The following is a 57671-nucleotide window of genomic DNA, read 5'->3' as shown; positions in this document are numbered from 1 at the left end:
GACGGCTCCTGCGGCTGGAGTGGGTGGAAGCAGGCAACGGTCTGCTCCAAGCCGGAGACCGTTTCGAGCACCGGAACAGTGAGACTGCAGGCGCTCTTGGCCCGGGCGCATCGCGGGTGGAATCGGCAGCCCGAGGGGAAGTCGTGAATGGACGGCGGCGTGCCGGGGATCTGCTGAGGCAGCATGCGCCCATTGCCAAGTCGCGGAGTCGCCGCCAGGAGCGCTGCGGTATAGGGATGGCGGGGGCGCACCAGGACGTCCTGGACCGATCCCGACTCGACGACCCGACCTGCATACATGACCGCAACGTCGTCCGCGAGCGAGCTGACCACCCCGAAGTCGTGGGTGATCAGCACGATGGCCATACCAGTATCACGTTGGAGCGCGCGAAGCAGTTCGAGCACCTGAGCTTGGACCGTCGCATCAAGCGCGGTCGTTGGCTCGTCGGCGATCAAAACCTTAGGCTCCGCCGAGAGCGCCATCGCAAGCAGCACCCGCTGTCGCATACCGCCGGAGAATTCGTGCGGGTACTGCCGAGCGCGCGCTTCAGGATCAGCAATCTGGACCTTCGCGAGCATCTCGACTGCACGCCGGGAGGCATCGCGCCGGGAGGTCCGGCGATGCACCCGGATCATCTCCGAGACCTGTGAACCGACAGTAAAGCAAGGGTTCAGCGACGTCTGTGGATCCTGCGAGACCATAGCGATCTCGCGGCCGCGGAGTTTGCGGTGAGCCCGTGGACTGAGCGAGAGCACTTCGCGACCGCCCAACCTGATTCCACCGGAACTGATGCGCGCGGTCGTCGGAAGCACGCCCATGACGGCCTTCGCCGAGATGGACTTCCCCGATCCCGACTCCCCTACGATCACCAGCGTCTTGCCAGCGTCGACGGTCCACGAGACCCGATCGACAGTGTCCACCCAAGCACCCTTCACCGGAAATGCAACGCTAAGGTCTCGAACCGAGAGAACTTCGTTCATCAAGCGCCTACCTGGAGTTGTGGGTCGAATCGATCCCGCAGCGCATCGCCGACGAGATTGACTGCGAGGGTCACGATCGAGATCACCATGCCCGGCACAATGGCTACCCACCACGCCGTAGAGATGTAGTCGCGGCCGTCGCTCACACTCGAGCCCCAGGTCGATGTCGGCGGTTGGATGCCGAGCCCAAGGAAGCTCAACCCACTCTCTGCGATGATCACCTGAGCGACCACGAACGTCCAGACGACGAGCAATGCGGGCGCCATGTTGGGTAGCAGGTGCTTGCGCAGGATCCATCCATCGCCCGCGCCCGCCGAACGCGCGGCCTTCACATACTCCGCGTGCTTGAGGGACCGTGCAAGGGTGAACGACAGCCGCGCGAACGGCAGCCAGGTCCACAGCGTCAGGACCACGATGATCGTCAGCACGTTGGCACCAATGACGCCAACGACGGCAATGGCGATGACAAGGAACGGGAACGCTGTCTGGATGTCGAGGATCCCACGGACGGCAGCGCCCAGTCGGCCTTCGCGGAAGCCACCGAGAAGCCCGATCGCGATTCCGATGACTGCGGCCATGGAAGCCGTCACCAGCCCGATCGACAAGCTCACTCGTCCGCCGTAGAGGATTCGCGTGAAAATATCGCGTCCATACTGGTCGGTGCCAAGCAGATGGAGCAATCCGTCGCTCCCGTGCGAGAAGGGCGCGAGCAACCGGTTGGCCAGCTGCTGGGCGTTCGGATCGAAGCTGGTGATGAGCGGAGCCGCTACGGAAGCGACGATCACTATCGCCAGGACGATGGCGCCAACGATGCCTGCGGCCGATCCGGCGTTCGACCGAGGAACTTTGGGCTCTCTCTTCGGCTTGGCCGAGGCAGCGTTGGTGATGTTCAGTGTCGTACTCATGCAGGGACTCGCAATCTCGGATCGATTCGGTTGCTAACCAGGTCGACCAGCCGGCTGACGATGAAGACCGTCACTGCGATCACGAAGATGGCGGCTTGGACCAAGGGGAAGTCGCGTTGCAGCACGCCATCAACCATCAGGCGCCCGATGCCCGGCCATGCGAACACGACCTCGACGATCACGGCTCCGCCGAAATAGACGCCGAAGTCGATGCCCAGCAGCGCGATGACCGGAATAGCGACGTTCCGGAGCCCATGCTTGAAGAGCACTCGGAACGGACCATAGCCGTTCGCCCGCGCCACCATGATGTAGTCGCGCGAGAGTTCCTCGAGCATGTAGGTACGGATCAGACGAGTCTGTCTCGCCGCGAGGAAGGCAGCGAACGTCACCGTCGGGAGAACCAGACTCCATAACCCATCGAAGCCGAAGCTCGGAAAGATGGGGAAGCCTACCGAGAAGGCTCGGATCAACAGCACCCCGAGCACGAAACTCGGCACGCTCTGGCCGACCAGAGTCAGAGCGACGATCAGCTGACCCCGCTTGGTCCCGCGGCGGACGGCCCCGTAGATGCCTGCAGGAACGGCGACCGCCGCCGCGAGCCCGATACCCGCGAACGCAAGCAGCAGGGAGGCGGGCACCCGATCAAGGACCGCATTCAACGCAGGCTGACGCAGTTGGTAGGAGTCACCGAAGTGCAGACGCACAGTGTCGCCGAGAAAGTGGAGGTACTGGACGAAGAGGGAGCTGTTGAGCCCGAGCTCACGCCGAACCAACTCCACCTGGTCCGGCGTGGCATAGGGGCCGGCGAGTAGTGCGGCCGGGTCACCATTGATTCGCAGGATGAAGAAGAGAAGGGTGCTCAATCCCCACACCACGACTACAAAGCTCGCCAGCGTACGCAACCCAGCCACGAGCCACCTGGGGAGTCGCATGCGAACGGCCATCTACTTTCCGTCCTCGACCGACTCGAAACGCGGATCGCCTTCGACTCCCAGTTCGAAGCCGGATACGTGCTTGTTGCTTGCGTACAGCACGGGCAGGTTGAGCCCGAACAAGGTCGGAGCGTCCTCTCGGACTAGAGCAATGCCGTTGCACAGCGCGGGCAGCCCCTTTTCTTCACCCTCGGACTGCCACGTTGCAAAGTCCTTATCGTACTGCGGGTTGCTATAACCAGTCGGGTGGGTCGTCGCTCCTGTCAGATACCACCGCGCCGATAGGTCAGCCGTCATGAACGGCGCCGTTGTGAGGCGCCAGGCGAAAATCGGAGCCCGTTTGCTCTGGTCACGATAAGCGTCCTGGAACGTGCTCAGTTCGAGAAACTTGATGTTGGTCTTCACGCCAACGTTGGCCAGCATCGCGGCGGTTGCCTGCGCCAGCGCACGATCGTTCGTCACGAAACCGGTCGGGCTCTGGAAGTCGAAGGTGAGATCACCCGGCCCGTATCCAGCCTCCTTGAGCAGCGCCTTGGCCTTCTCGGGATCGTAGGGGTAGGCCTTCACGTCCGGGCAGTAGCCGGTCACACCTTCGGGCACGACCTGCCCTTGCGATACTGCGCCGTGACCGCCCATCACTGTCTTGAGCAGCAGTTCCTTGTCTACGGCGTAGTTGAGCGCCTGGCGAACGCGCTTGTCATTCAGCGGACCTGACGTTTGGTAGATGGTCATCTGCCAGGAGCCCGGCTCGACCTTCTCCGCGATGTTAAAGTTCTTGCTAAGTAGCTCGACTTGATCGGAGGGAATGCCTTGCGCAATGTCTACACCGCCGCTCTGCAGAGCCGCGATCCGGCCGCTGGCTTCAGGGATGGCCCGGAACTCCAAACGTTGCGCCTTGGGCTTTGCCGCGACGGCGTCTGGGTTGGGAACGAGGATGAGCGACTCGTTCGGGACCCACTTCTCGACCTTCCAGGGACCGCTCGCAACCGGTGCAGCCATATACTTTTTAGGGTCGGCGGAGAACGCCTTTGGAGGAACTACGGCGAGCGCTGCCAGACGACGCGGGAAGATGCCATCCGGGCTGTTAGTCTCGAAGCGGATTGTCGTGGCGTCGACGACGTTCACCTTCGCGATCATGCTGAGCGCACCGAGAAGTCCCTTGGCGTTCTGCGGGTTCAGGAGGTAGTCGGCAGACGCTTTCACTGCGGCCGCGTCCAGAGGCTCGCCGTTGGAGAACTTCAGCCCGGCTCGCAACTTAAACTCCCAAGTCGTCGGGTCGACCTGGGTCCATGACTCTGCGATGCCGGGCGCCGTAGCGACCTTTCCGCCGGCAGTGGCACTCACCTGAGTTACGTAGGAGTAGATCATCCGGTTGGCGATCGAGTAGGGCGGCGTTGCCGCCTGGAATGGATCGAGTACGGCCGGCAGAGCACCGAAGGCGACCCGAACTGTCGCGTTCGAGTTATCGCCACAGGCGGAGAGCGTGCTGACCGCCATAAGCAAGCCTGCACCTGCCGCGAACATCCCGACTCGCGCTGTTGGCTCCTTCATTATGCCCCTCCCCTCCAATATCAATCTTTCAACGCTGTCGCCCGCATGCGCAAACAGCGCGGCGATACGCAGAAATCCAAATTCGATCAGGCGCCGGGAAACGACTCCGGCGGATAGTTCTTCGTGAAATAATCGCAAATTTCGCCACCCGTGGTGATCCACACGTCCGAATGTTTAGCAACATGCTCCAGGATGCGGTCAAGCATGTCGATGCGATGCGCCGCGCCGACGATATAGGGATGAAGATTCAACGACAGAACCTTGCCGGTTCGTTCGCTCTCGCGATAGAGAACGTCGAACTGGCGGCGGCAGATCAACTCGAATTCGTCCGGCGAAATCTTGTCGGACTTGATGAGAACGTCGTTAGCTTCCCATGAATAGGGCATCGAAACGAGCCGCTTGCCGCCTGCTTTCATATAGTAGGGCTGGTCGTCATTCACCCAGTCGCAGACATAATCGCAGCCCTGCGTCGCAAGATGATCCAGCGAATTCCAAGTCTCGGCGAGGCCGGCGCCAAGCCAGCCGCGCGGGCGCTCGCCGCAGGATTTCTCAATCGTTTCGAAGACCTCCGCGATCAGCGCCTGTTCTTCAGATGGATCGACTTCGTTTAGGCGCTCCACGTTCGTCTTGCAGTGGCCCAAAAACTCCCAGTTCAACGCCTTGCAGGCCTCGATGATCTGCGGATGATAAAGGCATACGTCGCTGTTTAGCGCGACCGTGCCCCGCATCCCATAGCGCTTCATGACGTCCATAATGCGCCAGACGCCGACGCGATTTCCGTAATCGCGATGAGCCCACGAATAAACGAACGGAATTTTGGCGAGATGTTTCGGCACGCGCTCGTTGCTGTCTCCCGGCATTGGCTCGCGCAAATCGAAGAACTCGATATTGGGGACGACCCAGAAGGCCAGGCGCTTTCCGTTCGGCCACTGGATCGTCGGGCGTTCATGCGGCGCGAGAAACGGAAAGGGGCCATAAGGTGCGGGCTGCATGATCAAAACTCCACAATGTCTTTGCGACTAGACCTGTTCGACAGCTTCGATCAGCCGGTCGATGTGAAAGACGTCCGCATATTTGTGATGCAGATCGAACAGATTGATCTTGTGCGTCAGCAACGATCGGTCGAACACGCATTCCTCGGCAAGCACAGCGTGAAAGCCGTGAGAGAATGCGTCGACCGTAGACGCGCGCACGCAGCCGCTGGTCGTTTCACCGGCGACGACGACCGTGTCGGCGCCATGCTGCACAAGGGAGGTTGCGAGCGGCGTGCCGAAAAAGGCGCTGGCTCTTTTCTTGTAGATGAATTGCTCGCCGGGCGCGGGAGCGAACTCGCTTTTGATCGTGAAGAGACTCGGATCGTGAGCCTGCTTCTTACGAAATGTGGGGTTCATTGCCTGATGATCGGTCTCGGGCCGATCATCGAAGGTCACATGAATGACTGGAAGCCCCTTGCTACGGAAGCATTCGATCAGGCTCTGGATGGGACGGATTGCCGTCCACGCGTATTCGCCGCAGCTTGAAGGATACTTGTCGATCAACTCATCCACCGGGCGATCGCCGCCCAAGAAGACAAGATTGTAGAGATCTACGAGCACGAGCGCCGGCTTTTTACCGATCCTGATTGGGCGCTCATAGTGCGCGTAGATCCGACGCATCTCCGGCGTCAGCAGATCGCGCCAGATGTAATCCTCGAAACTGCCCGACGTCATGCTCCCTCCGCCAATTGACTTTTCAAAGATTGGCGACAATATTTTATTTTGTCAACGATATATATTTTTAACAACAATCTTTCCTAGTTGACGACAATGTGAGCAACCTGCAGAAGCTGTGGGCACGCGGTTCAGCGGATAGCGGGAGAAAAGGCGAATGGCGCGTCAGTTGACCTTCGGGCTTGGCAGAAATGATCGCACGCAGGCGATCATCGACGGGTCGATCGCGCTCGCGGATTGTGAGGTGATCATCGACCGCAGCCCGCATGAAGAGCTGTTCCGCCTCGCGCTCGATGAGCAGCGTCACGACGTGACCGAACTCTCGCTGGCAAATTACACTATGCTGCGATCCGCTAAAGGCTGCGGATATGTGGCGCTGCCTGTTTTTACGTCGCGGATGTTCCGGCACGCCGCGATCTATGTGCGCGACGATCGCGGCGTTCAGGTGCCCGGCGACCTGAATGGAAAGACGCTCGGCCTGCGCGAATTCTCCAACACAGCGACGGTGACAGCGAAAGGGCTGCTTAGCGACGACTATGGCGTGAAGCAGGAAAGCATTGTCTGGCGCGTCGGCCGCGTGAATCGCGGCGAGCAGGCGCCGATCCTGCGTAGGATTCCCGCCGACGTCAGCGCGCGACCAATTGGCCCCGACGAAAATCTGTCCGACCTTCTGGCGCTGGGCGAACTCGATGGAGTCGTTGCCTATGATCCGCCGGCGTGCTTTCTCGAAGGGCGCCCGCATGTCAGGCGGCTCTTTCCCGATCACGCGCGCGCTGAACGCGACTATTTTTCTCGAACGCGCATCTTTCCGATCATGCATCTGATCGTCATCCGCCGGTCGCTGGCGGACGATGGCGCTTTATGCGCGCAGATTTGCGATGCGTTCGAAGTGGCGAAGCGGTTGGCGTTCGAGGATCTTTGTAATCCGCGCGCGCTGCCGATCATGCTTCCCTGGCTCGAACAGGCGATCGCGCAGGCGCAGGAGATTCTTGGCGCTGATTATTGGCCCTATGGCGTTGATGTGAACCGCGCTGCCCTTTCAGCGACGACGCGATGGCTCTGGGAGCAGAAACTGATCGATGCGCCGATCGAGCCGGATAGGCTCTTCGCGCCGTCGATCCTGAACTGGCGGCCGCAACATGCGGCTGTTGTAGCAACGACGAACTAAAAAAGGGGATCTTTCATCATGACGGACGCGAAATCCTTCCCGAAGGGCGGTTACAGATATGCAAAGGGCGTTTTCCAGTATTCCGCCGGCGTCGCGGCGGAGCCAGGCTTCGAGATCGTACGGGCACGCTTCCGCAAGCCGCTTGCACTGGAGGACGGGTTCACGCGCATCCGCGGCCATATCGAGAGCGCGGGCCGTCCTCTGACGGCGTTCTGTGCCTGCGAGCTGCGCTCACCAAAACCGTTCAACGAGGAGGAGTTTCTCGCCTTCAACAAGCGCTACGTCGAACCGCTGCGCGCTTGGGGATTGATCGAGGGCGACGAAAATCCGGTGGCGCGGAGCAATGTCTGTCCGATCGTCGATCCGCCGACGGAGCCGAGCTTCCACGCCTTCAGCTACACCGTTCCCTCAACGACGAAGGTGGGAACGTTCATCGTCGCGGGAGGTGCGGAGGCGCCGGAAGGAACCGGCTCTTACGAAAAATATACAGTCAGGCTACGCGATCGCTCGCCGGACGGCATTCGCCAAAAGGCGCAATGGGTGCTGAGGGAGGCCGAGCGCCGCATGGCTTCTCTTGGCTTCGGCTGGAGCGATTGCACGGCGACGCAACTCTATACGGCCTACGACGTCCATCACATTCTCGAAGATGAGATCTGGTGTCGGGGAGCGGCGAATGCGGGTCTCACTTGGCAATATTGCCGGCCACCGGTCGACGTCCTCGATTATGAAATGGATATGCGCGGGATAAGCATCGAACATGTGCTTTCCTGAACGACGCGATTTCGTCTGCGATTCCGACGACCCCGACGCGCAGGGCGAGTCCTGTGCGCCCGGCTTGACTTTCGGCGTTGCGAAGATGCACATAAAAGGCTCCTCGGGTGGAATCGCAGTGAATTCGCTGATGGCCGGAAAGAAAACCTCAGCTCAGCCCGTTGTTGCGACGGCGAAGCCCGCGCCGACGGGCGAAACGAGGATCGCGGCAAGCCGCGCAGCGGTCGTGGAGATTATCCGCGCAGCGATCCTGGATGGTCGGCTTCCCGCAGGCGTGAAGCTCGGCGAAGGTGATCTCGCAAGCGCCTTTTCTGTTACGCGCAACGTCGTCCGGGAAGCGCTGTCGGAACTCAAGCTGCTCGGCTTCGTGTCGCAGGTCCCCAACCACGGTGCATATGTTTCTCAGCCGACGCCGGAGGAGATCAACGATGTCTATGGCGCGCGCAGAATCATCGAAGCGGGCATATTCACGGAGTTTGCGCAGAATTGCACTGCACGCGACATCCGCACGTTGCGGGAGCATGTGAAGCTTCAGGAGGACGCGAACAAGCGCGGCGATCATCATGGGCTGATGCGTCTGCTCGGCGAATTCCATCTGCTTGTCGCACAGCTCAATGGCAACGCGGTTCTTGCAGAAATTCTTGAACGGCTCATCTCGCGTACCGGCCTGATAACGGTGCTCTACCAGGAATCGCACGGCCAGTGCGCCGTAGATGAGCATACGAAGCTAATCGAGCTTTTGGCCGCTGGAAAATCTGAGGAAGCAGCTGAATTTCTGCAGGGACATCTGCAGGACAACCGCAGCCGGCTGACGCCTAAACGGAACAATGTGCAGGTAAATATTTCGCGCATTTTCGCATCCAAGAAAAACGCCGACTGAAAAGAGCCCTGCCGAGGCCACTGTTCTGCAGCGCCCTCGTAGGTCATCAATGATACGCCACGCCTGTTACGTCATGGGCGCCTTCAAGATGGCGACGTGACGTTGCTCGAGGTTCGTTTAGATGACGAATGTGCGCTCGCAATGCGTCCTTAGACGAGCGGGACGGCGCGTTCTTCGAGTTACCCAAGGATCAGGAGATCGCGGCCTATTGTAGTGGCCCGTATTGCATTCTCTCGTTTGAAGCTGCCGCGGCGCTTTGAGAGCGAAGGTTACAACATCTACTGACTTGAAGATGATTTCCCCGAATGTAAAGCCGCGGGTCTCGACGTCGAGGTGCTGCCCGAGCGACCGAAGTTTTGAAGGCAAAAGCAAAGCCCCTGCTATCTGTTTCTACGGTGTGGGTGCCGTATCTCGAAGGTGATATTGTCCGCCATGAGCAAAGATCGTTTCTCAGAACCGCGAATAGTACGTTTGCCCGATTCTTAGCTATTGGGTATCCGGCGTCTGTAGGCGGAGGATTGAGTGAACTGCGACTTTGCTGTCCCATGAGGCGAAAAATATGATTGTCGGATTCGGAGCCGTCGGACATTTGAGAGTGAATTATTAGGAACCCAGTCGCTTTAGCGAGGTCTGCTGCGTCGGTTCCCAAAATTGGCACCGGTCGTTTGCCATGCGAAAACTATGGCGTAGTTGCGAAGCCGCACTTCTAGATAGAAGCCGCTCGTCTACATCGTCGCGATCGCGGTCTGTCGGCAGACTGTCGTCAGTAGAGGAAGGCTGTAGCTTAGCCAGCATGTGAGGCACTCTGCCGTCGGGTCTGTACCGTTGGCTTGGTAGGCTCCAGTGGGGGCTCTTGTGATCGGTCGGAACGGTAATTCAATGAGGTTGTCCCCTCTCCTGCTGTTATGTTTCGCCAAGCCAAGACAGAGGGGGGACACGCCGCTTTCAAGGCGATGCGGTCCTCGGGCGCCGGAACCTGCAGCGCAGGTCGGCAGGAGGGAAATTATGAATCGTCGTGATCTGCTCCGTGCGCTGCCGGCTGCGGCGCTTCTGGCCAAGTATGATCTTGCCTGGGCGGCCGGCGCCCCCAAAGGCATCATGCTGATGAACAGGATCGCGCCGTCGGTATCCGAACTCTATATCGCCAATGCCGACGGTTCGAACGAGCGCAAGCTGCTGGCGGATTCGAAGTTCGATTATAACGCCGCCTTCTCTTTTGGTGGAGACTGGCTGGTCTTCACCTCCGAACGCAACGGCGATGGTCAGTCGGACATGTTCCGTGCCCGCCTTGATGGGATGGGGATCACGCCGCTCGTGACCGGATCGCCGGTCGATGATGCCGGCGCCATTTCGCCGGATGGCACACAACTCGCCTTCGTCTCGACACGCAATGGCTATCGCGCCAACATCTGGGTGATGGATCTGAAGACCAAGCAAATGCGCCAGCTCACCGGCGTTGCGGGTCTTCGCGGCGAGGACGGTAAGCCGGACTGCTATTTCCGGCCGGCTTGGTCGCCGGACGGTAAATGGATCGCCTTTTCCAGCGACCGTGATACGTCCTGGCGTGGCCATGACGATGGACATGGTTGGGAGCACACCCAGGAACTGGCGATCTACAAGATTCGTCCGGATGGAACGGACTTCCGTAAAGTCGTGGCAAAGCCCGGCTTCTGTCTCGGCTCGCCGAAATGGTCGCTTGATGGCCGGCGCCTTGTCTTTCATGAGCTGACGACCGAGGACACTTGGGGTTCGCGCCGCCCCAATCTCGTTGACAAGGTCAGCTCGCAGATCGTCTCCGTCGATGTCGAGAGTGGCGAGCGGATCGAGCATACGTCCGGGCCGCATCTGAAGCTGCAGCCGCAATATGTTTCGGCGACGGAGATCGGCTATCTTGTCAAGGGCGGCCCGGAAGAAGGATTGGGTTATACGTCCGGCCGTAAGGTGCCGATGCGCTGGTTGCGTTCGCCTTCATGGTCGACCGACGGCAAGCTCGTCGTCTATGAGAAGGTGGCGTTCCGGCCGCTGCGCCCGGAAAACAAGCATCTCTACAGCTGGGACAAGGACTGGGACTATCGCCATTCCGACGTGTTCCCGACCTTGTCGCGTGACGGCACGCTCGCCATTACCGAGAAGGGCGCGCAGGCCAATCTCGTCACCATGAAGCCTGATGGCGCCGACCGCAAAACCGTGTTCGATGTTACCGGCAAGGTCGATCCGAAGTGGAAGGGCACGGGCCTTACCGGCGCTTTTCAGCCGGCCTGGTCGCCGGATTCGCAATGGATCGCCTTCGGGCTCGGTGCCTGGTTCTTCATCCGCGACACGGGCAAAGCTGTGGTCATGCGCGTTCGTCGGGACGGCACGGGCGCGGAAGCGCTGACCGATGGTACGGTTCATTCCGGCTTTCCCAGCTATTCGGGCGATGGCAACGAAATCGTGTTCCGCGTCTGGGGCGATCAGCAGAAGGGTCTGCGCATCATCGACCTCCGCACGCGCAAGGTGCGAGTGCTCACCACCGAATACGACAATCTGCCCGGCTGGTCGCCAGACGGAAAGCTGATTGTGTTTACCCGCAATACCGGGGGCGCCAACTACGACATCTTCACCATCCGCCCGGACGGCACCGATCTGCGCCGCGTCACCACTCAGCCGTCGGGCGATGGCCATGCGGTGTGGACGGCAGACGGAAAGATCATGTGGAGCGGTTCGCAGCATGGTTTCCGCGACGAAGCGGCGCTGTATGATCAGACGTTCCAGCAATATGGACAGATATACATTATGAACGCCGACGGCAGCGACAAGCGCATGCTCACCGACAGCAAGTGGGAAGATTCTATGCCGCTCTATCTGCCGCGCAGACTGTTTGGAGCCAAAGGCCTGCCGTTGGTCTCAAGCCGATGAGCCTGAAGGGAAGATAGCCATGTGGCGTCGCTTCGTTCTATGGGGAGGCTGCCTCGCTCTCTTGGGTACGGGCGGCAACGCCTGGGCGGAGGATAACGCGCCCGTCGCCAACCGTACGGCCGTGTTCGTCGGCACGCAAGGTAGTGGACCGGGTCAAGGCATTCATGCGGCGCTGCTCGACGAAACAAGCGGTGAATTGACAGGAGGCGAGCTCGCCGCCGAAGCCGAGCGCCCAACATGGCTCGAAATAGACCCACAACGCCCCCTGCTCTACGCTGTGAGTGAGGTTGGTAACGATGGCAAATCCGAAGGGAGTGTCGCCAGTTTCGTGATCGAACAGCCGGGCGGACGTTTGCGGGCCTTGAACCGCGTTGGTTCGGGCGGCGGTGGTGCGACGCACCTTGCCTATGACGCGAAGGGCGCCGCTCTGATCGTCGCTAATTTCGGTGGCGGCCAGGTCAGTGCTCTTCCGGTTCTGCCAGACGGAAAGCTGGAACCTGTGAGCTCGGTACAAACCAATACCGGATCGGGCCCGCACCGCCGCCAGACCAGCCCGCACGCGCATGGTGTTGCGTTGGATCCGAGCGAGCGCTTCGTCCTGGCCGCGGATATGGGCGCCGATCGGGTCTTCGTCTATCGCTGGGATAGAGCCAATAAGACGCTTTCGCCAGGTTCAATGCCGTTCGCGGCTTTCCCGCCAGGCTCGGGACCGCGACACCTCTCGTTCTCGCGCGATGGACGCTTTGCCTTTGTGCTGAGCGAACTCAGCAGCGAGATTTTCACTCTTGCCTGGAATGCTGCTTCAGGTCATCTCACCGAGCAAACGCGGATCGCTCTTGATGCGCCGGACTATGCGGGCGGCAAAGGTGCATCTGAGATCGTATTGTCGCGCGATGGACGCTTCCTTTATGCGCTGAATCGTGGCCAAAGCGCGATCCAAGCCTATGCGGTCGACCCAGCTTCTGGGGCCCTCGCGCTCCTGCAAACCTTGCCAAGCGGCGGACAGATCCCCTGGCATGCGCGGATCACACCAAGCGGCAAATGGATGATCGTCGCAAATCAAGGTTCCGGCACGCTCACCCTCTTTGCCATCGACGCTGGGTCTGGCAAATTGTCGGCGTCCCCTCATAGTCTCGCGATTGCAAAGCCGGCGAATGTCGCATTTTTTCCGCCACGATGATCGGAGGGCGTCAGCCGATTTTGCGCACGGATACCGATGTCGATTTCGCGGCAACATGGGCGCGCACCATTTCGATGAAATCGGCATGAAGACGTGTCGGCAACCAATTGGCACGCTTGGTGATGCCGATCGAGGGTACAGGTAGGATCGGACTAAACGGAATCGCACACAATTCCGGATCCTCATGCTCCAGTTCGTAGGTCGTCATCAACGTCAAGCGGTCGCTACTGCCGACGAGGTGCCGGATCACATTGATGGCCGATGTGGTAATGGGCGATCGTGGGCCGGAGCGGCCGGCGAACAAATGCTCGAAGGATGCGCGCCGCCGCGAACCCGCATGGCCCTGAACCCAATCGTAGGCAAGGAGGTCGTCGAGCGTGACGCGGCCTTTGCGCGCCAGCGGATGTCCCCGGCGCGCGACGATCAAGTAAGGCGTCTGCGCCAGGGCTTCGCTGACCAGGTCCGCTCCGCCGGCTTCCGGCAAAAGGCCGATCACCACATCGACGTCGCCGACGGCGAGGCTCTTGATCATCAAAGCGGCGCTATCGTTGAGGATGCGGATATCGGCATGAGGATGCAGTCGCAGAAAATCATCAAGAATAGAGGCCACCAGGACACTGCCGCCTGAAGGCATGGCGCCAACGACGATCTGCCGGCTGCTACAGCCCTGTGCGCTTTCCAGCTCCTCGATTCCCCATTCGATTTCTTGCAACGCGAGCTTCACCTTGCTGCCAAAACGCACGCCAATGGGGCTCACGATCATGCCGGCTCCGGTGCGATAAAACAGCGAAATGCGCAGATTGCTTTCCAGTATGCGCGCTGCTCGTTGCAAGGACGTAGCTGAAATGTCCAAAGCCTCCGACGCACGTTCGCGCGAACCATGTGCGATGACCGCAAGCAGAATCCGGATTTGCGAACGCGTCAGCCGATTGGCAGCCCAGCGTGCGCTTTCCGGCGTCGCGGCGGCGCCCGCCTCCGTGATGGCGATGGCAATCTGTTGGAAGAAGCGCTTCACACGCGCATGAAACACTGCGCCAAGTTCATTGAGATAGCTACCGCTGGCGCATCTATCGACGAGTTCGGCGCCGATCTTTTGTTCGAGCTTGGCAAGCGCTTGCGTCACGGCGGGTTGTGATAGCCCGCATTCTTCCGATGCGCGCCGGACGCTCTTGAGATCGCCGATGGTCTCGAAAACGCGCAGCTGCCGAAAGCTGAGGTCGGCTGCCTTCTCGATGCCGGTGGTCGCGGCCATTGAATGCCCTCCCGAGCGCTTCATGTATCGTCATATTTATGAGGCGACAAGCTAAGGATAGCTTTGCAGCATTCTGATCGGCCAGGAGCCCGCTCAGTAGATGGATTGTATTATTACATTGATTTGAAACATAATATTTGAATCTTCGGGGTCGCTTTCATGCCTGAGCTTGCGGCTGCGGCGCCGCTAAATACGGTTCGAGTGAAGGCATTTCTTATCACGATAAGCATAAAACTTATCTCTTGTTCAGCAGGAAAGTGATGGCATGAGGCCTCCCTGCATGCCCACATTTTCGATCAAGGATTGAGCAGCCTTATAACTTCTGCGTCGCGGCCCCCGCATTTACATGCAGCCTGCGTTGACACTTCACCCATTCGATCGCCCTGTTGATCCAACACGTGGCTCATACGCGCATGTATTTTGCGAGCCGCTAACAACAGGAGAAGATCATGGGCGGGAAGGTTCATTTGAAAATCGCAGTTGCCGAACATCCGCATACATCGGCGATTCGGAATGGTTCGATCCCCATCGAAGGGGTCGATGCCGAGATCATCACGGTCAATCCGCAGATCGGCGCGTTCCGGCGTATGGTGCGCGATGTCGAGTTCGATGTCTGCGAACTCGCGCCGACGACCTATATCATCGCGCGCGCTTATGGTGCTCCGTTCGTAGCGCTGCCGATCTTCGTCACGCGCCGCTTCCATCATGGCGGCCTACTTGTACGCCCGGATGCGAACATCCGTTCGCCTAAGGATCTCGAAGGCAAGAAAGTCGGCGTTCGCGCCTATTCGGTCACCACTGGCGTGTGGACGCGCCAGGTATTGATGGACGAATTCGGTCTCGATAACGACAAGGTGACTTGGGTGGTCGACGACGAAGAGCACGTGACGCAGCTCAAGCTACCGGCCAATGTCATCCATGCGCCGCAAGGCCGCTCCCTCGCCGACATGATGATCGACGGCGAACTGTCGGCTGGCTTCGATGCGGCAGCCGGCATCGGCCGCTCGGGCGCGCCGACAGGTGGGTGGAAGGAACTTGATGCGAATTATCCAGACCTCTTCCCCGACGCCGAAGCCCTGGAGAACGACTACTACAAGCGCACCGGCATCTATCCGATGCATGGCACCATCGTGGTGAAGGATTCTGTGCTGGCCGAAAACCCGTGGATCGCGAAATCGCTGTTCGATGCCTTCTCGCGCGCCAAGGACGAATGGCTTGCGCGCCTCGACGCCGAAGGACCGAAGAATGGCGTGGACAGCAAATATGCCAAACTTCGCAAAATCGTCGGACACGATCCCCTGCCCTACGGACTCCCCGCCAATCTCAAAACTATCGAAGCACTCGAACAGACCTCGTTCAAGCAAGGGCTGACGCCGCGGCGTATGTCCATGGAAGAACTCTTCGTCGATCCGCAGCGGGCTTGATAATGATCATTGATTGCCACGGTCATTTCACGACCGTCCCGAAATCGTTTCGCGATTGGCGCGCCAGGCAGATAGCTACCGCCGACGATCCGGCCAACGCGCCGAAGATGAGCGAAGCCTATCTGACCGACGATCAGATTCGCGACGCGATCGGCAATGGTCAGCTCAAGCTGCAAAAGGAACGCGGCAGCGATCTGACTTTGTTTTCGCCCATCGCCGGTCTGATGTCGCATCATCTGGGCAACGAGCGGACGAGCCTCGAATGGGCCCGGGTCTCGAACGACACGGTGCAGCGGGTGAGCGAACTCTTCCCGGAGAATTTTGCGCCGGTCTGCCAACTGCCTCAATCGCCCGGTGCGCCGCCGGCGAACAGCATTCCGGAGCTGCGGCGTTGCATCGAGGAGTTTGGCTTTGTTGGCTGTAATCTCAATCCTGATCCGAGCGGCGGCTATTGGACCGGAAAGCCGATGACCGACCGCGAGTGGTATCCTCTCTATGAAGTGCTCGTCGAACTCGACGTGCCGGCGATGATCCACGTCGCCGCGTCCTGCAATCCCAATGCCCATGGAACCGGGGCGCATTATCTCAACGCCGACACATCGGTCTTCATGCAGGTGTTGCAGTCCGATCTCTTTAAGAACTTTCCGACCTTGCGTTTCGTGATCCCGCACGGCGGCGGTGCAGTGCCCTATCACTGGGGCCGCTATCGCGGCATGTCGCTGGAGATTATGAACCGGCCGCTGGAAGGCCTGCTCGATAACATCTTCTTCGATACCTGTGTCTATCACAAACCGGGCGTCGCCTTGCTCACCGAGGTCATACCTTCGAGCAACGTTCTGTTTGGGTCGGAAATGATCGGTGCGGTGCGTGGCAAGGACCCCAACACCGGAAACTACTTCGACGACACAAAACGTTATGTCGACGCGTTGGTCGAACTGACCGCGATGGATCGGCAGAAGATTTTCGAAGGCAACGCCCGCCGCGTCTATCCGCGGCTCGACGCCAGACTGAAGGCACAGGGTCGCTGAAGCGCGAAGAAGTGATCGGCGCTGCAGCAGTTCAATTTTTCAAAGGCTCCTGGCGGGATCACAGTCGATCAGCGGCCAGAAAAAGGGGCGATGCACCCCGGAGGATTCCATGGTTTCTTATGTCGACATCCACCCGCATGTCATCTCCGATGATGCGAACCGTTATCCGTTGGCGCCGCTGTTCGGCAAACGCTCCGACTGGTCGCGGGAGCGACCTTGCACGGTCGAGACGTTGATCGCGGCTATGGACGACGCCAGCGTCGACAAAGCCGCCGTCGTTCATTCTTCGACCACCTACGGTTTCGACAACAGCTATGTGGCCGATGCCTGTGCCCAATATTCCGATCGCCTTGTGGCGGTCGGTTCCATCGACATTCTCCAGCCCGATGCGACGGAGGAAATTCATCGCTGGGTGGACCGAGGGCTGGTCGGCCTGCGCCTGTTCACTGGCGGCAGCACGAAGGATTTCGATCCGAGCGATCTGGAAGATCCACGTTCGTTTCCGGCGTGGGAACTCTGCGGCGAATTGGGTCTGCCGATGTGTATCCAGACCGGGCCGATCGGCTTGGCGCCCGTCGCGGCGCTGGCCCATCGATTCCCGAACGTGCCGATCATTCTCGACCATCTCGGCCGTCCGGATGTCACCGATGGGGCGCCTTATGCCAAGGCGCAAAGCCTGTTCGACCTGGCACCGATCAAATCCATCTATCTCAAGCTGACGCCGCGCATCATGGCCGACGCGAAACGCGGCGCGGCGACGCCCGAAACTCTGTTCGCCAAACTGGTGGCGACGTTCGGCGCCGACCGCATGGCTTGGGGCTCCAATTTTCCCAGTTCCGAAGGCGCGCTGACGGAGATTCTGGCGACGGCGAAGGATCGGCTGAAATCGCTTTCGGCCACCGACCAGAGCAAGATTTTCGCCACGACCGCGCAGAAGCTCTATCCCGCGCTGGCGGGCTGACGAGCAATGTACGGTCGATAAGGGAAAGAGGCATGGCGGTGTCGAGTTCAAACGAAGGGCATGCCCCGTCCTTGACCATCCAGGAGCCATCGGGTCGCCTCTGGACCGTTCTAACTCTGCTGACGTTCGGTCTCCTCATCTCCTTCGTCGACCGCACCAGCCTCTCGTCGGCGCTCGCCGACAAGAACTTTGTTGACTATTTCGTGCTCAACAGTGTTGACCGTGGCTGGCTGAACTCAGCCTTCTTCTGGACCTACGGTTTGATGCAATTGCCGATGGGCTGGATCGTCGATCGGTATGGCGTCAAATGGCCCTATGCGGCGTTCTTCGCCATCTGGTGTCTGGCGACAGCGCTCACCGGCCTCGTCACGGCGTTGGCCGCCTTGATCTTTATGCGCCTCCTCGTCGGCGCGGCTGAGGCCGTCGTGATCCCCGCAAGCTACCGCTGGATCGGCAGCAACATGGGCGAAAGCCATAAGGGCTTCGCCGCCGGCGTGCTGTCGACGGGCGGTAAAATTGGGCCGGCTCTCGGTGCGCCAATCGCCGCGTGGCTCATCGACAATTACTCATGGAAGCTCATGTTCCTGGCCACGGGTATCGCCGGCATGTTGTGGCTGATCCCTTGGCTCATGGTGACTCGGAACGATCTGCCGTCGAAAGCGGAAGCGGCCGGAAACCGGAAGAAGGCATCATCGGTGACATTGGTCGCGCTCCTGAAAAGCCCGGTCATCTGGGGCGCGATGATCAACAATTTCTGTTACGGCTATTTCACCTTCTACTGCATGACCTGGATGCCGGCCTATCTCGTCGAGCAGCGTGGTCTTTCGCTGCAAAGTTCGGGCCTCTACACGTTCTTCAGCTTCATCGGAATCGCCATCGTCGCCACGATCGCCGGTTGGGCGGCCGACCGGATCATCGAGCGCGGCGGTGATGCGGTGTTCGTCCGCAAAACCTTCATCATCGCCGGCTTCATCGGCGGTAGCACGGTTCTGTTCGGCGCTTTTGCCCCGACGCTGCAAATGGCGCTGTTCTGGAACGTGCTGTCGCTGACGCTGTTGGGGCTCACGACGGCCAACAATCTGGCGTTGTGCAAGCTGACCTTGATCCCCAAGCCGGCGATCGGGCTTGCGACCGGCGTGCAGCAGCTCGCCACCAGCCTTGCCGGCGGTATATCGGCCAGCCTGTCGGGATGGTTGCTGCATGTCAGCGGCACTTACGAACTGCCGATGATGGTTATTTTTGTTTTCCTGCTCATCGGCGCCGTCAACACGGCGGTACTGCTGCGGCCGAAATGGGCGCCGCGTGTTCAGACGGCGCCGGACGTGGCGAAAGCATAATCTTTTCACGGTACGTTCAATTCACAACGGAAAGTCGAAGCCATGGCGCAGATCGTATTTGGAATGGCCATCCCGCATAGCGGGATGCTCGGTCAAAAGGCGGAGGATTGGCTCGGCAATGGGGAGCGTGACCGGAAGAATCCGACTCTCTGGTATCGCAATAGGACCTGGACCTATCCCGAACTTTACGACGAGCGCCGGGCTGAAGGGTTCGATCGCCTTCTGACGCTGGAAGAGCGCCAGGTACGCTCGGCACGTTGCACGGCGGCGATCGCGGAAATGCGCCGTGCCTATGAAGCCGCCAATGTCGATGTCGCTATCATTCTCGGCAAAGATCAGAAAGAGATTTTTGTCGACATGACGCCTTCGATCGCTATCTATACTGGCGAAGAGGTGCATAACGGGCCGCCGCAGCGATCGGTCTATGCGCCGGACCACCCGGTGATGCACCACTGCCACCCGGAACTTGCCCTGCATCTCATCGGATCGCTGGAAGCACAAGGCTTCGACATCACCGATTTGATGAAATGGCCCGGCAATGTCTGGATGAAGGGCGAGCCGATCGTCCCGCATGCATTCGGCTTCGTCTATCGGCAGGTGATGAACGACAACCCGCCGCCCCACGTACCAATTCTGATGAACACGTTCTACACACCGACGCAACCGTCGATGGCGCGTAGCGTCGCCTTTGGCAAGGCGTTGTTGAAGGCGGTCGAAGCCTGGGACAGCGACAAGCGCGTGGCTGTGATTGCGTCCGGTGGTTTGTCGCATTTCGTCTGCGACGAAGCCTTTGACCGCAAGATCATCAGCTATCTCGGCGATTATGATTTCGACGCACTGGTTGAGGTCGACGATCGATCCTATCAATCTGGTACGTCCGAGATCAAACTTTACAGCGCTATGATGGTGTCGTTGCAGAAAGCGGGCGCCAAGATGACCCTTGTCGATTATGTGCCCTGCTACCGCACGGAAGCGGGCACCGGTGAAGGCATGGGCTTCATGTATTGGGCGCCGCAGGCTTGAGAGAGCGCGGATGCCACACCGAATGAATGGCCCTGCCCGACGAATTAATGGGGGCAACGCCCGCGCGCTCCGCTAGCTTGTGATTTCAGAGGTCAATATGTCCAAGAGCAATCGCCTGAATGGTGTGATCCGTGCCTGGGAGGCTGGCAAGCCGGCGTTCGCCGCTTTCGCCAAGCTCGACAAGCAGACCGCCGCCGAAATGAGTGATGCGCCTTATGATGGCGTCGTCTATGAAATGGAACATAATCCTTACGATGTCGCCGGTCTTGGCGATGCGTTGCAATACATGCTCAACCGCAAGGCGATTGCCGAGTCAGGCTCCGTCGCTCCGTCAGTCACACCGTTGGCGCGCATCCCGGCCAATGGCGTTGAGATGAACCAGTCCTTTGCCAAGCAGGTGTTGGACCGCGGCGTCTATGGCGTGATCTGGCCGCATGTCAGCACGGTGGAACAGGCTTACAGTGCCGTGGCCTCCTGCCGGTACGCTCGCCCGAAGAATGCTGCGCTCTACGAACCGCGCGGCGTGCGTGGCGACGGACCGGCCAATGCCGCGCGCTATTGGGGCCTCACTCAACCGGAATATTACGCGCGCGCCGATGTGTGGCCGCTCGCGCCAGAAGGGGAAATTCTCGTCGGCCTCATGATCGAGAGCACGGCGGCAATCCAAAATCTCGACGACATGCTGGCCAGCGTGCCTGGCATTGGCTTTTGCCTGATCGGCGAAGGCGATCTCAGCCAGGAACTGGGTTATCCGCGCCAATACGAGCATCCGGTGGTCATCGATGCCATGAAAGCCATCGCGGCCACCTGCCACAAGTATAAAGTTCCGGTTGGCAATCCGCACGTCTCGGCCAAGAATCTCGAACGACTGCTTGCTGAAGGCTATCGATTCCTGATGTCGGCCCCCTCGCGAAGCTACGGCGTAGTCGGCCAAGGCCGGGAACTGGCAGGTTACTGATGAACGGTGCAGAAAGTCTCGTCACCACGCTCGCTGACCAAGGGGTCGACGTCTGTTTCGCCAATCCGGGCACGTCCGAGATGCATTTCCTCGCGGCGCTCGAAAATCCGCGCATGAAAAGCGTGCTCTGCCTGTTCGAAGGGGTTTGCACGGGCGCGGCCGACGGCTGGTATCGGATGCGCGACAAGCCAGCTTCGACCCTGCTGCACCTGGGACCCGGCCTCGCCAACGGCCTTGCCAACATTCACAACGCCAAGCGCGCCGGTTCCGGCATCGTCAACATCGTCGGCGAACATGCCACTCATCATCTCAAGTATGATGCGCCGCTGACCTCCGACATCGCCGGTCTCGCCCGTCCGCTTAGCGATTGGGTGCGCCGCGCCGATTCAGCCCGCTCTATCGCCGCTGATGCGGCAGCGGCCGTTGCTCAAGCCAGCGCGCAACCTGGCCAGATCGCCACGCTGATCTTGCCGGGCAATTTCTCCTGGGGTGACGCCGGCATGCCGCAACGGCCCGAACGTGCGACGACGCAGCTGAGCCCTCCTAGCTCGGAGCGCGTCGATCAGGCAGCCCGCATTTTAAAATCCGCCGATCCGACGCTGATCATTCTGGGCGGCAAGGCGATGCGCGGCCGCGCGCTGGAACTGGCGGGTCGCATCGCCGTCAAGACCGGCTGCCGTCTGGCGACCCAATTCTTCTCCGCACGTATTGAGCGCGGGGCGGGCCGGACACCGCTGGAGCGCATTCCCTATGCGGTGCCCCAGGCATTGGCGTTCCTGAAATCGTTCAAACATATCATCACCGTCGAAACGGGCGAGCCGATCGCCTTCTTCAGCTATCCCGACAAGCCAAGTCTCTTGAAGGCGCCGGACTGTCAGGTTCACGTGCTCGTCGAGAGGGACGAGGATTCGATGGCTGGACTCGACATGCTTGCCGATGCCCTCGACGCACGGCTAGTGCAACCTCTGACGCAACCGCGCGACGGCCAAAGCATCCCGCAAGGCGCCTTGCATCCGGTCAGCATCGCCCATGCGTTGGCCGCCGCCATGCCCGAGCACTGCATCCTCGTCGATGAGTCTCTGACGACGGGTCGCGAAACCATGGGCCTAACGGCGGGCGCTCCGCCGCATGACACGATTCAGAACATGGGCGGTTCGATTGGTTATGGCACTCCGGTGGCGACGGGCGCGGCGCTGGCCTGTCCCGATCGACGGACTTTCTGTCTCGTCGGCGATGGCAGTGCCATGTACACGATCCAATCGCTGTGGACGCAGGCGCGCGAGAGCTTGCCCGTCACGACGATCATTTTCGCCAACAATTCGTATCAGATCTTGAAAAGCGAATTCGCCAACATGGGCTTTGGGCAACCCGGGCCTCAAGCCTTGGCGATGATCGATATCGACCGCCCCACCATCGACTGGGTGGCGATGGCCAAGAGCATGGGCGTGCCGGGCGTGCGTGTCGAAGATGCCGGCGATTTCTATCAAGCGATGGTGCGCTCGACCCAGGCGGCCGGCCCGATGCTCATTGAAGTCAAAATTCACTAAGGGAGGAAAACATGGTGACCTGCGCGGTGACGACACTGAAAACCAATCTCGCTAATTATCCCGTGACCAAAGCGATGAAGGACGGCCGCGTCACCTCGGACATTGTCAAGCTGGATTTCTGCGGCCCAGAGACGGCGCATAACGGTTTTAAGGCGATGGTGCGGGAGAATGCCTTCGACGCGGGCGAACTCGCCATCGTTACCTATCTGCAGGCCAAGGCTTACGGCAAACCATTTGTGCTTCTGCCAGCGCCGATCTCGGGCCGCTTCCAGCACCATTGCGCGGGATTCAACAAGGAGCTGTTCGATCTCAAGCCCAAGGATATCGAGGGCAAGCGCGTCGGTGTTCGCACGTATGCGCAGACGACGGGATTGTGGATCCGCGGCATCTTACGACACGAATACGGCGTCGATCTCGACAAGGTGACCTGGTGCACGCTGAACGACGGGCATCTGGCCGAATATACCGATCCGCCGCATTGCGAACGGTTACCGAAAGGGTCGTCCGTTCCCGACATGATGCTAGAGGGAGAACTGGCGGCGGCGTTGCTTGGCGTCGACATGCCGAAGGACCCGCGCGTTCAGCGCCTGGTGCCAGACCCGCATGAGGCGGCGAAGGATTGGTACAAGCGTGAACATGTCGTTCCGGTGAACCACATGTTCGTGGTCCATCAGGATGTGTCGAAGAACAATCCAGAAGCGGTGCGCGAAATCTTCCGCATGATCGTCGAAAGCCGCGCCCTGACGGAAGGTGGCGAGCCCGATCCATTCCCGCCCTTCGGCCTCGACGCGCTGCGCAAAGGCCTGCAACTGGCCATCGACTGGTCGCTCGATCAGAAGATCATCCCGCACCGATTGAGCGTCGATGAACTCTTTGACGACACGACAGCCAATCTGATGCCGTGAGATTTTTGGGAGGACAAGGCCCGCAAAGGGCCGTGGAGAGGAGGAAACCATGCCATCTAACGCAAACCGACTGTACGGCCTCGCAAGATCAGTCATCGGCACGCTGGCGCTCGGCGCTTGCCTACTGCTCGTGGCCAGCGCCGGGCCTGCGGATGCGCAGAGTAAGTTTCCCGACCGGCCGGTACGCATCATAACGCCGTTCGGCGCCGGTGGTGCCGGCGACATGACCATGCGCCTTCTGGCGCAGCGCTTGCAGGAAATGACCGGCGCGGCCTTCGTGATCGAAAATCGCCCAGGCGCGGGCGGGCGCGCCGCCATGCGCTCCGTGCTCGATTCCCCGGCCAACGGATACATCCTCGGCGTGACGGGCAACGGCCAGGCCATCGCCGCTTCCTTGGTGGAGCAGAAACCCTACGACATCGTCGAGGATTTCACGCAGGTCTCCGTCGTCGCATCCTTCGACATTCTCGTGACGGTCAATGCGCACTCTCCCTTCAAAACCTTGAAGGATCTTGTCCAGGCAGCCCGGGAGAATCCGAAGAAACTCAATTTCGGCACATCGCTGGCAGGCAGCACGCAACATCTGTCGGCGCTGCTGCTGGCGCAGCTCGAAGGTCTCGACGTCGCCGTTATCAACTTCAAGACCAGCGCCGATCTCGTCAATGCGCTATTGCGCAAGGACATCGACGTCGGCTTCGATTTCTTTGCCAGTTTCTCAGGGTCGCTTGAGGACAAGGCCTTGCGCGTGCTCGCAATCGGCGGCGAGAAACGGGCCGACTATCTGCCCGATACGCCCACAGCCAAGGAAAGCGGTTATCCGGAATATGTGGTGCAAAGCTGGAACGGTCTGTCGGCGCCGGCCGGCCTACCGCCCGATGTGCTTGAATTCCTCAACATCAAGATCAACGAAGCCCTGAGGGATGAGAACGTTCGTACCAAGGCGCGTATGATCGGCCTGAATCCGGAAGGATCAACCCCTGCGGAAATGCGTGCCCGCATGATCGCCGATGTGAAGAAATGGGGTGCCGTGATCGAGAAGGCCGGTCTCGGCAAACAGTGACGAATGCGATGCAAGCGATCCTGAGCGGGAACGCTATGGGAGGATGCGGACATGCTGAATGGAGAAATGCTGATTGGGTCGAAGAGCGTGCGGGGCTCGCAAAGCGGGCTGCGCGCCGTTAATCCGTCGACCGGCGAAGGTCTGGACCCTCCCTATCCGGGCGCCAGCCTGCGCCAGTTGGATGAAGCTTGCGCTCTCGCGGCGGCGGCGTTCGATCCCTATCGGAATTTGCCGAGGGAAAAGCGCGCAACATTCCTTGAGGCGATCGCGACCAATATTCTCGACCTTGGCGACGCGCTGATCGAACGGGCTATGGCCGAAACCAGTCTGCCTCGCGTCCGGCTTGAGGGCGAACGCGGCCGCACGGTCGGCCAATTGCGCCTCTTCGCTCAGGTTGTGCGCGATGGCCATTATCTTGAACTGCGGGTCGATCCGGCCCAGCCCGATCGCCAGCCGTTGCCACGGTCGGACCTGCGCCTGCGAAAAATCCCGCTCGGACCGGTGGCCATATTCGGCGCATCAAATTTTCCGTTAGCCTTCTCTGTCGCCGGTGGCGACACAGCGTCGGCACTCGCCGCCGGCTGCCCGGTCGTCTGCAAGGCCCATCCGGCGCATCCCGGCACATCCGAACTGGTCGGCCGCGCAATCCAGAAAGCCGTCAAGGACGGCGGTCTACCCGAAGGCGTCTTCTCACTGCTCTTCGACAGCGGCCATGAGATTGGCCAGGCGCTGGTTTCCGATCCGCGCATCACGGCGGTGGGCTTCACCGGTTCGCGCCGGGGCGGCCTTGCCCTGATGGCGATCGCGCAGCGCCGCGCTGAACCCATTCCGGTCTATGCCGAGATGAGTTCCATCAACCCCGTCCTGCTTTTCCCAGCCGCTTTGGCCGAGCGCAGCGACAAGATCGCGGCCGCCTTCGTCGCCTCGCTCACCATGGGCGCGGGACAGTTCTGCACCAATCCCGGCCTCATCATCGCACTTGATGGCAAGCCGCTCGATATGTTTCTCGAACAGGCCGGTCGCCTTATCTCTGGTGCGGGCGCGACAACGATGCTGACACCTGGCATTCATCAGGCCTATGAGAGCGGTGTGAGCGCCCTTGACACGCACGACAGTGTGCGAACCATTGCGCGCGGACAACAAGGCGGACGGTATCAATGCATCGCCGGGCTGTTCACCACGACAGCGGAGGTTTTCCTCGCCGATGCAAAACTCGCCGAAGAGGTGTTTGGCGCTTCATCGCTCATCGTCCGTTGTCGCGACAGCGCCGAGATCGCGCGCGTTCTCCTTAGCCTTGAAGGACAATTGACGGCGGCTTTGCATATCGCCGACGCCGACCATGACGAAGCGCGCAAGCTGCTACCTCTTCTCGAACGCAAAGTCGGCCGCATCCTCGTCAATGGCTTTGGAACCGGTGTCGAAGTGGCACATGCCATGGTGCATGGCGGCCCTTTCCCCGCCACATCGGATAGCCGCACGACCTCCGTCGGTTCGCTGGCCATCGAGCGCTTCCTCCGCCCGGTCTGCTACCAGGACATGCCGGACGTGCTGTTACCGCCGGACCTGCGTGATGCCAATGTGGTTCATCACGACCATTTGCGCGATGGAAGGGCTATACTAGGGCACTGATATACGGCTTGTCCGTTGATGTCATTGCCCAGAAGCTCGGACGCCACCGTTCGACGATTTTCAGAGAGCGCGCAGTAGTTTTGACGATCTGGAATTTCGAAGCTGACCGGATATTTCGGCGTTGTGGCGAACGGTAAGGCCAGAGAACGCCGTGATATCGCAAGCTGGTTCGCATCAGAAGCTGCGCGCCGCGATCATTGATCGGATCATGCATGGTTGGTCGCTGGAGCAGATTGCTGGCCGGCTGGCCTATGACCGCAGCCGCGTGCGCCTTTGTCACGAAACGATCTATCGCTTTGCATACTCGGCCGATGGTCAAGAGGTCAAACTGTGGTGCTATTTGCCTGAAGCCCGCGCCCGGCGTTGGCCATGCTCGACGTCGGTATGGTCGCAGATTCCGCCCAGAATTAAGCATATTGCATCGCCCGGATGGGCGGAATTTGTATGCTTAAAACGAGAATAAAGAAGGCGCTTTGACGACTGTTTAGCTCGTCTTGTACAGGACCGACGTCGCGATCTCCGGCAGCTCCAGGATTTCTTTTAGGATCAGAGCGCGCATGTGGCGCAGATTAGTCAGAGAAGCGTTCTCTGCCCCATCGGCATCATTTTGATCCAGCGCATGGATAAGGGGCGCGAAATCGCGGCGGCAGTCGACAGGAACGGTAGAGGCCTGCATGCGGGCGATAACGATCCTGTCTAGACGCTCAAATATTCTCTGTGTCAGCTCGCTGGCATAGCGATTGCCGGAGGCATTGCGGATCCGCCAGACGATCTCGTCGCTGGCCCTTATGATATCCATAACCTCTTCGGTATTGCTCGGTGGTGCGTTGGGATGAGATTTGTTGTTAAGCTGCAACAGGTCATCTTTGATGCCGGCAATCTTGCCGAGGCTCAGCCGCGCCAGACGTGGCGAAACCTCCTCCGCCAAATCATAAAGCTCGACGACGTCACGGACGGTGATCGGAGCGACCCGATAGCCCCTTTGCGGGAGCGCCTCGACCCATCGCTCCGCCGTCAGCCGCTCCAAGGCGGATCGGATCGGCATAAGGCCGAACTTATATTTCTCGTTGAGCTGTTGGGCAGAGACTGTCGCTCCTGGCTGAATACGACATTCGATCATATCCTTCTTGGCCTGACGATAAGCTTGCTCCGTCAGAGTGAGCTTGCCTTCGCCGCCGTGAAAGCCGCCATGCGGCCCCTTGTCGTTCATTTCCTACACTGTCCCTTGTGGCGGCCAAATCAGTTCGGTGCGATTTACACATGCTTCAAACGGCTCGTAAAGACGGCGGTTCGGGAACCGCCGTCTCTTGGTCCCAGTTCCTTAGAACGTCCGCTCCACACGTACGCGCGCTGCCCAATTGTTAGGGCTGACGCTGGCAAGTGTGCCAAGGCCCGTTGGCACTTCAAGCGGCAAACTCTGCTTCAGCCGGGCGTAGGCCACTTCCATGCCGATTTCGAACTGCGGTAGTGGTGCCCAGATGAGTTGCCCGGCAACATTCCACAGTTGCGCCTTGGATAGGCCACCCTGGGACCAGGCTGTGTTCTGCGTCACGCTGCCTGGTGTCACCTGCACATAGGTCAACGTCAAGTTTGAACGCAAGGTTGGTGTCCAATAGTGCGTCAGAATGCCGGTCACGTTGAACGCTTTGGTCTGTTCAGCGCCGCCGGCCGTGCATGCCGCATTCATGCAGAATAGAGTCAGATTGCGATCCAGCCGCAGAAAACCACCCAAAAAGTTCGAGCTGACTGCAAAATTGGAATTGAGGCCCAGACCGTACAGATATTCGTTCGCGCCAACACCATAGTTGGCCCAAACCTGAAGATGGTCACCAGCGGCGATCATCGGTAGATTGAGGCGGAAGCCACCGCCAACCGCCCAACCGACCTTTCGGATTTGCGGACCGGCATTGCCGACCACTGCGAGCGGCGCATTGGCGAAAGTCGCGGTGTTCTCCAGCACCAGGCCGGAAAGCATCGCCGAACCCCACGACTGGTCGAAACGAACATTGCCAACCAGAACAGGTAAACGTAATGGAACTGGTCCCGCCACCGCCGCCGTAGGCGAGAATGGATTGGCGCCAAGCGTGTTAGCGAAGGCGGCGAGGATCAGATCTCCGCGGTTCTCTAGAGCCAAAGTCGCTGAGAATCCATTGCCGAAGGTCGCGGTGTAAGCCAGTTGACGAATGCCGACGGGAAAGCCGGCATTAAACATCGAGAAATACTGATACGGCGGTATGAACAGAAAGTTCGTTCCGGCCTGCCCCACGGTGAAGCCGGCGAACCGAATATAGGCGGCCTGGACGAGGGCGACATTGTTGTTGCCTGCTGCCCATACGCCTGCGGAATAGCCGAGAGGCGCATTGGCAAGACCAGATTGCGAGGCCAGGCGTAGCGACAACACCGTTTGTACCGTGCCCCAAGCGGACTGGGTGCGAGCGTCCATGCTGACGATGCCACGCGCGTACCAGCCGTTCTGGTCAACCGCATTCGAGCTTATGAACGTGCCGGTGCCACCGGTGGTCGAGCGATGGGACACGGCATTTTTCGGTGGAACATAGAAGCCATCGACCATGATGCGGCCGCCGACCTTTAAGCATGTGTCGGTTCCCGGAATCCAGAAAAAGCCCGCGCCGTAAGTATCACACACGCGCACATATTCTACTGGCGCAGATTTCCGCGACGGTAGATCCGCCGATTGCGCAGCGGCTGCGGCGAACAAAGTCGCCGATGCACCCAGTATTACCATGCTCTTTTTCATCATGCCCTCCTCTTCCCTAAATGCGTACCGCTTCACGGACAGGCATCGGCAAAAGCGCGCGACAAGGCGATACCGATTGGCCAAGCGCCATCGACGGCCAGAACTCTGTCCTTTTGAAATCTCGGTGGTGTTTACTTGCGGTAGATCATCCAGGCCTCATCGTCGGAGGCCACATGCACGATCTGCCCGGCGCGCAGCGGCGGGTCGTGATGATACAACGTGAATTTCGCATGCCCCACGCGCACCTGGCTGCGCACCAGTTCGCCTTCCCGGTGGCTTTCGATCACAACACCGCACAAACCCTCTTCGGCGAGCCGCTGGCGGCTAGGCCGCATGGCGATTACGACATCAGATCCCGGCGCGATCTCGGCATGGCTTACAACACTGATCTCGCTTTCATCGGCTTTGATCAGCAGCCGGCCCGGCGAAACCGAGACGACTTTTCCTTCGAGGACATTGATCTCGCCAAACAGTCGCGCGACGAACAATGTCGCGGGATCGCGGATCATGTCGCAAGGTTGCGCCTGTTGCACGATCCGGCCGGCGGACATGACACTAACGCGATCGGCCAAAGCGAGGGCATCGTCACGATCATGGGTGACAATCACGGAAGTAACGCCGAGTTGCCGGGTGATTTCGCGGATCTCGCCGCGCACGTCGGCACGCAATTGCGGGTCGAGATTGGAAAGCGGCTCGTCCATCAGGAGCACTTTCGGCCGTTGCGCTATGGCGCGCGCCAGCGCCACGCGCTGCTGCTGTCCGCCGGATAGCTGTGTGACCGGCCGATCAGCCAGGCTCTCGATCTGCATGGTCGCGAGAACGTCCCGCACTCGTCGACCGGCCTCTTCATGGCCAAGGCGCGCCCGACCATACGTTAAAGCGAAACACACATTCTGTGCGACGGTCATATTCGGCCACAGCGCATAGGATTGAAATACCATGCCGATCGGCCGCTGTTCAGACGGTACCCATGTCCGCTCCCGCGCCGAATACATCGTCGCGCCGGCGATCGTGATCGTTCCGTCCGACGGCATATCGAGCCCGGCGATGAGGCGCAGCGTCGTGGTTTTGCCGCATCCCGAAGGCCCGAGCAACACATGGCTTTCGCCTTCCTTGATGTCGAGATCGAGCGCGTTGAGAACCGCCGCGCCTTTGCCGCCCTGGAACGATTTCGAAACTTGCTTCAATTTAATCGCGGTCATGTCCTATGTCCGCTCCCCAGAACGAAAGGTCGACCGCATGAAAACAAGCAAGGCGACGAGGAAAACAAAAATGATGGCGAATAGTGCGAGCGACAGCGCTGCGGCCTGGCGCGTGTCTCCCGAACTATTCAGGAAGAAGATGCGCGACGCCAAGGTCTGTAATTCATAGTTGCTGAGCACGAGGGAGATAGGCAGTTCGCGCAAGGTCAACAGGGCCACCCAGAACCAGGCGAAGCCGAGGCCATATTTGATCACCGGGATGATGACATGGATTAGCAGCCGGCCAGCGGGTACTCCGCAGGTCCGCCCCGCCTCATCCAGCTCTTTGCTAACCTGACGGAATGAATTTCTGGTGATTCGATAGGCGGTGGCGAGGTAGCGCGTGCCGATCGCCAGCATCATAACCGCGATCGTACCGTAAAGCGGCACGTAGGCATGCATCTGTAGGGCGCCGACGGAGAATACAACCGCGATGACGATGGACGGCACTGCTAGGTTAGCCACCACGATGGTTTCGATCCCACGGTCCGCCGCCACCGATCGGCGCGCCGTCCAGGCCATGGCGGATGTCAGGCCAATGACAGCGGTCGGTATTGTGAGGGCTAGAAGCACCGTTGTGGAACCGGTGTTCTGCAATTCCATCCAGAATGAAGGTCCAAATGCATCCAAAGAGAGCTGTTGAAGTGTCTCCGCCGACAACTGCGGCACAGGCGAGAGCGCCATCCAGATCAGGGTCAAGAGTGGTAATGCCAGACCTGCGAGAACATAGGTTAAAAAGAACAATATGCCCACGGCTTGTGCTTGCGGGCTTAGCCGTATTGATGGCGCACGTGCACGGCCACCGAGGGTGCTGATCTCCGCTGAACGTTTGAACACCAATCCTTGGGCGGCCATTAACGCCAAAAGCACGATGGCGGTGAGTACGCCGACGGCGGAGGCAAGCCCGTACTCAGGCTCTGTGAAGGACGATTGCGTGAACTGATAGATCCAGGTGGCGATTACATCGATGCGCGCTGGCATGCCCAACATGCCGGCATAGTCGAATGTTTCAATCGAGATCACCAAGAAGAAGATGCTGCTGCTGAACAGAGCGGGCAGCGAAATTGGTAGCAGAATGCGGAAGAATGTTGCTCCCTTGCCGATGCCATGAGCACTGGCCGCTTCTTCGAGCGCGCCGTCGATGGAACTGAAGATCGGCACAAGAAAATAGAGCGCTGGGCCGACCAGCGCGAGCCCCTGCAACAGCACCATCCAACCCATGGAGTAAATATCGAACAGCGCGTGTGGTTGCCCCGACCAAGCGCGCCAGCCTTGATTGACGAGGCCGTTGGTCGGGTTGAACATGAAGATATAGCCCAAAGTCGCGAGAAAGCCGGGCATGGCGATTTGCGCTGTCGCGGCTGTCAAAATGGCGCGACGCCAGCGGAAATTGGTGCGCGCGAACAGCCACGCCAGCGGAAGTGCGATCGTGAATATCACCACAAGACTGCCGAAGCCGAGCACAGCGGTGTTGATCAAGACATCCGACAGTTTCCTAGCCTGTAAAATCTCTGCGTAATTGCTGAGGTCGCCCGAGCCCGTGGCGTCCGAGATGAAGCTTTTGATCACGAGGACAAGAGTCGGCACGATCAACAAGACTGTTGCCACCACGGTCAGTGTCGTCGCCGCTACTGCCAGCCAATCGGTCGACGATTGGCGCGCCGGAATAGCCGCTAGAGCCTCGGCGTGCGCCATCTGGCTCTCCCTCAGGCCGCCAACGTGCGACGCCATGGCCGCAGGCGGGCCCCCTCGCGTGTTGCCTTGACGCATTATTTGGCGCGCAAAGCTTTTGCGATTCGACCACCGATGTCGATCGCATCCTTGCTCCACCAGTCGAACGCAGCCGTGCGGACGCCCCCCGGCTGTGTCGCTAGGTCATGCAGATCGGTGCCAGGCGTCGTATGGCGTGGCCAGTCGAGCACATCGGCTGATATCCGCTGCCCCTTCTGGGTCTGCGACAACCACCAGCCGACAAGAGCAGCTGCATTTTGTTTGCGCGACCCCTTCAACACGATCGCCAGGCGCGGCACCAAAGGCGTCGGGATGGGCGCATAAGCCACTGGCGCGCCCGCCATGCTCTGCTGGCGCGCGATGCGAATGCCGAAGCCGAGCGGATATTCTCCTGTTTCCACGCGGGTGCGTATAGCGGTTGGCGCGGGCGCGATAGATACTTTCAGATCGCCATAGAAGCGATCGATCAGCTTCATGACGCCGTCCTCGCCTAGAACGATCGCCCAGGGTGTATAGAGATCGGGTACGTTGGCGGTGACAATCTTGCCGGCCCATTTCGCGCCGAGCAGCCCGTCGATGCTGGATGGCGCCTCATTCCGAGCGATCACTTTCGTATTGTAGATGATAGGCCGGGCCAGTTCGGCACTGAAGAGCGCGTAGAACGCCGGATAGACGTCCTCGGGCTTGGCCCCCAGGTCTTGCCAGTTCACCGGCGCAACTGCATCGATGTCGATCAGCCCACGTATCAAGGGGGGGATGGTCACGATCAGATCGACGCTGGGCGCGACCTTCGCCTTTAGCTCTCGGCTCAATTGCTGAAGGTAGATCGGATCTGGCGGCCCGCTAACCAGTTTGATGTCCAGCTTCACCCCGGTGTCGGCTCGAAGGGCCTCTTCGATCTTCGCCTCGTCGGCGGCGGTGCGCGCGTCGGTACTGACAAACAGCGCGACCTGCTGCTCGGCCTCGGCCGCCACCCGCAGCTTCTCAATGCCCTCGGGCAGCTTTAGCTGTTGCGCGCGCGCCGCGCCGCCGAAACTCACGGCGCAGCACATAGCGATGATCGACGACAGTTTTTTGTGCCTCATCCGCCCCTCCCGCAGAATCGGTTGCGCTATAGCGTTGCGCACGCCAACAAAGACTCTGGTCAAAGTCGCGCTTCTCTCGAAACGCGATTGCTTTAGCTTACACGGCCCATATGCGGCGAAACTCGGTTGAGTTCTCTGACGCCTTTGCCCTCCGCGATCACGAGACCGCCAAGATTCGACCAATAGTGGCCGAGACGAGCGTCGGTCTGCAGGGAAAACGTCATCCCCTCCTTGATCTCGAAATCGAACGGCATCAGCTCGCCGCCATCGACATGCGGATAGGCCTTCGCCAGATCGGGTAACATCTCACGGATCCCCATAGCGGAAGGGCCGCCGCCAGAAAGGGGATTGAGCGCGGCGATCTGTGGTGTCAGATGCCAGGCGCCAGCTTTGGTCGTGGGAACTTCCATCGCCTCATAGATATCGCGGAAGCTCGCGCCCGGGCGCAGTTTTGCTAGGCCGATTTCATAGGCTTCGCGCGCGATCTCGGCGCAGCGGCGGGTCTGATCGGGAATTTTACCGATGGTGAAACTCATGTTCACATGCGTGTTAAGCTCGGCGAAGTTAGGGAAGATTTCGCCGCCGACGATGTCGTCTCGCTCAAGGCGGCGTGCCGGGTTGCCCCGGATCAGCCAAGCCGGCTCTCCCCAAGCCGCATTTTCGAAGCCAGTTTGAAAGAGCATCCAGGTGACGCGCATGCCGCGCCGCACCTGTTCGGTAATGCCGGCCGTATAAATTTCCGTTTCCGTCGCGCCGGGACGCGCCACCGCCATCATGGCTTCAATAGCCGCATCCCCAGCGGCCGCGGCGCGCGCCAAATTCTCCCTGTCGAACGGACTGCGGACCGCCATCAGCGCTCCGAAATCCTGCGTTACAGTCACCATTTCCCATCCAGGCAAAGCGGCTTCGACCGACTCCCAAAGCTGCTTGGGTACCCAGCCATTGCGAAAGAAGGGCCCGCCCCAGCCAGCGCCGATCACTCCAAGACGCCCCCTATTCAATCCGTTCTCAGCAAGAATTTGCGGCGCGAGTTCGGGCACGTATCCGGTGCGGATGTCGCTGATCCAGCTAGCGTTGCCGCGCTCCTTCTCGACCATGCTCTGCGTCGCGACCTGCGCGGCAAAAGCGATCATGGTCGGATCACCCTTGTGGGGAAAGATGAGCTGCTGATAGCGCCGATCATAGGTCAGGTACTGGCCGGCATCGTATCGGTCGCTGCGGTCTGAACCGAAGATCAAAAGTGCATCGAGACCACGCTTCTCCATGAAAGCGCGTGTGCGCGACCAGCGGTATTCCCGCTCCTTCTCCAGTTCGAGAGCGCGGTCGTTGGAAACAATAACGTTCATCAGGCCTCATCCCTATAAGATGTTAATTTTGAATCTCATAGATATAGTAAGATGTCAATAAGGCAAAAATTGCCTTATGTGAAATGTTTATACAGCTTGGTCTGGGAGCGTCTTGTCTAGGGATGACCCAAAAAACGCCCTGTTGCGGTTAGGCTCGGATTGCGTATGGGGAAGTTCATGCGAGCGGATCGACATGCCCGGCGTCGCCCGCGCCACGCTCGGCGTCGATATGGTCGCAGATTCAGCCCAGAATTGAGCATATCGCACCGTCCAGATGTCGTTCGTGCGCGAGCAACTCGGCCACTGGGAATGTGACCTGATCCAGTTTCGCCAGAAATTGGGCAAGGCAAACTTGACAGCGCTGGCTGAGCGGGTGGGTCGCTCTTCACCGTCTTCCTCAGCAACAATGACCGTCAATCACCGTCGAGCATGGACGGCTGATCAATGTGTTCAGTCCCTTTCCCCAGGCTGCCCGTCGATCGATCACCTTTGACCGGGTCCCGAGTTCACGGATAGGCCTTAGCTGCAAGCTGGTCTTGATGTGCAAACGCAGTTCTGCGATCCGCAGGCACCATGGCAGAAAGGAACGGCCTGAAATACGAACCGGCGCGCGCGAAAATGGCTTTCCAGAGATGCCGACCTCAACTTGACACCGCGCAAATCCCGCGGCTTCAAAACATCTGAAGTGTTCCGGCAAAAGCTATTAGCCGCCAACCGATGGGGCGACTACGCTGTAGAAGCTGACGGTCGCGCCTCGGCAAAAACCCACAAGTTGCCAACGACTCCCAATCAGACCGCAGTATGATGCTAGACGTAGTCTAGCCGCAGGGTTTTCTCGATGTCATCAACGAAGGAGGGACGCACTCCGATCTTTTCAGCGATCCGGCGCCACTGCGCCACTGCATCGGTCACTTCGTGGACTACTTTCTTTACTGATCGCTCGGATAGGCCAGCCGCCGCGCCGCCGGCGACGAGGTCATCAAGCGTGAAGAGATCTCGTTTGCCGCCAAGCGACATCTGGTGCTGATTGGTCCAGGCGCCGTTTGGATTATACGCCCAAGAGATATCGAAAGCTGGAGCGAGTCGCCATTGGCCGGTACGGTCCATCAGGAATGCGATGTTCTTGACATGATCATCCTGGTTGCGAGCGATGATGTTGAAGATCGCACGGCGGAATTGCTGAGTGAGTGCGTCTTGCCCTAGCCCTAGCTCGCGGATCGCAGTAAAGGCCTGTTCATAAGCATTGGCGCGCGGCTGATTGAAGTCGAGATGTGAAAGCGCAGCTAGCGACTGCATGTGGAGTTTGCCACCATCGGCGAGCCGATCGAAGCGCTTAGTCATGAAATGGCGTCGAGGGCCCTCTTCGAACAGCCGGCACTCGGCCATCTCTACGCCTGCTGCGGCCGCCAGCTCCGAATAGGCATATTCGATCGCGCTGTAGCCCAATGGATCGGCGAGGTCGTGGTCCTTGTTGTTGGCGACCCCGTCGAACTTCATCAGCCAATATTCAAAGCCGGCCGGAGCGACGACTTGACCGGAGCGCACCTGGTTGGTGTGGGGATTCCAGGCGATAATCGCCTTGGCGCGTGCGCCGCCTGCCGAGGTGCCGACGCGCAGAATCTCGCGCAGCGCTTCGGCCCTATTGGTTCCAGCGAAGGTAATCTGTAGCTCGGATCGGTGAGCGAGCACTTCGGAGGCGAGTTTGACCAGCTCCTCGATTTTGATCTTCTCAGCGGTGGTTGAGGTCGGCCCTTGCGCGGGCACGAACTCGAGCGCGCCCATGCCGCGTGCGCCTGTATAACAGAGCCGCTCGATGGCGTTGAAGTCCGTACCGGTCCGCCCCTGTGTCGCAAGCCAAGCGTCGATCAGCGCATTTCCGTATTTGTCTGGAAGCGCGTCGGCGAGTAGCCCTGGTAGCCCGTGGAAGCTTTCGAGGGCCAACGTCGGGAAGCGATAAACCTGTCCTCCCAGGGGCATCGTTAGTGGCGAGAGTTCGATGCCGCTGCGCTGAAAATCGGGATCGTATTCAAAGCTGGCAAAGCGTTCGCCTGCGGGAAGCGTTACCGCGCCGATGCGCGTGCCCCAAAGGTAGGCCTCAGACGTGGTCACTTCTTGTCACCCCAGACCCAGCCGGCCCCCTTGGGACTTGTGTTGCGGCGTTTGTTTGAGCGATGACGGACCTCAGTCTTGGAGCTCGCAAGTTGGATTGGCCGGATGTTCGCTTCGGGTACAAGTTGATCGAGATTAGCGGACAACTGCAGCGTGCGCAGAATGCGCAGTAGCGTCTCGAGTTGAACTGAGCTGCCGCCCTCGAAACGCTCGATCGTACGCTGCGACACCCCTGCTTTCTTCGCGAGTTCGGCCTGAGTTAGATTCATATCGACACGATATCTCTGGGCGCGCTCACCTAGCTCGGCGAGCACCGTCGTCTCGGGCATCGTTAGTGTGATCTTCATAACTCGTCTTATATGGCGATTTATTTATCATTTCTAGATATAATTCGTCGATATTGTCGAAAAATATGCTCGTTCTTGTGCTTTCAGGATTTCCCGCCATTTTTGACGATAAAATCTACAAAATCGATATATTTCGCCATTTTTGACGAATTATGATGGGTCTGAAGCACGCATCGGGTCATCCCGGTCCATCATCGCTTGCCAGATCGCTTTGGCTAAGGGCATCTGGCCGGAGGGCTCATGCCTCAGTCGCCGATACGGCATTCACCTACAACTATGAATGCCAATTCAGCGGTCGGGGGGCAGACTCTGAAGGCACTCCGATCGTGATGCCTCGCTTCAGAAATTAATAGATTGTCACTGGGCGTCCTGCCTGCTTCGCCGCGCTAGACGAGTGTCACTTTTCCTGTTGCGAGATCATAGATACCGCCGACGATCCGAAGCTCATTTTTCGCCACCGGTGATGCGAGTATTTCACTTTTCTTTTGCGACACACCGACATTGTAGCGAACGTTTGCAATTGTCGCTTCCCCCCACCAAAGTGTCTTCACTTCTAGCACGCCAGAACGGGTGACAGGTATGAGCTCGTGTCAGAGACGATCAGTGTGAAATCGCTGTCAAGAACGTCTCGTGAAGCCGAGATCGTCACGAATAACGGTCATTGGACCAATAGGTAGAACCTCTGCGTCGGCCACGTTCAGTTTCACGAAGTCGATCTTGTTCTTCCATACGGTTCGAAGGAAGTCCTCGAATGCGTTTATGGTTAGCTGCTCACCAGGACAACGTCTGTAGCCGAAGCCAAAAGAGGCGAAGCCCGCGTAATCGCACACAGGAAGAGGCTTGCCATCGGCAACACCAAAGACGGTTCCGAAAGTGCTATTTTGCATTGATACCTTTCGGCCGTCCTTTACATCGAAGCCGACTTTTTCAAAAGGACAGCTGGCCATACCGATCCGTTCAATATGCTTTTCATCGACCTGTGCACTTGTGACCACGCGCTCATAGCGCGACGGATCGAACTCTTTCGGATTCTTCCAGTGAACTGGGTCAAAGCTGGTAGATGTGTGAGGGCTGATGATGTAGCCAGACCGTTCAAACGCAGGTGGAGATGTTTCCTGCAACGACGAGATACTGCCGCTATTGGGTGAGATAATGCGGAAAAGCTCCATGACGAAGCGCTCAAGTGGGGTAAACGATGATCCACCGGAGCTATCGAAACGGCCTTCCATGGTCTTCGCAAACGATTCCCGCGTGTCTGAATCACCTGTGGTCGCACCGAGCCTTAGCATCACATTATAGAGCGAGTTGCCCCACTGGCTGAAGGCGACGAAGTTGTGAAAGCATTCGAAAACTACGTCCCTGTGAGCGAAGTTTTCGTCACCTTCGCTGTTCTTGAGCCAATACCATGCGAATGTCTTACGTGGATCGGACGTCTTACCGGTTTCAAGGTCAGCAAGCCGCTCTTCGATCCATGATTTCAAAAAATCTAGATTGTCCCGAACAACCATGTAGTTCTCATACACAGTGCGGTGTGTCGGATCCAGATAGGCAAGAACCGTGTTGAAGCTTTTACCGATCTGACGCACCTGGGACGGTATCGCATCGCCTTTGACTCCGAGATGCAAGTCCCAATACATGTCCCAGAACGTGTCCAGATACTGGCGCATCAATGGCTTGCCAGCGTTCGCTTTCGACATGAGATTTTCAAAGAACGCGGTGACTTTATCGCTGTACATTTCCTTATAAAGATCGGGTGTCAGAGCGCTCATGTAGATGCGTTTGCGACGATTATCAGGACCGCGTTTTTCCAACCCTTGAAGGAAGACGGTTACGCCTGTTTCGGGGGCGGGCCGCCAACTCTTGCTGATCAGCCCCCATAAATATGTAGGAAGAGCATTTTCTTTGCTCAGCGCTTTGTCGATCATCGGCAGCATCGGCTTCTCCCCCTGGTAGACACTGACGAGGAAGAAGGGAAGGATCGCGTTTTCGACATAGGTTGGATCGAAGGTCTGAGAGAATCTAGCTCGGAGTTGCGCCGCCGAAGCTTCGAGCTCGGTGATCGTTAGCGGTGTACGTTCGGTAGAGGTTGATTGTGAGAATGCGGACTTCACAGACAGTCCGGAAACAGCAACCGCGCTACCAGTTAGAAAAGAGCGCCTTTTCATGCTGCAAAACCCTCTCTAAAGAATGCTGGACAAAAGACTAGCGCTCCTATGCGTGGATTTAAATCTAGGGCGCATGCATTTTGCCTTGAGACGATAAAAATGGGACTGGACGCAATAGGATGGGACGTATTGCATAGAGCAACGCAGAGATCGGTCCGCGTACAAGAAGTTTGCAATGCTGTTGCGAGAATCGGGCTCGAGTCCCGGTGCAAGATCAAGGCTGGATCAAATGCTCGGCCGTCCCCTTCCAGGCTGCAAAGCGGTATCAGAGCGACGACCTTCTACTAACTGTCTTAAGACATCGCCTCATGCTCGTATCTAGCGAAGCGCCGATCGTACTGTTGTCCGAAGCCAGAAATCAAAGCTTTCTCTTGAACCGCATCGAGAAGGTATGGAGAATAGTGCACGACCGTGGTTCGCTAATCGCAGGATGTTCAACATGACATGGAACGGCAGAACAGGCATGGTACTTGTGGCGCTGGCCTTGGCAGCCGGACAGAATGCTCCCGTGATCGCTGCTCCTCAAAGCCTCGTCGGCTTCTGTCGGCAGGATGTAGCTCAAACGCTCATTGGCAGACATCGCATGAGTGATAGGCGGGCGAAGCGTCTCACAGGCGCTTCGATTGTGCGTCAGATCAGGCCGGGCGCCCCTGTGACGATGGATTTTCGACGTGAACGGGTGACGATAGAAACCAGCCCCCGGACAGGACGGATTGTCCGAGCCTACTGCGGTTAAGCGGGGAGATAGCTGATAGGAGTCGCGATTGTATACGCAGGTCGCAGCGCTCATCTTTGCCACAAGCCTTGTTCAGCTGGGTAATGGCTTCTTTACAACATTCATAGCGCTTCGGCTGGGCATCGAAGAATTCAGCGCCGCGCTCGAAGGCGTTATTCTAAGCGCATTCTTCGTCGGTTTTGCGATCGGTTCCGTTTCTTGTGGCAGCGTCATACGAAGGATAGGACACATTCGTGGTTACGCCGCGTTTGGCGGAATCGCTATCGGTGGCACCGTTGGAATGGCTCTTTTTGTACACCCTTACGCCTGGGTGATCTTGCGAGCTGCTATCGGCTTTGGTTGCGTTGGCTTATTCGTGACCACAGAAAGCTGGCTTAATGCGAAAGCGAGCCCTGCTTTGCGTGGAAGAGTGTTCTCTATCTATATGATAGGAACATTTCTTGCTCTCGCTTTCGGTCAATTGCTGGTGGGACGATTACCACTAAATGGCGGTGACTCTTTCAATATCATCGTTCTTTTGTTCGTCGCGGCCCTAGTCATCGTTAGTATGACTAGGGCCGAGCCACCGATATTAGATAGAGAAACGCCTATTTCATACGGTGAGATTCTGCGGGCGGCACCTATTGGTGTTCTGGGAGCAGCTACAGCTGGCCTTATCAGCGCAACTTTTTATGCAGTGATTCCAAGCTGGATGCTCGCCAATAATGTGCCTCAAGAAACGATTGGCGTGGTGATGCTGAGTGCGGTTCTTGGAGGGTTGGCTTTTCAAATCCCTGTCGGGCGGGTATCGGACCGCATGGATCGTCGCCTTCTTCTGGGAGGATTAGCACTATGCCTCGCATTAGCAGCTGTGACCCTCGTTTTCCTCCCGCGCAAATTAAACTTGGTGTTGCCTGTTACAGCAGCCTTTGGCGGATTTATGTCGACCTTGTATCCCGTGTGTGTGTCTCACACCATGGATCATATGGCTGGCAAACGAGTTGTATCAATTAGTGAGAAACTGATCTTCGTTAGTGGAATTGGCTCGATTGTTGGCCCGCTGACCGGCGCCTGGATTAAGAGCTATCTGGATTTGAACGGCGTTCTATATTTCACCGCAGGTGTGGCAATTCTGTTCGGAATCGGCGCTCTTATTAGAGCCTTTTCGGGACCGGTGGAGTCGAGCGCAGAGGCTCCGTTTTCTGTTGTCGCTCCCCAAGCGCAGCACGTTGTTCCAGAATAAGATTGACCATAGATATTCAGGTTGTCGCGATAGCTCCGTCTATCAAGGCTCGTGCATGGGCTTCAATTGCCGCGTCTTGCAGATCGTAATCGGGGGCGTGTTGCTGCGTCAGAACCAGGGGCTTCGATTTACGGTGGTCTTTCCCAGGGATAAGCAGTCTGAGGTTTCTTACTCAAAGATTCACGCGCTTCGGTAAAAGTTGATTTAAAACAATATATTATGTGCGAAAGCAAAAGGATACGGGGTGGCACAAACTGCATATCCTCCTTGCAACTTAACCTTGAAAATGGGGCTTTGGCGGATTCCAGGAGGTTCTGGTGAGATCGCGCGAACTTGGCTCGCAAGAGCAATTGCACCTGGTCCCTGATATTTCCCAAGCTGCGGCAGCAGTGATGTTTTCGACCGAGAGCTTCGAACAAAAAGATCAGTTTGATGCTTGGTGTAGTTGGTTTCATCCTGTTTTTAACATTGCGCGAGCTGAGGCCGAGGGAAATTTCATAGCAACGAATAAAATTTGGAACCTCAACGGACTAATTGTCAGCCATGTTGAGGGACCGTCGGTCCGAGCTTCGAGAACAAAAGCGAATATCGCAAAAGCGCCGGTTGATCACTGGGCTGTGAGTTGCTGTAAAAGCGGCCTGAACCCGATTAAGACAAACAGTGTGGTGCTAGAAGCTCCTCCGAAGGTTCCCTACGTTTGGTCACTCGGTGAACGATCCGAAAGCATTTGCTTCGACGAAGTCCGCAGAATTGAATTTCTGCTGTCACGCGACATCTTTGAAGATTTGGCACCGGCGCTTGATGATTGGCGTGGAAGTGTTCTCAATACCCCTCTTGGCCGTGTCCTTGGCGATTACATGATCGCCTTGGAGCGTTGGCTTCTCAGCATCGAGCCAGAAGATCATGCGCGCTTGGGAAACGCCGTACGCAGTATGATCGCCGCCTGTCTTGCGCCAACACGCGACCGCCTGACCCAGGCAAGCCCAGAACTGAACGGCTTTCGCGCCGAAAAGGTGCGTCAGGCTATTCGAAGCCATCTTAAATCGCCATCTCTGAGCCCCGATGCACTCTGTCAGATGGTCGGCATATCGCGTTCGTCTCTTTATAGACTGTTCGAACATTGCGGTGGCATCGCCAACTATATTCAACGCCAGAGGCTCCGCCGCGCCTATGAGACCTTGTCAGATCCGTCAAATGAGCAATCGATACGCGATATCAGCGAAGAACTTTGCTTCGGGGACTTATCGAGTTTCGGCCGCGCCTTTAAGCATGAATTCGGCTTCAGCCCGCGCGAGGCCCGCTTTGCCGCCCGAGATGGCAGTCCTGTACCCCGTGCGGTTCAACCTAGGCAGATCGAAGGCATATCTTCGTTCGCGGATTTGCTGTTCAACACATAGGCGTCAAACAAGGAGATTCCGGGCAAGATAGAACGTCCACCGAGACGAGATTTGATCTGAAGCGATATCCCTACTCGGATGATGTCGTGAATGTCCAACTTGCAGACGAAATGCTTGGGAACAGGCTGAGTTCGCTCACGAGACGTTCAATGACCCGATCCTCATCCTGAACGCTATGAACAAGAGCTCTCACCTCTACGCTTTCAGAATCCTTTAGCGTATTGCTTTCAAGGCCGCGCAGGCGAAGGCTCTGCGCATTCAACGCTTGGATGAGCATCGTACGCGCCGTCGCTTCATTGCGATCCGTGCAGCGCAGAGCGATGGTATAGAATCTTTCGGTCTGATCGCCTTCAGGCGCGAGATGATCTATGATCCAGCTCAGCTTTGGAAAAGCAATATTCGCGAACAAGACAAAAGCCGTGACTTCAGCGGCTTCAAGCAAGAACCCATAACCGGCGAGCGTGCCAACCGCCCCCGTTGCCCAGATGGTAGCTGCTCCGCTCAATCCGCGAACGCTTAATCCGTCGCGCATGATCAAGCCGGCGCCCAGAAAGCCGATTCCCGTGACGACCTGACCACCCATCCTGGCTTCCGCCGAATCTTGAACCAAGACGGCAAGAGAAGTGAATGCGGCGGCCCCCAGAGAAACAAGAGCGTGGGTAGAGAGTCCGGTGTGACGCTGACGCCATTGTCTCTCCACGCCAACCAAAGCGCCAAACAGCAGGGCTAACACCAGGTTAGGTGCTATGGAAACCGCTCCGATGTTGGTCCAAACATTCTGCACGCTACCGGCCTACCGCCTCAGAAAATTCCGCTTAGAGCGGTCATATCCAAAGATCTTGGCCTATCCAGGGCTCTGACGGACAGTGAGCGCCATCAGAATGTAGGTGGCGCCGGCGACCAGGAGGGACAAACCGACGGCAACCCCTGGCTCCAGTTGGAGGGAGTGCGGGACCTTGATCGCGAGCGCGATGCTTGCGATCAAGGAGACGAGCCCCGCCACCGCAAACCAATGCGAACCGGCCTGTTTGCGGGCCCTAATGGCAAGGATCACCTGCAGAACACCCTGAACGAACAAGATCAGGGCGGCGAGCAGCGTGATCGCGAGTGCGCCTTTCAGGGGATTTAGATAGATGAGGATGCCGCCGACCAGTTCAACGGCGCCGGTCAACTCCTGCCAGATAAAGCCGCTCCATTCCTTGACCTGCAACGACTGAACCATTTTCACGGCTCCCGCGATGGCAAGCGCGATCCCGAAAGCCGTCCCAGCTGCGAAGGTGGAAATCTCGGGCCGAAGCACCGCAAACAGACCAACGGCCGCCAGAACGAGGCCCACCGCCAGAAAGCCTTTCCATTTCGATCGCATATTTGCTCCTCAACATGCCGGCCCATTGGCTAAAATCGCGCGGCGTCAGACGGCAAGTGCAGTGAGGAGCACCAGTGCGCAGCGGCCCGGCTGCCCCTTGCGTAAAGCTTTGATGAACTCTGCGGACTGAATGGAACTCAGCTTAAAGCAGATGCGCACAGCGAAAGCCGAGAATCCATGCAAATGCGACTAACGACCGACATCTCATCTGAAGGAACGTCGGTCGCGAAAGTTAGAATGCGTGATCGCAAGCCTACTTGACTAAGACCTGGTTTAAACCCAGCGGCAGATACGCACGCGGCGACCAAATCGATTACGTCTCCACGTGCAGACCTGACGAGGTCGTCTGCGGTGCCAATACTGTACGGTTTCGATGGGAAGTCCGGTTGGGATATCTTTGGCCAGCGATTGAGCCCCATTTGCCAAAGGCGAAGCGTTGCCGCTCCCAACTGCCATGACGACAGCGGAAGCGGAGGACGCGACAAACAAACCTAGCAGAAATGATCTTCGATGCATGGAAGGTCTCCTTTCGTTGGCACCTTAGGCGTAAAATGGAAGGTGCCGAATGAAACACAGGCGGACCGCTCTGGACGGACGAATAGTCCAGAGCGAACGCAATACCTACTTTGCCTCTGCACTTGCCTCTGCGGTCGAATACGCCGCGAGCGCTTCACGGATCTGCGCTTCCTTGGTTTCGTCGAACGATGTGCTGATCAGCGTACCACCGACGCCCCGCAAATCCGCCAACACCTTGTCGGTCGTCATCTTCCGGATCAGGAGAAAAAGACCGGCAGTGCCCGGTTGTAACGCCGAAGCCGCATCCTTCATAAACTGGTCATTGATGCCGAAATCGGCAAGCTTTCCACTGAGCGCGCCAGATGCCGCGCCGATTGCGGTCCCCACAAGTGGCACCATGAAAATCAAACCGACCAAGGTGCCCCACAGCGCACCCGACATCGCGCCGCTCGCAGTCAGATTGACCATCTGATTCAACTTGATGTGACCGGATGGATCTTTGACGACGACGACAGCGTCGCCAAGCTCGATCAGATATTCTCGCTGGAGCGAGAGAACCCGCTGGCGCACCTCCTCTGCTTTCTGTTCAGTCGGGAATGCGATAAAGACCAGGTCACTCATAGAAGGCGTCCTTTCGGAGAAGGGAGCTCCATAGTATTCGCTGGGACGCCAGACGAAATGGCTATAAATCCCATTGCTATGCAGAGAGTCCCAACATCAGCCAGCGACCTAGGATCCCAAAGGTATCTGGGTAGCCAGATGCAGGACATAAATGTCGTATGTATGAGCCGTTCCGTCGAGCGCCCAACAGTGCTGTTTGGGCATGGCTTTGAACTGAAGTTCATGACAGCCGCACATATTGAATGGCGAGGACAAGCCTAATCGCAATCAACGGTTACAGATCATTTCAAATATTTCTGCTACTGTCCGGCGCTGCGTTAACTTGTAATCGGGCCAGAACCATGAGAGCCAGCGCAGCTTGTTCGCAGGGACGGAGTCAGACGATATGATCCGGTTAGGAAAGAAATATCAGCACCTCGTTTGCGCCTCTGGCTGCAACTGTACGCATCCTGCGCTGCTGGGAGCATCCCGTCGTCTGGATGCATTCTCGCGGCGCAAGTTTTTGGGAATGGGCGCGGCGGCGGTTGCTGGAATGACGATTGGGCCTGCGATTGGGCAACCGGCAAAGCCGATCCCCAAAGTGCTTTTCAGGCAGGCGAGACTTTTCGACGGCAAATCCGACGCGCTGCAGACCAATCTGCAGGTTCTGGTGGAAGGCAATCGCATCACGTCGCTGGACAAGACGAACAGCGCACCGCCGTCCGATGCGGTTGTTATCGACTGTGGCAACCGCGTCCTGATGCCCGGCTTGATCGATGCCCATTGGCACACGGTCTATGCCGCGGTTCCGTTGCCAGTCCTTTTGAACGGCGATCCGGGCATCATCTTCGCCTCTTCCACGGCGGAGGCCGAGCGCACACTGATGCGCGGCTTCACGACTGTTCGTGACATGGGCGGACCGGTGTTCTCGTTCAAACAAGCGATCGACAATGGAATCATTCCGGGCCCGCGCATCTATCCGTCCGGCGCGATGATCACGACCTCAGGCGGACATGGCGATCTGCGCTTTCCATCCGAGATTCCACGTCAGAACGGAGCGCTCAGCAAGGGCGAACTTATCGGTGGCGCCGCCATTGTGGACAATGTCGGTGACCTGAAGCTGCGCGTGCGCGAACAGCTTCTGCAAGGCGCTTCGCAAGTCAAATTGGTCGGCGGCGGCGGCGTGTCCTCGCCGCGCAGTCCATTGGATATGACCACATTCAGCGAGGACGAACTGCGCGCCGCCATCGAGGTTGCGCGCGACTGGAACACCTATGTCACAGTCCATGCCTATGCCCCTAACACTGTGCAGCGGGCGCTTGCGGCCGGGGTTGCCTGCATCGAGCATGCCCACCTCATGGATGAGGAAACCGCGAAGATCTTCGCCGACAAAGGCGTCTGGCTGAGTATGCAACCTTTCCTGACCATGGATGACGCCGCCTCACAGACGGGGCCAGGAGTCGAGCGCATCCAGCAGCTTTTCGCTGGCACGCCTCGCATATATGGATATGCCCGCAAATATGGCATCAAGACCGCTTGGGGTTCCGACGTCCTCTTCTCTCCCCAATTGGCGCCCCGGCAAAGCGTGATGCTCACCCATTTGAGCCAGTGGTATACGAATGCGGAAACATTGCGCATGGCGACATCTGGCAACGCCTCGCTGCTCGAACTCTCCAATCTGCGAAATCCCTATCCTGGCAAATTGGGGAGCATTGAGAAGGGCGCTTTCGCCGACATTCTTGTTCTGAACGGCAATCCGCTTGAAGATATCCGCCTGATCGAAGATCCTGCGCAGAATATAGCGGTGATTATGAAGGACGGTCGGCTCCATAAGAACAAGATCAGCGCGTAGCATTTAAAATGCGCCGCCCGTCAAAACGCTGATGGGCGGCGGAACAGTGTTGATTTCAGCATCTCTGATTTCAGCTTGGCGTACCTGATTTGCCGCCTATTTCGCCTTTGATCCGCTCCCGAAGCGATTGGACAATGATGTAGAGCAGAGGGATGGCAAGCAACCCCAAAAGCGTGCCGACCAACAAACCGCCGAACAGTGTCATTCCGATCGACTGACGGCTGCCGGCACCTGCCCCGGTGGCGAGAACGAGAGGCAATACGCCAAGCACCGAGGCGAGTGCCGTCATCAGAACGGGGCGGAAGCGTTGCCTCGTGCCCGCCATCGCCGCTTCGACGATGCTCATCCCCTCCTCCCGTCGTTCTTTCGCGAACTCGACGATCAGAATGGCATTCTTCGCTGCTAGTCCTACCAGCAGGACGAGACCAATCTGTGCGTAGACGTCGATGGGTATTCTAGCCAACGCCAAACTGCCGAGCGCGCCCAGCAGCGCCACGGAAATCGACAGCATGACGGCCACTGGCACAGTCCAGCTCTCGTACTGTGCGACCAGAAATAAATATGTGAAGACGATCCCCATCGCCAGAACGACTGCAATCTGATTGCCGACCAGCCGCTCCTGCAGGGACAATCCGGTCCATTCGAAACCGAACCCATCGGGCAGAGTTTGTTGGGCTAAGGCCTCCATGGTCACGAGCGCCTGGCCCGAACTGACGCCTGGAGCCGCTTGGCCGTTCACCGCGGCCGATGGGAACAGATTATAGCGATTGATCGCATTCGGACCGAACACCGTGGATGGCGTCGCGATCGACTGGAGCGGTACAAGATCACCGCTTTGGCTGCGCACGTGCAGGCGCTGGATGTCGGCGACCTGTCCGCGAAACTGCGCCTCATCTTGAATGCGCACCTGAAAGACGCGCGAGAGAATATTAAAGTCATCGACATAGGCGGAGCCGAGATGGGCCTGCAAGGTGCGGAAGATCACATCGGGGGCGACGCCCTGGATCTCCGCTCGCTTGCGATCGATATCGAGATAGACCTGCGGAACATCGGCTGTAAAGGTTCCAAAAACCCCAGCTAGATTGGGGTTTTGATTGGCTTTCATGATCATGGCGCGCATGACTTCCGCCAGCTCTTCGGCAGTTTGGCCGTTACGGGCTTGCAGCCGCATGTCGAAACCGCCGGTCGTGCCCAATCCCGGAATCGCCGGCGGGTTGAACGGTATGATCGTTGCTTCAGGGAGGTTGGCGAACCGCGTACGCAAATTGGATATGATGCCCGCAACATTTTCAGTGGCGCCGCGGCGCTCGCTCCAGGGTTTGAGAGCTACGATGACCATGCCGGCTTCCGAACCGCTGCCGCCGAGCAGGTTGCTGCCCGAAATACTGATGCTGTCGGCGACACCGGGTGTCTCCTGGACGAGGCGCACGATATTGGAAAGCGCCTCGTCCGTCCGTTCAAGGGACGCCGCATTCGGCAATTGCACGTTTACGAACAAATAGCCGAGGTCTTCTGACGGAATGAAGCCCGTGGGAGATATCTTGAACAAACCGTAGATGCCGGCGAACACCGCCAGCAGTGCCACGACCGGGATCAGCAGGCGCCGACTGAGACGTTGTAGCAATCCCAAATAGATGTCTCGCGAGATATTCAGGCCGGCGTTGACCGCGCGTGCCAGAGAACCCTCCCTCTCCGCAGGCGGTCGCAAAATCGTCGCGCAGAGGGCCGGGCTCAAGGTGAGCGCGTTGATGGTCGAGAGCACGATGGTGGCCAGGATGGTGACCGCGAATTGCCGGTAGAGCTGCCCAGTGATGCCACTAAGGAAGCCGATGGGAACGAATAGGGCCGCGAGCACGAGCGTTGTGGCGACAATCGGTCCTGTTACTTGCGTCATCGTTTTCCGGGTGGCTTCCACAACCCCGGAACCATCTTCCTTCATGACGCGCTGGACATTCTCCACCACGATAATCGCGTCATCGACCACCAGACTGATGGCAAGTACAATGGCAAACAAAGTGATCGTATTGGCGGAATAGCCGAGAATGTACAGCACCGCGAATCCGCCGATCAGCGAGACCGGAATGGTGAACATTGGAATGAGCGTGGCGCGCCAGTCCTGAAGAAAGACGTATGTGACCAAAACGACCAAGACAAAGGTGATGATCAACGTGACGATGATTTCCCGGATCGTCTCGGACACGAACGAGGTCGTATCGAAAACCACTTTATAGGCGACGTCTTCAGGAAATTGCTTTGAAATTTGCGCCAGTTGTTGTTGGATCGCTCGCGCGACTTCAAGCGCATTTGCGTTCGGCGCTTGGTAGATGAGAAGGGTGGCGCTGGGTTGACCGTTGAACCTCGACTGCGAATCGTAAGACTGAGCGCCCAGCTCAACCCGAGCGACATCACGCAAGCGGACAATCGCACCGTCCATATTCGTCCGAACGACGATGTTGCCAAATTCCTCGGCGCTTGAGAGACGTCCCCGCGCCATAATAGTCATCTGCAACTGCTGGCCAGCCGCGGCCGGCGCTGATCCGATCAATCCGGCGGACGCCTGTGCATTTTGCGCTTGAATGGCTGTCATCAAGTCCGTGGCGGTAATGTTGAGCGCTTGCATGCGGTCCGGATTCATCCATACGCGCATGCTATAGATCGGCCCAAAAATTCCCGCTTCGCCAACCCCAGAAACGCGCGCAAGAGCGTCACGTATATTTATGGAAGCGTAGTTGCTGATGAACACTTCGTTCTGAGTGCCTTTCGGCGAATAGACCGCTACGCCCATCAAGATACTGGCCGACCGGCTTCGCACGGAAACACCCGTTTGGGTCACGGCGGCTGGAAGCCGTGGGGTGGCGAGAGCCACTCGATTCTGCACATTGACCTGGGCGATCGCAGGATCGGTGCCCAATGCAAACGTAACGGTGAGCGTGTATGTGCCGTTATTCGTGCTGCTCGACGACATGTAGAGCATGTCTTGCACGCCGTTGACCTGATCTTCGATCGGAGCGCCAATGCTGTTCATGACGACCTCGGCATTGGCGCCGGGATAACTCGCCGAGACTTGAACTTCGGGCGGTGTGATCGGAGGAAACTGGGCAACAGGTATCTGGGTGAGCGCGAGGAGCCCGGCGAGCACCATCACGATCGCAATCACCATGGCCAAACGGGGACGATCGATAGAAGCCGAGATCATTGCGATTATCTTCCGGTGGCTTGTAAAGGAGCGGCTGGGTTTTCAGACGGCGGCACGACACGAACGATCGTGCCTGGTCTGGCGGTTCGGCCGCCTTGTACAACCAATGTCTCCCCCCCTTTCAGCCCTTCATCCACCGTCCAATTCTGGCCGATTTGCACACCCGTGCGAATACGCTGCTGCACAACCCGGCTATCCTTGTCGAGGATCAGGACGAAACGACCGTCGCGATCGAGCTGCACCGCCCCAACGGGGACGACAGGGCGTCGTCGCTCCTGCGTCGTCCTGACCACGACCGTCACAAACTGACCAGGAATCAGGAGGCCATCAGGATTGCTAAAAAATGCCCTGACCGGCAGAGTTCCCGTTCTGGGATCCAGCTCATTGCCGAAGAATTCAATGCGACCATTCCCCGGATAGTTCTGCCCGTTCGAAAGTCGCAGGGTTGGCACGAATCCGGCCGGAATTTCATCTTTCGAAACGTTGCCGCTGTTGGTTCTCAGGTCGAGAAGCACTCTATCGCTGACCGAAAAAACAACGCGTATCGGGTCGATCTCAACAATGCGAGCCAACGCGGTCGACGAGGGACCGACAAAACTGCCAACACTGAAATTGGCGCTGCCGATGCGTCCGGCGAACGGCGCCTGAATCGTCGTATATTGAAGGTTGATTTCCGCTTGCCGTACCGTCGCCTGGGCCGCGTCCACGGCGGCTTGTGCGGTATCGCGCGCCGTTTGGATTTCCTCAAGCGTTGCCTGTGCGACCGATTGTGTTCGACGCAACTGTTGATTTCTTTGGAGACGTCTCTCGGCGTCACCTAATGTTGCCTGGGCGCTCGCCAAATTCGCTTTGGCCGCCATCAAGGTCGCCTCGTATGGCGCTTTTTCGATGACGAAGAGGTCCTGGTCTTTTTTTACGAGTTGCCCTTCAGCAAACAGACGATCTTGAATGAAGCCGTCGACACGCGCTCGAATATCGACGGTATTGACGGCCTCGACCCGGCCGACAAACTCGGTGCTTGGCGCAATATTCTCAAGACTTACCGGCTCCACGGAGACCGCCGGCGGCGGGCTTTGCGCAAACCCTTCGGCGGAACAGGCAAGCAATGCAATAGCGGCTAGGCTGACTACGGACGACGCACGAGGTCGATGCATGAAACGCGGGGCTGCCAAGGCAGTATTAACTTTCACGAATGCCTCCTGCCTCAACAAGATGCTCCGATCGCTCGGAAGACTGCGTTGCATATTTTGTGGCTTCGAGCCGATGGAAGCTGGCCAGCCTGAAGTCGAGACCAGCCTCCATCGGAAAAACTAAGATTGGAATAGGCGACTATATTGCGTCTCATGCCAGGCACTCGCTATGGCCAGCGCGGGCGCAATGCTGCCAACTTCATCATCGGCGATCGACCGCGCGCGCACTGCAGTCCGTTCGATGGCATCAACGCCACTAATTAGAATTCGCTGACCTGCCGTCTGACCGATGGGAATCAGCCTGATAGCGGCCATCACCTGTCCCTCGACGTAGGTCCAGAGCAGCCCCTTGAGCGCCGCACACGCTGGAATATCCCAATGATGGGCCGCGACGGCAAAGGCGGCTGCGAAGGAGAGTTTATGGCTTTGGCCTTCATTCACGAGAGGCACATTGAGCGAGATGAGAAGGCGCAACAATGCACTTCCTAGACGGTCATCCTCAAGCTGAAACTCGCGGCTTTCCCTCGCCGCTCTGAGCCAATCGTTGGCATTGAGGAAGCGCAGATGATCGCCTTCGATCAAAGCCAACATCATGCGCCAGAAGAGCGCCCCATCCAATTGAGCGATATTATGCTGCAGAGTCCCTAGAATCCAAGAACTTGCGGTCGCCTCATCCGAAACCCACCCTGCTTCGACGGCGCTTTCCAGGCCTCGCGAATACGAAAAGTTACCGACCGGCAGGCTTTGACTAACCAAACGCAACAGATGCAGAGGTATGGCACTATCCCGTTCCTGGCCGATGCGGTTTTGATCTATTTTGTCTATCATTTCGCTATTAATCCGATGCCTATCTCGCGAACTGATCTGGATGTCTCAGATGCATGCCTCGCCGCTATGACGCGGCCGTCCTGATTGCCGCCACTATGGCTCCGGGATCTCTCCGGGTCGATAGCTCGGCAGCCTGCTGGCGGGGACAATCGTCAGTAGAGCCAAACCCGCCATAATTAGAAGGCCAATTTTAAGCGCCAGAAGTCTCGATTCTGTGTTTATGCGAAGAGCCTCGGCTTTTTGTTCAGCTGTGGCCGTTGTTGCCGCGATAACCGCTGCGAGCCGTTCGTTGCTGACAAACGTGATGCTGTCGAGATTGACCTGCGACTGGATCTCGATGGGTAGGGTCGGATTTTCGGCCAATTGACGCATGACCGCCGCACTCAGCAGACCGACGAGCAATGCCCCGGCAACAGCGGTGCCGACTGCTGCGGCAAGATTATTTGTCGTGCCGCGTAGCGAGCCGACATCTCCGGCAAGTTCCTTAGGGGACGCGGTAACCAGGACATTGAATAATAGAGTTACCAGTGATCCTTGGCCGATACCGAATGCGATCAGCCCGAACATCACAGGAACAGAACTCCAGTCGTTACGAACGACAAACGCCAACCATACAAGCGCTAGGGCGCAGAGGCTGAAGCCATATGTGCCAATCTGACGGGGCGTAAATTTCCCATAGAATCGCACGATGAGCATAGCTGCGAAAAAGACCGTCAGATTGAATGGCAGCATTGCGACCGCAGTGGCCAGTGGCGAACGTCCTTGTACGATCTGTATGTACAAAGGGACCGAGAAATTGAGTGCGGCTTCGAGCGCGACGACGGAAAACATGGCGTAAACCGCTGACCGTTCTTGCGCAGACTCAAGAACGGTCAGCGGCAGCAACGGGGTTTGATTGGCTGCTTCCCGGCGCCGTGTCCACGCGAAGAACGCTTGGCCGAGCATAATCCCTACGACGATCAGGATCGGCGCTGGCGAGATACCAACAACCGCGAATGGGGCGGCGGGGCGTGCCAGGATGATCCCCCAGCCGTTCAAATTGTTGAACCCAAAACTGATAAAGATAATGGCAAACGCGGCGAGTAAGACGCCAACAAAGTCAATTCGCACGTCCGGCCGGCCGTGATCAGGCTTGAGACGGAAGCTCAGCACGAAAACAAGCGCGGATACCGCAACAAGGATTCCGAATACGGGACGCCATCCAATGGACGTGCCAAGGGCGCCGCCGATCAAAAAGGCTAAAACACCGGCACCCGCCCTTGCCGAACCCAGCGCACCCAGGGCGGTAGCCTGCTGTGTGCCATGATAGTTTTCAGCGATCAGCGCGACGAGCGAGGGGACGATAACCGCGCCAGCCGCACCGCATAATGCCTGCGCGGTGATCATGGTCGTTGCATTGGGACTGAATGTCATAAGCACTTGCGACAGGCCAAAAACGATAACCGCGAGGCGAAAGACGCGCACCGCACCAAAACGCTGAACCAGTTTCGCGCCTAGCATGACGAAACCGGCGACGATCATGGAGTAAGCGACAATGCCCGTCGCGACGACCGTGGGCGCGACCTTGAAACTCTCGACCATACCGCCCAATGCAACCGGCAAGGAGGCTACATTGAAGGACATGATCGACTGGCCAAAGGCGATCGCGATCATAGGAACCCAGGAAGCTCTTTCCTCGCCTTTTGACTGAATCGGTACCGAAGCTGTCATGACGTGCCCCTTACATCTTCGGCGCGGCCTGCAGAAAAATCTCTCGATGGATGGCTCAGATATGCGGAGACGAAATCAATAAATCGAGCCCCAAGCGTTGCGAAAGAAACTGCGCGGCGAGCTGTCCTCGAACGCTGTTGCCGGCTTCATCAAGCGGTGGCGCAAAGGTACCCAGGCCGCCCTTGCCGGGAGAGATTGTGACGATTCCACCTCCTATTCCGCTCTTGCCTGGTAGTCCGATTTCGTAGAGCCAATCTCCCGAGGTCTCGTACATGCCGGCCGTTAGCATGACCGCCAACGCATAGTGGCAGACATCGGGTTTGACGACTTGCTCGCGCGTCAAGGGGTTGAAGCCGCCATGCGCGAGCGTCGCCCCCATCACGGCGAGATCCTTCGCGCTCACGTTGAGCGAACACTGGCGCGTATAGAGTTCCGTGGCCTCGACGGGATCGCAATAAATGCGGCCCATGCTTTCGAGCATCCAGGCGATGCTGCGGTTGCGGAAGTTGGTCTTGGTCGCTGATTCATAAACTTCGTCGTTGACTGATAACTCGCGCCCGGCGAAGCGGGACAGACCCTCATGAATGAAGCGCCATTTCTCATCCTCGGACGCTCCAGGGACAAGGCTCGTCGTGGCGATTGCGCCGGCATTAACCATCGGATTTGTACGCCCGTCCGTGTTGCGCTCTATGCCGGCAAGAGAATTGAAAGCGTACCCAGTTGCATTCACGCCTAGCCGTTCGCGGGCACCTGTCGCACCGATGATGTCGCAAACGAGTGCGAAGATGAACGGCTTCGACACGCTCATGATCGTGAATTCATGTTGCGCGTCACCGACGGAGAAAACTCGCCCGTCCACGCCAACGACGGAAATGCCAAACAGATCGTTCGGCACGCGCGCTAGAGCCGGATAGACTTGCGAGTTCTGCCCCAGAGAGACCGGGCCAAATCGCTCGTGAGCTTCGGCGATCAGAGGAGCGACGCGTTCAGCGGGCGGCAACACGCCGGTTGATATGTAGGACGCGGAGGGGTCGACCAGCGGATCCAACAAGTCCATGTCTTTCCTCATATCCGACCACAGAGCCAGAACAGGATATACATCGCACGATGGCCACGTTGCCTGATACCAACACCGACTTTTAATCAGCATCCGCGAGATTGATAAGTCAATGTGGGAGTATCCGGGAGAACCCTTCGGACCGAAGAATTGAGACGCACTGCATAGTCGTGGGACTATGGATCAAATCGTTTCGTCTTGATGCTCCAAGCCGCGAGCGTGATGCTCCTCAATCGTTAGAATGCGCGAGATGTTGGGATACAATTTGAGTGATGGCAATGAGAAATCTTGTCGAAGAGCGCGATAGGCTGTTATCTCCAGAGGCCGGCGATCGTTTGTGCTGGGTCAAAAACTGGCTCGCGAACGGCACGAGCAAGCATTAGGCGAATGCCGGTACCTTCTGGAGAATGACCATGGGCTTGGTTGGGATTCTTGTCTCTCTCGCATTACTGATGTGGCTCGCCTATCGCGGATGGAGCATCCTCATGGTCGCTCCGATCGCCGGCCTTGCCGCAGCGATCCTCGCTGGCGAGCCAGTCCTCGCGCATTGGACACAGACCTTCATGCCCGGCGCCGCCCGGTTCGTTGCTCAATGGTTCCCGATTTTCCTACTCGGCGGCCTTTTTGGCAAGCTGATGGACGATAGCGGCTCGATTGCATCTATCGCCAATTATCTGACGGAACGTCTGGGTACGAAGAGAACCATTCTCTCTGTGGTGCTCGCCTCCGCCGTCGTGACCTATGGCGGCGTCAGCGTCTTCGTCGCATTCTTCGTGCTCGTTCCCATGGCGCAGCGGATGTTCCAGGCCGCCGACATTCCCCGCCGGCTGATGCCAGCGACGATCGGCCTGGGCGCGTTCACCTTCACCATGACGGCCTTGCCGGGGACACCCTCGGTCAACAACGCGATCCCGATGCCATATTTTGGGACGACCACCTTCGCGGCTCCCGGCATCGGCATTGTCGCCTCCGCGATCACGCTGGCTTTCGGCTTGTGGTGGCTCGCCCGCGCGGAAGCGGCGGCACGGCGGGCGGGAGAAGGCTTTGGAGCGGCTGCCGTACTCCCCGCTCCTATCGATGAGAAGCTACGCGAGAAGGCAACGGCAGCAGGCGATTTCGATCCGGCTGAGTTCGACCACGGCAAGAGGGCGGACGCCAACCCGCCTTTTGCATTAGCGGCGCTTCCCCTCGTCGTCGTCATCGTGGTGAATTTTCTGATGGCGCTCGTGGTACTGCCGCGGCTCGACTTCGCCTTCCTATCCGAACCTGCCTGGGGCGGGACGTCGATCAATACGATCGGTGGCGTCTGGTCGGTGATGTTGGCCCTGGCGGCTGCGAACCTGACAGTGGTCGCCCTGAATTTCCGCCGGATGCCCAACATTCGGGAAAGCCTCGACGCGGGTGCGAACTCGGCAGCGCTGCCGATGTTGACGATCGCCAGCCTGGTCGGATTCGGGGCGATCATCGCAGCCCTGCCAGCGTTTAACCAGGTGCGGGATGCCGTTTTGGCAATTCCGGGCGGTCCGCTGATTTCGCTGACGGTCGCGATGAATGCGCTGGCCGCCTTGACGGGGACGGCCTCCGGAGGTTCGGCGATCGCGCTGGCCGCGCTCGGCGATCATTTTCTGAACCTGGCTTCGACCTATGGCATCGATCCGGCGTTGATGCATCGGATCACCGTCATTAGCGCGGGGACGCTCGATGCGCTGCCGCACAACGGAACCGTGCTGATGCTGCTTCAGATCAGCAAGCTCACCCATGCCGAGAGCTATAAGGACATGGTGATGACTGTCATCGTCGGCGTCATCATTTCGCTGATCGCTATCCTCGTTCTGGGATCGGTATTTGGCTCGTTCTAACGAACGCGCAAATCTGATTTCAGGTGGACCAGATTCGCGGCGTGACGGCGGGTTTTCCCAGCGCGACACGCCGCAAAACATCCCACGCCCTGGCAAACAGGGATTTTGCTTCGGCCGCGCTCGCTCCAAGATAGCGGCATACCAAGGTCTGTTCCAACTGGCTCACGGAGAAAACGCCGTGATCCGCAGTGGCGTTAACCACTGCGCGGATCCGCTCCGCGAGATCTTCGACCATGGGGCCGGCGTAAATCATCGTTCCCAGAATGGGTTTCTCAGCCAGGCCGAATTTTGAATCGATCAACGTCGATCCGCTCTCGATGTGAAGACGCTCGAACCATATCGGCCGACCCGCGCGCAGAATTTTTGTGCATTGGCGAACAGCACCGGACGTGAAACGCTCGTCCGCCGCTGGCCGGCCAAAGCTGGTGACATCCCATCCCATGTAAACCGCGTCAGGGGCGAGGTCTATCAACGTCTCGATCGAGGCGTTGCAACCATCGAAAAGGATCGTTTCCTGCGGAAAATATTCACAGATCGCCCCTGCGGCCACGTCGATATTGGTGCGCATGTCGCATGTGCGAAGCGGGCTGCGATAAAATTTGGCAGCCCCCGGCGTGGTCAGTAAAGCCCTGGCGTTTTGGGAAAGATGGCAGGAAATCTCCAATTGATCGCCGCCCACGACCCCGCCCGGCGGATGCAAGAGATAGACATGCGTCGTACCATCCCGCTCAGGGTAGAACGGACGCTGAACCGCCAGCGGCCCGACATGCCGTCGGCGCACCAGGCATGTCTTGTCGGCGCGGTTCTCAAACCACAGTTCGAGCTGCGCCTGCCAACGAGTCTGATCCGGGGAGGCGCTGGTTACTCTCGGCTGCCCAGTTAAATTGCCGACGATCACGGCGCCCCCATTTTGCCGCGCAACACCCGGCCAAAGTCCTGAGGACGGCTTTTGCAACAGGTCCTCGCCAATTTAGTAACAAGCATCCGTAAAGTCGACAACATGAATATTCTGTTCCTGCATCACGACTTGCCCGATATACTGAAACCGATGAGACATCACATGTCTTGCCGTTACAGGCTCTCATTCAGCAGATGAGGTATAAAATGGCTTTCCAGAATGGACCTCTTCGCGTGGGCATTGGCGGCCCCGTCGGTTCAGGCAAGACGACACTCACCGAAAAGCTCTGTAAGGAACTGCGGGAGCGCTTTTCGATCGCCGTGATCACCAACGACATCTATACGAAGGAAGATGCGCTGATCTT

General features: G+C 58.3%; 47 protein-coding genes and 1 pseudogene (2 of these 48 cut by a window edge). 23 read left to right on the top strand and 25 right to left on the bottom strand.

Annotation, left to right across the window (positions count from 1 at the left end; all coding sequences use genetic code 11):
- The 6 genes from BLW50_RS28905 to BLW50_RS28880 all read right to left on the bottom strand — a co-directional run.
- A protein-coding gene (locus tag BLW50_RS28905) for an ABC transporter ATP-binding protein (protein WP_090710327.1) crosses the window boundary here: on the bottom strand, window positions 1-980 show its 5' portion. It extends 10 nt beyond the left edge of the window; only the first 980 of its 990 coding nucleotides appear in the window; its start codon is at window positions 978-980; its stop codon lies beyond the left edge, outside the window.
- Complete coding sequence (locus BLW50_RS28900; RefSeq protein ID WP_090710325.1) at window positions 980-1885, bottom strand: ABC transporter permease; 906 nt, start codon at window positions 1883-1885, stop codon at window positions 980-982. The genes BLW50_RS28905 and BLW50_RS28900 overlap by 1 nt, the downstream gene beginning before the upstream one ends.
- Window positions 1882-2817, bottom strand: a complete 936-nt coding sequence (locus tag BLW50_RS28895; protein ID WP_280141545.1) for an ABC transporter permease — start codon at window positions 2815-2817, stop codon at window positions 1882-1884. The genes BLW50_RS28900 and BLW50_RS28895 overlap by 4 nt, the downstream gene beginning before the upstream one ends.
- Before the next feature lie 12 nt (window positions 2818-2829).
- Window positions 2830-4368, bottom strand: a complete 1539-nt coding sequence (locus BLW50_RS28890) for an ABC transporter substrate-binding protein (protein WP_090710321.1) — start codon at window positions 4366-4368, stop codon at window positions 2830-2832.
- 86 nt (window positions 4369-4454) lie between these two features.
- The gene (locus BLW50_RS28885) at window positions 4455-5360 is read right to left on the bottom strand and encodes a polysaccharide deacetylase family protein (RefSeq protein WP_090710319.1); all 906 of its coding nucleotides are present in this window, start codon (window positions 5358-5360) and stop codon (window positions 4455-4457) included.
- A 27-nt stretch (window positions 5361-5387) separates the two neighbouring features.
- Window positions 5388-6077, bottom strand: coding sequence for an isochorismatase family protein (locus BLW50_RS28880; protein WP_090710316.1), 690 nt, complete (start codon window positions 6075-6077; stop codon window positions 5388-5390).
- 157 nt (window positions 6078-6234) lie between these two features.
- Between BLW50_RS28880 and BLW50_RS28875 the strand changes: the two genes are divergently transcribed.
- From BLW50_RS28875 to BLW50_RS28855, 5 genes are all read left to right on the top strand, one after another.
- Complete coding sequence (locus BLW50_RS28875; RefSeq protein WP_090710314.1) at window positions 6235-7245, top strand: substrate-binding domain-containing protein; 1011 nt, start codon at window positions 6235-6237, stop codon at window positions 7243-7245.
- A gap of 18 nt (window positions 7246-7263) precedes the next feature.
- Window positions 7264-8016 (top strand): 2-amino-5-chloromuconate deaminase CnbZ, encoded by a 753-nt coding sequence (locus BLW50_RS28870; RefSeq protein ID WP_090710311.1) that lies wholly within the window; start codon window positions 7264-7266, stop codon window positions 8014-8016.
- Complete coding sequence (locus BLW50_RS28865; protein WP_090710310.1) at window positions 8003-8896, top strand: GntR family transcriptional regulator; 894 nt, start codon at window positions 8003-8005, stop codon at window positions 8894-8896. Before BLW50_RS28870 ends, BLW50_RS28865 begins: the two co-directional genes overlap by 14 nt.
- Before the next feature lie 1005 nt (window positions 8897-9901).
- Complete coding sequence (locus tag BLW50_RS28860) at window positions 9902-11794, top strand: TolB-like translocation protein (RefSeq protein WP_090710307.1); 1893 nt, start codon at window positions 9902-9904, stop codon at window positions 11792-11794.
- 19 nt (window positions 11795-11813) lie between these two features.
- Window positions 11814-12974, top strand: coding sequence for a lactonase family protein (locus BLW50_RS28855; RefSeq protein ID WP_090710305.1), 1161 nt, complete (start codon window positions 11814-11816; stop codon window positions 12972-12974).
- A 10-nt stretch (window positions 12975-12984) separates the two neighbouring features.
- On the opposite strand, the gene BLW50_RS28850 is transcribed toward BLW50_RS28855, so the two are convergent.
- Window positions 12985-14226, bottom strand: coding sequence for a LysR family transcriptional regulator (locus BLW50_RS28850; protein ID WP_170850440.1), 1242 nt, complete (start codon window positions 14224-14226; stop codon window positions 12985-12987).
- Between the two features lie 449 nt (window positions 14227-14675).
- On the opposite strand from BLW50_RS28850, the gene BLW50_RS28845 reads away from it, so the two are divergent.
- From BLW50_RS28845 to BLW50_RS28795, 11 genes are all read left to right on the top strand, one after another.
- Window positions 14676-15650, top strand: a complete 975-nt coding sequence (locus BLW50_RS28845) for an ABC transporter substrate-binding protein (protein ID WP_090710300.1) — start codon at window positions 14676-14678, stop codon at window positions 15648-15650.
- Between the two features lie 2 nt (window positions 15651-15652).
- Window positions 15653-16678: an amidohydrolase family protein gene (locus BLW50_RS28840; RefSeq protein WP_090710297.1), complete on the top strand. Its 1026-nt coding sequence runs from the start codon at window positions 15653-15655 to the stop codon at window positions 16676-16678.
- Between the two features lie 109 nt (window positions 16679-16787).
- Window positions 16788-17639 carry an amidohydrolase family protein gene (locus tag BLW50_RS28835; protein ID WP_090710295.1) on the top strand — a complete coding sequence of 284 codons (852 nt, stop codon included), beginning with the start codon at window positions 16788-16790 and terminating at the stop codon, window positions 17637-17639.
- A gap of 32 nt (window positions 17640-17671) precedes the next feature.
- The gene (locus BLW50_RS28830; RefSeq protein ID WP_090710292.1) at window positions 17672-18976 is read left to right on the top strand and encodes an MFS transporter; all 1305 of its coding nucleotides are present in this window, start codon (window positions 17672-17674) and stop codon (window positions 18974-18976) included.
- 42 nt (window positions 18977-19018) lie between these two features.
- The gene (locus tag BLW50_RS28825) at window positions 19019-19999 is read left to right on the top strand and encodes a DODA-type extradiol aromatic ring-opening family dioxygenase (protein WP_090710290.1); all 981 of its coding nucleotides are present in this window, start codon (window positions 19019-19021) and stop codon (window positions 19997-19999) included.
- A 97-nt stretch (window positions 20000-20096) separates the two neighbouring features.
- Complete coding sequence (locus BLW50_RS28820) at window positions 20097-20957, top strand: HpcH/HpaI aldolase family protein (RefSeq protein WP_090710287.1); 861 nt, start codon at window positions 20097-20099, stop codon at window positions 20955-20957.
- Window positions 20957-22504, top strand: coding sequence for an acetolactate synthase large subunit (locus tag BLW50_RS28815; protein WP_090710285.1), 1548 nt, complete (start codon window positions 20957-20959; stop codon window positions 22502-22504). Before BLW50_RS28820 ends, BLW50_RS28815 begins: the two co-directional genes overlap by 1 nt.
- Before the next feature lie 11 nt (window positions 22505-22515).
- Window positions 22516-23409 carry a substrate-binding domain-containing protein gene (locus BLW50_RS28810; RefSeq protein ID WP_090710282.1) on the top strand — a complete coding sequence of 298 codons (894 nt, stop codon included), beginning with the start codon at window positions 22516-22518 and terminating at the stop codon, window positions 23407-23409.
- A gap of 49 nt (window positions 23410-23458) precedes the next feature.
- Complete coding sequence (locus BLW50_RS28805; protein ID WP_090710280.1) at window positions 23459-24469, top strand: Bug family tripartite tricarboxylate transporter substrate binding protein; 1011 nt, start codon at window positions 23459-23461, stop codon at window positions 24467-24469.
- Window positions 24470-24520: 51 nt separating this feature from the next.
- Window positions 24521-26098, top strand: a complete 1578-nt coding sequence (locus BLW50_RS28800) for an aldehyde dehydrogenase (NADP(+)) (protein ID WP_090710278.1) — start codon at window positions 24521-24523, stop codon at window positions 26096-26098.
- Between the two features lie 151 nt (window positions 26099-26249).
- The gene (locus BLW50_RS28795) at window positions 26250-26561 is read left to right on the top strand and encodes a hypothetical protein (RefSeq protein ID WP_090710276.1); all 312 of its coding nucleotides are present in this window, start codon (window positions 26250-26252) and stop codon (window positions 26559-26561) included.
- 21 nt (window positions 26562-26582) lie between these two features.
- On the opposite strand, the gene BLW50_RS28790 is transcribed toward BLW50_RS28795, so the two are convergent.
- The 6 genes from BLW50_RS28790 to BLW50_RS28765 all read right to left on the bottom strand — a co-directional run bounded on the left by BLW50_RS28790 (window position 26583) and on the right by BLW50_RS28765 (window position 34259).
- Window positions 26583-27308, bottom strand: a complete 726-nt coding sequence (locus BLW50_RS28790) for a GntR family transcriptional regulator (protein WP_090710274.1) — start codon at window positions 27306-27308, stop codon at window positions 26583-26585.
- A 111-nt stretch (window positions 27309-27419) separates the two neighbouring features.
- Entirely contained in the window at window positions 27420-28856 is a 1437-nt protein-coding gene (locus BLW50_RS28785) for a porin (protein WP_170850439.1), read from the bottom strand.
- A 131-nt stretch (window positions 28857-28987) separates the two neighbouring features.
- The gene (locus tag BLW50_RS28780) at window positions 28988-30058 is read right to left on the bottom strand and encodes an ABC transporter ATP-binding protein (protein ID WP_090710270.1); all 1071 of its coding nucleotides are present in this window, start codon (window positions 30056-30058) and stop codon (window positions 28988-28990) included.
- A 3-nt stretch (window positions 30059-30061) separates the two neighbouring features.
- Window positions 30062-31684: an ABC transporter permease gene (locus tag BLW50_RS28775; RefSeq protein WP_244544536.1), complete on the bottom strand. Its 1623-nt coding sequence runs from the start codon at window positions 31682-31684 to the stop codon at window positions 30062-30064.
- Between the two features lie 182 nt (window positions 31685-31866).
- On the bottom strand, window positions 31867-32913 hold the full coding sequence (locus BLW50_RS28770) for a type 2 periplasmic-binding domain-containing protein (RefSeq protein WP_090710266.1): 1047 nt from the start codon (window positions 32911-32913) through the stop codon (window positions 31867-31869).
- A gap of 92 nt (window positions 32914-33005) precedes the next feature.
- A complete protein-coding gene (locus BLW50_RS28765; RefSeq protein ID WP_090710264.1) occupies window positions 33006-34259 on the bottom strand; it encodes a M24 family metallopeptidase in 1254 nt (417 codons plus the stop codon).
- Window positions 34260-34418: 159 nt separating this feature from the next.
- Here BLW50_RS28765 and BLW50_RS31195 point away from each other — a divergent pair.
- Window positions 34419-34968 (top strand): annotated as a pseudogene (locus BLW50_RS31195) (IS30 family transposase); the annotation flags it as partial.
- A gap of 98 nt (window positions 34969-35066) precedes the next feature.
- On the opposite strand, the gene BLW50_RS28755 reads toward BLW50_RS31195, so the two are convergent.
- The 3 genes from BLW50_RS28755 to BLW50_RS28745 all read right to left on the bottom strand — a co-directional run bounded on the left by BLW50_RS28755 (window position 35067) and on the right by BLW50_RS28745 (window position 38880).
- A complete protein-coding gene (locus BLW50_RS28755; RefSeq protein ID WP_090710262.1) occupies window positions 35067-36368 on the bottom strand; it encodes a type II toxin-antitoxin system HipA family toxin in 1302 nt (433 codons plus the stop codon).
- Entirely contained in the window at window positions 36365-36715 is a 351-nt protein-coding gene (locus tag BLW50_RS28750; protein WP_090710259.1) for a helix-turn-helix domain-containing protein, read from the bottom strand. Before BLW50_RS28750 ends, BLW50_RS28755 begins: the two co-directional genes overlap by 4 nt.
- 617 nt (window positions 36716-37332) lie before the next feature.
- Window positions 37333-38880, bottom strand: coding sequence for a cytochrome P450 family protein (locus BLW50_RS28745; RefSeq protein ID WP_090710258.1), 1548 nt, complete (start codon window positions 38878-38880; stop codon window positions 37333-37335).
- 391 nt (window positions 38881-39271) lie between these two features.
- On the opposite strand from BLW50_RS28745, the gene BLW50_RS31295 reads away from it, so the two are divergent.
- The 3 genes from BLW50_RS31295 to BLW50_RS28730 all read left to right on the top strand — a co-directional run bounded on the left by BLW50_RS31295 (window position 39272) and on the right by BLW50_RS28730 (window position 42235).
- On the top strand, window positions 39272-39616 hold the full coding sequence (locus BLW50_RS31295) for an I78 family peptidase inhibitor (RefSeq protein WP_348272890.1): 345 nt from the start codon (window positions 39272-39274) through the stop codon (window positions 39614-39616).
- A gap of 28 nt (window positions 39617-39644) precedes the next feature.
- Window positions 39645-40838 (top strand): MFS transporter, encoded by a 1194-nt coding sequence (locus tag BLW50_RS28735; RefSeq protein ID WP_090710257.1) that lies wholly within the window; start codon window positions 39645-39647, stop codon window positions 40836-40838.
- Between the two features lie 317 nt (window positions 40839-41155).
- Complete coding sequence (locus tag BLW50_RS28730) at window positions 41156-42235, top strand: helix-turn-helix domain-containing protein (protein WP_139267780.1); 1080 nt, start codon at window positions 41156-41158, stop codon at window positions 42233-42235.
- Between the two features lie 70 nt (window positions 42236-42305).
- On the opposite strand, the gene BLW50_RS28725 is transcribed toward BLW50_RS28730, so the two are convergent.
- From BLW50_RS28725 to BLW50_RS28715, 3 genes are all read right to left on the bottom strand, one after another.
- The gene (locus BLW50_RS28725) at window positions 42306-43019 is read right to left on the bottom strand and encodes an MgtC/SapB family protein (protein ID WP_244544515.1); all 714 of its coding nucleotides are present in this window, start codon (window positions 43017-43019) and stop codon (window positions 42306-42308) included.
- 60 nt (window positions 43020-43079) lie between these two features.
- The gene (locus BLW50_RS28720; protein ID WP_090710253.1) at window positions 43080-43601 is read right to left on the bottom strand and encodes an HdeD family acid-resistance protein; all 522 of its coding nucleotides are present in this window, start codon (window positions 43599-43601) and stop codon (window positions 43080-43082) included.
- A 621-nt stretch (window positions 43602-44222) separates the two neighbouring features.
- Window positions 44223-44738, bottom strand: a complete 516-nt coding sequence (locus tag BLW50_RS28715; protein ID WP_090710250.1) for a DUF1269 domain-containing protein — start codon at window positions 44736-44738, stop codon at window positions 44223-44225.
- A 385-nt stretch (window positions 44739-45123) separates the two neighbouring features.
- Between BLW50_RS28715 and BLW50_RS28710 the strand changes: the two genes are divergently transcribed.
- A complete protein-coding gene (locus BLW50_RS28710) occupies window positions 45124-46569 on the top strand; it encodes a metal-dependent hydrolase family protein (protein ID WP_090710248.1) in 1446 nt (481 codons plus the stop codon).
- A gap of 70 nt (window positions 46570-46639) precedes the next feature.
- Here BLW50_RS28710 and BLW50_RS28705 read toward each other — a convergent pair whose 3' ends face one another.
- The 5 genes from BLW50_RS28705 to glsA form a co-directional block, all read right to left on the bottom strand.
- Window positions 46640-49765: an efflux RND transporter permease subunit gene (locus BLW50_RS28705; RefSeq protein WP_090710245.1), complete on the bottom strand. Its 3126-nt coding sequence runs from the start codon at window positions 49763-49765 to the stop codon at window positions 46640-46642.
- 5 nt (window positions 49766-49770) lie between these two features.
- Window positions 49771-50955: an efflux RND transporter periplasmic adaptor subunit gene (locus BLW50_RS28700; protein WP_244544514.1), complete on the bottom strand. Its 1185-nt coding sequence runs from the start codon at window positions 50953-50955 to the stop codon at window positions 49771-49773.
- Window positions 50956-51075: 120 nt separating this feature from the next.
- Window positions 51076-51783, bottom strand: a complete 708-nt coding sequence (locus tag BLW50_RS28695; protein ID WP_090710243.1) for an urease accessory protein UreF — start codon at window positions 51781-51783, stop codon at window positions 51076-51078.
- A 93-nt stretch (window positions 51784-51876) separates the two neighbouring features.
- Window positions 51877-53493, bottom strand: coding sequence for an MFS transporter (locus BLW50_RS28690; RefSeq protein ID WP_244544513.1), 1617 nt, complete (start codon window positions 53491-53493; stop codon window positions 51877-51879).
- Between the two features lie 55 nt (window positions 53494-53548).
- Window positions 53549-54550, bottom strand: coding sequence for a glutaminase A (glsA, locus tag BLW50_RS28685; protein WP_090710238.1), 1002 nt, complete (start codon window positions 54548-54550; stop codon window positions 53549-53551).
- A 413-nt stretch (window positions 54551-54963) separates the two neighbouring features.
- Between glsA and BLW50_RS28680 the strand changes: the two genes are divergently transcribed.
- Window positions 54964-56409, top strand: a complete 1446-nt coding sequence (locus BLW50_RS28680) for a GntP family permease (protein WP_090710861.1) — start codon at window positions 54964-54966, stop codon at window positions 56407-56409.
- 19 nt (window positions 56410-56428) lie between these two features.
- Here the strand turns inward: BLW50_RS28680 and BLW50_RS28675 are convergent, their stop codons facing one another.
- On the bottom strand, window positions 56429-57307 hold the full coding sequence (locus BLW50_RS28675) for an urease accessory protein UreD (protein WP_244544512.1): 879 nt from the start codon (window positions 57305-57307) through the stop codon (window positions 56429-56431).
- Between the two features lie 206 nt (window positions 57308-57513).
- On the opposite strand from BLW50_RS28675, the gene ureG reads away from it, so the two are divergent.
- A protein-coding gene (gene ureG, locus BLW50_RS28670) for an urease accessory protein UreG (RefSeq protein WP_090710235.1) crosses the window boundary here: on the top strand, window positions 57514-57671 show its 5' portion. Its footprint extends 493 nt past the window's final position; 158 of the gene's 651 nt are visible here — the first part of the coding sequence; the start codon lies at window positions 57514-57516; the stop codon falls past the right edge of the window.

This window comes from Beijerinckia sp. 28-YEA-48 (assembly GCF_900104955.1).
Lineage (GTDB): Bacteria > Pseudomonadota > Alphaproteobacteria > Rhizobiales > Beijerinckiaceae > Terripilifer.
This window is presented reverse-complemented; position numbering and strand designations above follow the sequence as displayed.

Coding starts and splice junctions, on each gene's coding strand:
- BLW50_RS28900 (WP_090710325.1), bottom strand. CDS start 1,885: ATGAGTACGACACTGAACATCACCAACGCTGCCTCGGCCAAGCCGAAG.
- BLW50_RS28895 (WP_280141545.1), bottom strand. CDS start 2,817: ATGCGACTCCCCAGGTGGCTCGTGGCTGGGTTGCGTACGCTGGCGAGC.
- BLW50_RS28890 (WP_090710321.1), bottom strand. CDS start 4,368: ATGAAGGAGCCAACAGCGCGAGTCGGGATGTTCGCGGCAGGTGCAGGC.
- BLW50_RS28885 (WP_090710319.1), bottom strand. CDS start 5,360: ATGCAGCCCGCACCTTATGGCCCCTTTCCGTTTCTCGCGCCGCATGAA.
- BLW50_RS28880 (WP_090710316.1), bottom strand. CDS start 6,077: ATGACGTCGGGCAGTTTCGAGGATTACATCTGGCGCGATCTGCTGACG.
- BLW50_RS28875 (WP_090710314.1), top strand. CDS start 6,235: ATGGCGCGTCAGTTGACCTTCGGGCTTGGCAGAAATGATCGCACGCAG.
- BLW50_RS28870 (WP_090710311.1), top strand. CDS start 7,264: ATGACGGACGCGAAATCCTTCCCGAAGGGCGGTTACAGATATGCAAAG.
- BLW50_RS28865 (WP_090710310.1), top strand. CDS start 8,003: ATGTGCTTTCCTGAACGACGCGATTTCGTCTGCGATTCCGACGACCCC.
- BLW50_RS28860 (WP_090710307.1), top strand. CDS start 9,902: ATGAATCGTCGTGATCTGCTCCGTGCGCTGCCGGCTGCGGCGCTTCTG.
- BLW50_RS28855 (WP_090710305.1), top strand. CDS start 11,814: ATGTGGCGTCGCTTCGTTCTATGGGGAGGCTGCCTCGCTCTCTTGGGT.
- BLW50_RS28850 (WP_170850440.1), bottom strand. CDS start 14,226: ATGGCCGCGACCACCGGCATCGAGAAGGCAGCCGACCTCAGCTTTCGG.
- BLW50_RS28845 (WP_090710300.1), top strand. CDS start 14,676: ATGGGCGGGAAGGTTCATTTGAAAATCGCAGTTGCCGAACATCCGCAT.
- BLW50_RS28840 (WP_090710297.1), top strand. CDS start 15,653: ATGATCATTGATTGCCACGGTCATTTCACGACCGTCCCGAAATCGTTT.
- BLW50_RS28835 (WP_090710295.1), top strand. CDS start 16,788: ATGGTTTCTTATGTCGACATCCACCCGCATGTCATCTCCGATGATGCG.
- BLW50_RS28830 (WP_090710292.1), top strand. CDS start 17,672: ATGGCGGTGTCGAGTTCAAACGAAGGGCATGCCCCGTCCTTGACCATC.
- BLW50_RS28825 (WP_090710290.1), top strand. CDS start 19,019: ATGGCGCAGATCGTATTTGGAATGGCCATCCCGCATAGCGGGATGCTC.
- BLW50_RS28820 (WP_090710287.1), top strand. CDS start 20,097: ATGTCCAAGAGCAATCGCCTGAATGGTGTGATCCGTGCCTGGGAGGCT.
- BLW50_RS28815 (WP_090710285.1), top strand. CDS start 20,957: ATGAACGGTGCAGAAAGTCTCGTCACCACGCTCGCTGACCAAGGGGTC.
- BLW50_RS28810 (WP_090710282.1), top strand. CDS start 22,516: ATGGTGACCTGCGCGGTGACGACACTGAAAACCAATCTCGCTAATTAT.
- BLW50_RS28805 (WP_090710280.1), top strand. CDS start 23,459: ATGCCATCTAACGCAAACCGACTGTACGGCCTCGCAAGATCAGTCATC.
- BLW50_RS28800 (WP_090710278.1), top strand. CDS start 24,521: ATGCTGAATGGAGAAATGCTGATTGGGTCGAAGAGCGTGCGGGGCTCG.
- BLW50_RS28790 (WP_090710274.1), bottom strand. CDS start 27,308: ATGAACGACAAGGGGCCGCATGGCGGCTTTCACGGCGGCGAAGGCAAG.
- BLW50_RS28785 (WP_170850439.1), bottom strand. CDS start 28,856: ATGAAAAAGAGCATGGTAATACTGGGTGCATCGGCGACTTTGTTCGCC.
- BLW50_RS28780 (WP_090710270.1), bottom strand. CDS start 30,058: ATGACCGCGATTAAATTGAAGCAAGTTTCGAAATCGTTCCAGGGCGGC.
- BLW50_RS28770 (WP_090710266.1), bottom strand. CDS start 32,913: ATGAGGCACAAAAAACTGTCGTCGATCATCGCTATGTGCTGCGCCGTG.
- BLW50_RS28765 (WP_090710264.1), bottom strand. CDS start 34,259: ATGAACGTTATTGTTTCCAACGACCGCGCTCTCGAACTGGAGAAGGAG.
- BLW50_RS28750 (WP_090710259.1), bottom strand. CDS start 36,715: ATGAAGATCACACTAACGATGCCCGAGACGACGGTGCTCGCCGAGCTA.
- BLW50_RS28745 (WP_090710258.1), bottom strand. CDS start 38,880: ATGAAAAGGCGCTCTTTTCTAACTGGTAGCGCGGTTGCTGTTTCCGGA.
- BLW50_RS31295 (WP_348272890.1), top strand. CDS start 39,272: ATGGAGAATAGTGCACGACCGTGGTTCGCTAATCGCAGGATGTTCAAC.
- BLW50_RS28720 (WP_090710253.1), bottom strand. CDS start 43,601: ATGCGATCGAAATGGAAAGGCTTTCTGGCGGTGGGCCTCGTTCTGGCG.
- BLW50_RS28715 (WP_090710250.1), bottom strand. CDS start 44,738: ATGAGTGACCTGGTCTTTATCGCATTCCCGACTGAACAGAAAGCAGAG.
- BLW50_RS28710 (WP_090710248.1), top strand. CDS start 45,124: ATGATCCGGTTAGGAAAGAAATATCAGCACCTCGTTTGCGCCTCTGGC.
- BLW50_RS28705 (WP_090710245.1), bottom strand. CDS start 49,765: ATGATCTCGGCTTCTATCGATCGTCCCCGTTTGGCCATGGTGATTGCG.
- BLW50_RS28695 (WP_090710243.1), bottom strand. CDS start 51,783: ATGATAGACAAAATAGATCAAAACCGCATCGGCCAGGAACGGGATAGT.
- BLW50_RS28690 (WP_244544513.1), bottom strand. CDS start 53,493: ATGACAGCTTCGGTACCGATTCAGTCAAAAGGCGAGGAAAGAGCTTCC.
- glsA (WP_090710238.1), bottom strand. CDS start 54,550: ATGGACTTGTTGGATCCGCTGGTCGACCCCTCCGCGTCCTACATATCA.
- BLW50_RS28680 (WP_090710861.1), top strand. CDS start 54,964: ATGGGCTTGGTTGGGATTCTTGTCTCTCTCGCATTACTGATGTGGCTC.